Here is a 57,671-nt window from a genome sequence, read left to right on the forward strand (position 1 = left end):
CCACTGCTGCCTCCCGTAGGAGTCTGGGCCGTGTCTCAGTCCCAGTGTGGCTGATCATCCTCTCAGACCAGCTACGGATCGTCGCCTTGGTGAGCCATTACCTCACCAACAAGCTAATCCGACATAGGTTCATCTGATAGCGCAAGGTCCACTCTCCGAAAAGAACGGATCCCCTGCTTTCCCCCGTAGGGCGTATGCGGTATTAATCCAAATTTCTCTGGGCTATCCCCCACTACCAGGCAGATCCCTATGCATTACTCACCCGTCCGCCGCTCGTCAGCATCTAGCAAGCTAGATCTGTTACCGCTCGACTTGCATGTGTTAGGCCTGCCGCCAGCGTTCAATCTGAGCCATGATCAAACTCTTCAGTTTAAATCGTTTTTGCTCGCGTCTACCAAGGTAGAGGCAAGCGGCTCTCATTTCGCAAATTACTCTCAATTAAATTGATGAGTCGCTTGTTAATGAGACAAAGTATTTTTTGCATTCTCTATAACCACGGACTGAACCCAAAGTTAACGAGAAGCTTCATCTCACCAGACAAGCGCCCACACGAATTGTCTGAATTCTTTGTTAAAGATCACTCTTCATCGCATCTTGTGAAGAGGAACACTTAAGCTTAATTCCAGCCCTTGCCCAAAGGAAGTATCTGGCCACTCAAGCGAGGCCGCCATTTTACTCATAGCCCGATCAGTGTCAAGCCTTTCCTTTCTATCTAATTTTTATTGGATAACCAGAGGAACGACTATAACTTTTCAAGCTCTTCGGCGTACTTTCTGGCCATGCCAGTACAAGGGCCACCCAATTCACCCAGAGCCTTTACCAAATTATGTATTCCGGCAGGATTCTGTTCAATTGTTTCCTCCAGGGATCGCCACACCTTGACCAAATAGCTTTGTGTCGCGCCATAAGTGCTGTCATAGGCCGCTTTGGCTTCGTTGTCTGTGATCAGCTTTTTAGCTCGCAATTCATTAGCGAAACGTTGCAGACTGCCCTGAGTAGAACTTTTCACGCTATTCATCTCTTTCTTGAAATGACTGCTGACATTCTCCCCTTTGGAAATCGCAATAACTTTCTCACCGGCAGACGACAAACCTCGATCAAGTCTATAGATTATGTTGCCCACTTTTTCGCAATACTCACGCGCTTCGCCCTGCTTACCACTAGCTTCCAACCTGCGCATGTTTTTATACAGACCATAAACAAGGTTATGAGCCCTGTCAGACTCGCTGACACTCTTTAAGTCAAAAACCTCTTCATAGATTTCATCATCAAGAAGCTCTTCAGTATTGCAACGGCAAGCGAAATCCGACGTACTCGATCCGATCATTGTCATAGCTTCATCTTCAAGCCTCTCAAAGATACGCATTTCCGGGCTGATCACCTGCACACTACGCCCCTGATGGCAGCCTGCGCCATGGGTTTCATCGCCTGTGAGCTGTTGGGGTGTTGCGCCTACCCCAACACCGGTAGATGCACTTCCAACCGAAGGTTTATAACCTGCTCCGTCCATTATTAACTCCTTAATTCTTTTTGCTATTTAAATAGTTCTTAAGCCGCACTCTTCACCAATGCTTCATACTTCTGGAAATATTCCTTCGCAGCGCTTCTTACAGGATCACCCAGGTCGTGAAACACCTTTTTCAGCGCCTCTATACTCTCATCTGGATTGTTTGCTACCGCCTCCTCAATAGCGCGCCAGGTTTGCTCCAGTTGAGCTTTGGCTGCACCACTTTTAGGATCTGTTGCTGCATCGTGCTCTTCATCGGAGATCATATCTGCAGCGTTAAACGAGGTTGCCAGCCTCTCTAAACTGCTCTGGATAGCATCGTTAATCATATCCATCCGCTTTCTAAAACCGCGACTGGCAAGTTCAGCCTTGTTCTGAGCGATGCCCATAATGTCTTCGCCTGTGCTACGCAACACGACATCTTTATTGCGAATAATCTCGCCGATTTGTGAACAAAAACTTCTTGCCCCTGCATCATCATTAGCTTGCTCAGAAGCCCGTATTTTTTTTTGGAGACTACGCAGAAAAAGATTTGTCATCTCTCTCTTCGACAGAGAAGATCTGCCTATATCACTAATATCATCGCTGGTATCGTCGTCAATAAGTTGAGCGCTAAAGCATTTGCTGCCAAAACTATCAAGCTGAAGCTCCAACAGTCCTGACAAATGCTGCTGCAAATCTTCCATAAGCAGCTGCTGTGCCTCTACAACTGTAACGCCTCGCCCCTGGAAACTCGCCGCACCGGCTGTTGCTGTAGCCTCACCCACCAGAGGCATCCCCGTAGCGGGGTCAACCTGTTGCCCTGCTGTGGTTGACTGTGTATAACCTGCTCTTTCCATTTTTAACTCCTTAGTTTTCTACTTTGTCATTTTTCAGTTTTGATACATTGCCGAATATGTCTGCTATTGCACCAATACCTACCTTCAGCGCATGAAGTCACACTTCTCAATGCCTCATGATTTCTGATTACTGAATGGCAGCTTCAATCTTTTCTGCCAGCTTTTTATGATGCGGCATGCCTGCATCCTTCATAACCGCCGTTATCTCCTGAAGCTTTTCGGGATCCACAGCTACCTGCTCTTCAATTTCCCGAAAAAGATCATGCCGTAGAACTTGAAAATTATTTTCGCCAGGACTCAGAAGCATATTGCACTCCTCCTTGGTCAATAGCCCCCGCCCACGGAAGTCATTCACTACGCCATGAAGGTTGCTGCTAAATATGTTTTTCAATGATTCCGTGTGTTTTCGTATGATTAAGGTCGCTTTTTTACCGCTTTCGTAATCCTGCTTCATACTCTGGTAGAGACTTTGCCAGGAGGGTTCTCTTTGCAGAACGAGCAGCACTGCACTGAACACTTTTTCAACAGGCGCCTCTGATCCATTCAGCTTTGCCTTCAGCAGAAAGACCAGACTTTCAGCCAGCTCCGCAGAAGACGGTTTTTGTTGAGCGTGTTTTGAAACATACCGTTCATACAGTTCGTCGCTGACCAACTCTTCCTGATACAGCTTGCGGATAAAAGAGTTCACCGATCCCTGCTGAGAATAAGCTCTCAGCATCTCCTCCATATAAAGCTCCAATACAGACTCTGCACTGGCCTGAGAGTCCTGAGGTGGATGCTCCGGTAAAGACACGACTGAAGCTCCCGAACCGGAAACCTGTGGAATAAAATCCATTTCCTCAATGGCCACATCCATGCAAACTTCACGCTCATCACCACTCAGCCGGGCAAATACCTGATTCAGGGCTTGCTTGGTAGCAACCTCTGTTTCCTGATTAGCCAGAAGGCTGTCCAATTGCTTGATGTCATCTTCATTGAGTGAGACACCCTGCTCCATAAATAACTCAACCAGATTGTCATTTTGCGAAGTCACAATCGCTTTGATCATTTCATAAGCCAGGCAACGGTCCGGAAAATGCGGCATCAAAGAACCTAGCTTCATCATTAACTGCCCCACATCCTGCGTATTGGGAAACATCGGATTAGTCTGCTTCAAAAGCTGAATCACATAATTTTTCATGCTGGCCTTTTGTGACGGGTCGGCTATAGATGCCGTGAGTTCACTGGCAAAGCGCTCAAGCGCACCATCCAGATCGCAGACCTCGACATTGGAAAACAATGTAATGTTTGCGCGCAAGGCACTCTCCAGCATCGGAATATTCTGTGAAATGGAAGGATTTATGCGCAGACCTTTTTCACGCAGGCGATCAATAACCAGCTGCCGATTCGCCACGCCCTGGTCAGCATTCCCCATATCGAAGCCACTTTTGGCCAGCTTATCTGACAAGTCTTTCGCAAGTGCCAGATTAGGGTTGACCCTACCACTCGCATCACAAATCACCATTTGCCCGAGAATAATCAGCATCAGAACTTCTGCCGCATCAGACTCTCTGTACTTTGTCATTAATACAGAAGGCAGTTGTTGAAGGCACTTCATACGGGTAGACACTTTTTTATCGCCAGGTTTCAGATTGACCAGGGCCTGCCTGTTGAATACGCTCTGATCATTGACATCCTTCAGGCTACTGACCAAACCGTAGAGGTTTGCCATACAGAGCCGCACCAACAATAATTTGTTCTGATTCCTGAGCAGGCCGTTACCCTCTGCCACCAAAGCCTGGGTAAACTTCTGCTTGTGAATTTTTGGTCCCACATCAGACTGAATATCTGCCAACCCAGTTAATTGCATTGAAGGAAAAGCTCCGGGCATAACTGACACAGGTACCGGATTAGCAAGACCCGGAGCATGACCCACATGAGGATAAGGTGGGGGATGGGAGCCCGTCATATAAGTCTGGGGAGGGTAATATGGTGCAACCGGATAGCCACCGCTACTGCCACCATAGAAACCACCTGTCTGAGTTGGGGGTGTAGCACTTGAAAAGACAGGGTTCCCTTGCACTGATGGCGGAAAACCTGAGGGCGCTGTAGATGGCTGCTGCATAACTGTTTATCTCCAAATTATAAATATTCTTTCGACTTCCCAGTCTTCAGGAATGCTTCTGGCGAGGCGAATAACAACTTAGAGAAAAGAAACAACGAGCAGTTTCAAACGGACTTGTCTGTTTTGATAACATCCTGGGACATGACCGATAGCCAGGCCGTTATAAATGGAAAAGACTACCTATTAAGCATGAAGCTGTTTTTATGGAAGGGCTTTAAAAAAAGGGATGGCTCCTTTCAAGAGCCATCCCTGATTTTCAGGAGGTTGGAACTCCTCCCTGGCACAACAACGTTTATCTCATGCTTTGCTTAACTTTTCGCAGCATATCAGATAAAGCTTCGCAGCCAGCCATACACTCCAATACCGCTTTCTCAAGGGATGGATTCTGCTCAAGCTTGAGCTCCAGAAGATCCAGCAGGGCATTGGCACCCTTTAAACCTCTATCTTCAAGCACACTTTGCTTTTCGAGTATCTCGATAACGCCTTTGCTATACAGCGCTCCCGTAAAGCTCCGGAGTGTTGTGTCATTAATCGCTAGATTACGGTAAAGATCGTTCCGGTTTTGGCGGAGAGCCTCGTGTAGAGGAACACCTCGAGAACCGGTACCCCCCATACTGAGTGGTGCCACACTCGGCCTGCCCACTGCTGCAGGATGCGTAGAGGTGTTCCCTCTACCAGAAGACTGTGGCATGCCTTGCGAAGGGATGAAGTTCATTTCTTCTATCGCCACATCCAGGCAGGCATCACGCTCCAGGCCATCCAGCGTTGTAAAGACCTGCCCCAGCGCCTGCTTGGTAGCACCTTCTGCTTCCTGACCCGCCAGAAGGGTATCCAGAGCCTGTACATCGTCATCACTCAACGAAACACCCTGTTGTGCAAAGATATCTGACAGCCCCGTATCCGGTGCAGTAACAATGGCTTTGATCAGCTCATACGCCAGTGGTGCCTGAGGGAAGCTATTGAACAGCCCCTGCAAATTTAACAGCAGGGAACCCACAGCATGAGGGTTAGGCAACATCGGGTTCGCCTGGCTTAACATCTGCACAATGTGCGATTTCCATGCAGCTTTTTGGTGTGGGTTCGGAATAGGCGCGGTCAGCTCATTGGCAAAACGATCCAATGCCCCCTGGAGATCCTCCACCTCGACACCGTTGAACACAGCAATATTTTTACGAATTGCTTCATCCAGCATCGGAATGTCCTTCGACGCGGAAGGATTGAGCTTCAGTCCTGATTTCGCCAGGCAATCAATAACCCTCTGGCGATTTTGCATACCCTGCGGCGTCGAAAGGCTCATATCAAAACCTTCTTTGGCCAACATCGCTGAGATATCGTTTACGAGCATCTGGTTTGGGTTGGTTTTGGAGCTGGCATCACATATCACCATCTGCCCAAGGAAAATCAACACCAGAGTTTCTGCCGCCTTGTCCCCATTGAATTTTGTCTTTAACACCTGTGGCAAATTCAGCAGAGCCTTCAGGCGGGTAGACACTTTTTTATCGCTGGGTTTCAGAGAGGCCAAAGCATCCCTGCTGAATACGCTCTGATCATCGGCACCCTTCAGACTGTTGATTAAGCCATAGAGGTTCGACATACACAGCTTGACCATTAACGTTTTGTTCTGGTGCTGCAAAATATTGCGGCCAACTTTAAGCAGTGCCTGGTGAAACTTTTGTTCTGCAATCCGTTCTGAAGAGCCAGACTGAATCTGGTCGAGCCCAGTCAACTGCGGAACGGAAGAACCACCTGGTGCGGCCGGAGGTGGATAGGCACCATGCATAGGCATTCCAGACATAGGCATTCCAGACATAGGCATTCCAGACATAGGCATTCCAGACATAGGCATGCCCGGCATAGGAGCCGTTCCAAAGCCCATGTGATATGGTGGAGGTGGTGGAAAGCCCGGCACACCAGCGGTTGCTGGAGACGGCGCGGTCGCAAAGCTGCTGAAAGGAGAAGGCGGATTATGAATGACGCTTCGCTCCGACAGGCTGGAAACACTACTCATGCTTGGATGGGGGCTATCCGTTGAAGTGTATGAAGATGAGCCATCAAGAGTATCTTCAGGCTCCAGGTTCTGGCTGCCAAGAGTATCCATAGGCAACTCTCCATCGCCATGACCGGCTGGCGGAACAGTGCCCGTATAAGGAGATGTCTGGAACCCCAGAGAACCCTGTTGTGGCGAATAAGGATAAGGCGCTACATGCCGAGGGCCTGTGGCCCCATGGTAAGTGTGGGCTGGCATGCCAGGCATGCTTCCAGTACCAGGAAACATACTCGCATTGGAAACAGGAACAGAACCTGGCATCGGTGGGCGCGGGCCACCTGTGTTTGCTGAATTAAAATTCACTTTTGTTTACCTCCAAATTACTCATTTATCCCTTGTCTTCCTGACACATTCAGGTAAACGACATCGGAACATCAGCAGATTGGAGATAAGTCTTTTTATAAAATTCCCAACAAGCATGTTAGGGCCAAAAAGGCCGCAACACCTAGTGTTGATGAAGGCCGGAAGAACCAGCCCTCATCAACACGCTCACTCAGCCAGCGCTTCTTTCAAACAGCTGGTGCTTTTTCTTGCCCATCTTTACCAGGAAGAAGCGACCGAACATGGCCTTATCAGCAGCAAAGGCTTCTGCCAGCTTCATATTATCTTCCATGGATTTGGCTTCACCATTAATAGTCAAACCACTGCGACCCAGCGCATCCTTGATCTGCTTACCCGGTGCCAGCTCACTTTCCGCCAGGAACTGGTTCAGGGATTTACCCTCCAGATCAGCATCAGAGAACCTGGTGCATGGCAGACCATCCATCGCCAGCTGTTCCAGCTCGGTTTCAGTCAGTGCGTTCAGATCACCGGAGAACAGAGCTTCGGTAATACGCATGGCAGAGGCCAGACCTTCTTCACCGTGAACAAGACGGGTCGCTTCGCGAGCCAGGATAGCCTGAGCTTCCGGACGCCCCTGACGCTCTTTATCGGCCTGTTCGATGGCATTGATCTCTTCAACCGGCAGGAAGGTGAAGAATTTCAGGAAGCGGTAAACATCAGCATCCGCTGTGTTCAGCCAGAACTGGTAGAAGGCGTATTGGGAGGTTTTCTTAGGATCCAGCCATACTGCACCACCTTCGGTCTTACCGAACTTGGTGCCGTCCGCCTTAGTGATCAGAGGTACAGTCAGACCAAAAGTCTGCGCCTTGTTCTGGCGACGGGCCAGATCAATACCACCAACGATATTACCCCACTGGTCAGAACCACCCACCTGCAGAGTACAATCGTGCAGACGGTTCAGCTCTGCAAAGTCCATACCCTGCAGCAGCGCGTAGGAGAATTCAGTAAAGGAGATACCGGAACCTTCACGGTTGATACGCTGCTTTACGGATTCCTTGTTGACCATGGCATTCACAGAGAAGTGCTTACCGATATCCCGCAGGAAGTCGAGCACACTCATATTGCCGGTCCAGTCCAGGTTGTTGGCAACGATGGCGGAGTTCTCGCCACAGTCGAAGTCAATAAATTGACTCACCTGACCTTTAATTTTATCCACCCAGCCGGCAACGATATCTGGAGTATTCAGCTGACGCTCAGCAGCCTTAAAGCTTGGATCACCGATCAAACCGGTTGCACCGCCCACCAGAGCGATAGGGCGATGGCCCGCCTGCTGGAAACGCTTCAGTACCAGCAGTGGTACCAGATGACCAAGGTGCAGGCTGTCGGCGGTCGGGTCAAAGCCACAATAAAGGGTGCGGGAGCCTTCAGCAATGTGAGCCACCAGCTCTTCTTCGGCTGTAACCTGATTAATCAGGCCACGCTGCTGCAGATCTTCCAATAACGGTAATTGACCGCCAGACATAATAACTACCCGTATCCTTTCCGGAACGCCCGAAGCGCTCCCCATCAGTTAATAGATCAAAGACGCAAACATACCGGAAGTCGGAAAAAAGACAACCTCCTGACAGCACTAGGGATGCAGCCATTTATCCTTATTAGACGACACAAAGTTCTGGCTGCCCACGGAAATTACCGTGAACCTGAAAGCGTTATACTGTATCTTTATTTCAGACCCTTACTTTATGTAGCCAAGCTATTTATGGCATGAACACGTTTAAGAATGCACTGCTGTTTGCAGCAAAGAATTTCCCCAAGCGCCACTTTCTGGCTATTGCCGGCGTGAGCGTTGGTACCGCCCTGCTGCTCACCCTTATGCCCGGTGAGAGCGCTCAGGCGAACCGTACCGAGATCCCCATTGATCTGTCCTCCCCGGAATCTGCGCCATCTGCCGGTATTGTCCTGCCGACTACGCCCGCCGATGTCGCCACCGGAATTTCAGCCGAGACACAGCCTCAACTACCAACCTCAGGAGCTGACAAGGTAGCTGCCCAAGCAGCACCTGCAACTCCGGTTATTGCCTGGCAGAAAACCAGTGTTCGCTCCGGCGACTCACTGTCGGCTCTGTTCTCACGACACAAGCTCAGCCCTTCTACACTGCACAAGCTGGTGAACAATACGACTCACGGCAAAAGCCTTGTAGATATACGTCCAGGGCAGACCGTTATGCTGGGGCGTATCGATGGCGAACTGACCGCATTGAAATATGTAAAGAACAAACTCGAAAGTCTTGAGTTCACCAAAACTGAAGATGGCTTTACTTCTCAGGAAGTGATCCGGGAGCCGGAAGTCAGAAAAGCTTACGCCTCAGCCACTATCAAGAACTCCCTGTTCCTGGCTGCAACTGAAGCGGGCCTGACCGACAATATGACCATGCGCCTTGCCAACATCTTTGGCTGGGATATCGACTTTGTTCTGGATATTCGGGAAGGCGACAGCTTTAACCTGATCTACGAAGAGAAGTATCTGGACGGCGAGAAGATCGGTTACGGCGATATCCTTGCGGCCACATTTAATAACCGCGATCGCAAACTGGAAGCGGTTTATTTTGTCGATTCCACCGGCGACGGTAATTACTACACGCCGGATGGAAAAAGCATGCGCAAGTCGTTTATCCGGACGCCGGTTGATTTCACCCGTATCAGTTCGCGCTTTAACCCGAACCGTCTGCATCCTGTGTTCAAAACCAAACGTCCTCACCGTGGTGTTGATTATGCAGCCCCAACAGGTACGCCTATCAAGGCGGCCGGTGATGGCGTGATCCAGTTCTCCGGCTGGAAAAATGGTTACGGTAATGTGGTTTACATCAAGCACGCCAACAATATCGTGACTGTTTACGCCCACCAGGTGCGCACCGCAGGGCTGCGAAAAGGCCAGCGGGTTAAGCAAGGGCAAACCGTGGGTTATGTCGGCCAGACTGGCTGGGCGACCGGCCCGCACCTGCACTATGAATTCCAGGTCAACGGCGTTCACCGCAACCCTCTGACAGTGAAACTGCCGGATGCAGCTCCACTTCCGAAGAAAGAAATGGCAAACTTCCAGACTCTGACCAAAGTGATGCTGGCTGAGCTTGAGCGACAGTCCGGCACGTTACTGGCCTCAGCGGAAGAAGCCTCGAATGTCACAACCCAATAATTCAGATATTTCCTCAGGACATCAGACCGAGCTTTATATCGGTCTGATGTCCGGTACCAGCATGGATGCTATGGATGCCGTGCTGGTTGATCTGGCTCCGGGCTTTCCGGTGCTGCAGGATCAAATATCCCTTCCTTTACCGTCCTCCTTACGCACTCAGCTTCAACGTCTCTGCCAACCTGGCGAGAATGAGATTGAGCTGATGTGTCAGGCTGATCTGGCTATCGCCATCCTTGCTTCTGAAGCCGTTAACGAGCTATTGAAGCAGGCCAATATTCCTGCCAGTGCAATCAGGGCGATTGGCAGCCATGGCCAGACTATTCGACACCTGCCAAATATCGGCAACACCCTGCAGATTGGAAATCCTTCACTGATTGCCGAACAGACCGGCATTACCACCGTTGCCGATTTTCGCAGACGGGATATGGCCGCCGGTGGTGAAGGCGCCCCTCTTGTTCCCGCTTTTCATGAAGCCATCTTCCGGCATCCAACCCGCACCCGGGTAATTGCCAATATTGGCGGTATTGCCAATATCACCGTATTGCCAGCGGATGCTGAGATGAAGGTGATAGGTTTCGATACCGGACCGGGCAATACCCTGATGGATGACTGGTGCTACCGACATAGCGGTCGTCGTTACGATAAGAACGGCCGCTGGGCAGCGACAGGCGAGGTTTCTCAACCGCTTTTGAATACCTTGATGGCAGATAAATATTTCAGCCGTAAAGCTCCAAAAAGTACCGGAAAGGAATACTTTCATCACTCCTGGTTATGGCATGGCATCTCCCAATTGGAAGAAGCCCCCTGCCCGGAGGACATTCAGGCCACGCTGCTGGAACTGACTGTGCTAAGTCTGGCGAACGATATCCGAAGCTATGCATCAGATTGCCGGGAGGTGTACATCTGTGGCGGCGGTGCCCGCAACACCACTCTGATTCGTCGTCTCTCGGAAGAGCTGGAAGGGTTTCAGGTGGCAACCACCAACTCTCTTGGCCTGCCCCACCAATGGGTGGAAGCAACAGCCTTTGCATGGCTGGCCCGACAAACCCTGCACGGTCTGCCGGGTAACCTGCCTGCTGTCACTAACGCCAGCGGTCGAAGGATACTGGGCGGAATCTACCCCGCCTGATGCTTTGCTCGCAGTTCCGGCCAGCGCTCTGCCCAGGGCGCTGAACGCTCCAGCTGACCAGCCAGACTGAACAACACAGCATCTTCGCCTATAGCTCCGGTAAACTGCACTCCCACCGGTAAGCCATCTCTACTCCAATGCAGCGGCACAGACATAGACGGCTGCCCGGTCATATTGGCAATCTGGGTAAAGGGCACCTTATCGAGCATATCTCTGGCCATGGTTTCAACCATCCCCAGCTTCAGGCTCAACCAGCTCATTCCCGGAATCGCCAGCAGACGCATAGACATCAACTCAGCAGCTGAAGGATATAACGCACCAACAGGTTGCGGTGGCGTTGCCAGTGTTGGTGTAACAATCACATCATAGGTTTTATGAAGCTCGCCCATATTACGGCTGAGTTCATTCCAATAACTGTGAGCCAGCAGATAATCTCTGGCAGAGAGCTTACTGCCAATCTTGTAAAGCGAGCGGGTTGGCAGCTCTATATCCAGCCGAGAGACAGAGGTTCCGGCCAACTCTGCAATGCTTGCCACATCCTTGGCTGTCTGTCCCATCAAAACCTTAAAGAAACTGGAGGCCAGCTGTTCGCCATCAAGAGGTAATTCGATCTCCTCGACTTGATGCCCCAGCTCTGTGAGTAGCTGAACCGTATTGGCAACCGCCTGTTTGCACTCTTCATCGACAAAAGACCCCGTGGGGCTTTTGGTTGAGAATCCAATTCGCAGAGGCTTTGGATCTTTCTGACTGGCTGCTAGAAAACCTTCCTGATGCTTGACCGGATAAGCCGCACCACAATCCATACCATTGGTGATATCAAGCATGGCCGCGCTATCACGTACCGAGCGAGTTAATACATGCTCACTCACCGCGCCGGCCCATGCCTCTCCGATAAACGGGCCAATCGGTTGAACACCTCGGCTGGGCTTTAATCCAAACAACCCACAACAGGAGGATGGAATACGAATAGAACCACCGCCATCACCACCGGAGGCCATGGGTACGATACCAGCCGCTACCGCAGCAGCGGTTCCGCCACTGGAGCCACCGGGGGTTCTGTTCAAATCCCAGGGGTTACGGCTGGGGCCATAGGCTTTGGGCTCGGTAATCCCCATCAGCCCGAGTTCAGGTGTATTGGTTTGACCAAGAATCACCAGGCCGGCTTTGCGAAAGCGTTTCACCAGAGAGGCATCGGCAGTGGCACGGTTATTAGCCAGAGCCTTGCTGCCAAAGCTCAGTATCTCCCCTTCGATAGATGCCAGAAGATCTTTGGTCAAAAACGGCACACCCGCAAAAGGAGCATCCGCATCCACCTGAGTCAGTTCCTTGCGCGCAGCTTCATAACGGGTACGAATCACAGCATTGATAGCGGGATTGAGAGCTTCAATCTGACTGACAACATAATCGAAAGCTTCGTCCGCGCTAATTTGCTTGCTGCGAATCAGCTCAGCCAGACCGGTGGCATCGTATTGATACAACCCCATTAGCGGCCTCCCTTGCTGCCCTGCACCTCAAAGGTCAGGCCCGCATTTTTGGTCAACCTCTCAAAAATGGTTTCATCAAAGACAGACGCTGTCGTCCAGAAGCCACCAGGCTTTTGTTCTTTGGAAGTATTCAAAGCCAGACACAAACCAGCCTGAGCCAACATTTTTGCAGTGCTGCCATAACCCGGATCACGGTCGCCTGTGACTTTGGTTTTCAAGGTTTGACCATCAGCGGTCTTCCCGACAAAGCGCAGATCATAAAAACCTTTGAGCTGCGCTTCAGGGGATGGGCCTTCACCGGGCTTAGGCAATACATAGGACTCCAAAAACCAGCGAGTCGGTTTCAGTGCCGCTCCCACCATAAAGGCTCCCAGACCAGCAACAAACGACATCCCGGTCATCCGACCTTTCATCCCCTTGCCGGTCAGCACCGCTTCGCTATAAGTGAAATTTTCACCATAACCATTACCGCTCAGGGCATTGGAACGATGCACTACCCGGGTATTGATTCCGGCCATAATGAACGGGGCCGTCCAGGCCTGAAAATCTGAATCGAAAGCTGTGCCATTCTGGTTGGGCTGACGGGCTGTAAAACTGTGTTCCGGCGGGCAGATCAGATAAGGGTTAGCCAGATCTTTGCGCAGAGCCGGGTTGGCCACCACCTCTTTAGTGATATTCACAATACTGGCAACAGTACCGCCAGACATACCGCCCTTCATCGCCTTGACCCGCATTTTTACATCGGTACAGGGCTGGCCAAACTGCTCCCGGGCCTGCTTCTGCAGAAAAGCGACACCAAGATCAGAAGGAATCGAATCAAACCCACAGCAGTGGACAATACGAGCCCCGCTTTGTTTAGCCTGTGGTTCAAAGCGATCCACCATCCGCTTGATCCATTGCACCTCGCCGGTCAGATCACAGTAATCCGTACCCGTTTCGGCACAGACCTTAACCAAGGTCGAACCATACAGGGCATAAGGTCCAACGGTAGAAATAACGACCCGCGTTTGCGAGCAAATAGTCCGCAGAGCCTCTTCATCTTCGGCATCAGCAATAAGCAGAGGGATATCCTGGCCACCCGGAATGGATGACCTGACTTCATCCAACTTGCTCTGTGAGCGACCGGCCATGGCCCATTGAATATTATCTTCAGGATTCTGACTCAGATAGTTCGCCAGATACTTCACCAGAATCTGACCAACAAAGCTGGTCGCGCCATACACCACAAGATCAAAGGACGGTTTCATAAGAGGCTCACTCTGACTGGTTATTATTATCGTGAGAGATCGAGATCAATATTGATACGGTGATGCCACTGTAAGCGATCACCACCGCCTCAGCAAATAGCCTGTAATCATGCAGCAAGTCCATGACCGCAGCGTCGTCATGGGTTAGTATCTGCACCGTCGAGAGCGTCCCAATTATAAATTTCATCGTTCAAGGAATACTCTGCCGTGCAGATCACCCTGACCCGCCCAGACGATTTTCACCTACACCTGCGCGATGGCGCCGCATTGGCCACCACCGTTCCAGCAACAGCCAATACCTTCGCCCGCGCAATCATCATGCCTAACCTGAGGCCGCCGGTAACCACAGCGGAACATGCGGCCGAATACAAAAAGCGCATTATGGCCCACTGCCCGGAAGGCGTGGCCTTCGATCCACTGATGACGCTATACCTTACCGACCAGACGACTCCGGAGATGATCCGTGAAGCCAAGGCTGGCGGTGATGTGAAAGCCCTTAAGCTTTACCCGGCCGGTGCCACCACCAATTCTGATTCTGGTGTTACCGCTCTGGAAAATATTTATCCGGCTCTGGAAGCCATGATTGATGCAGGACTGCCACTGCTTGTTCATGGTGAAGTGACCGATGCGGATATCGATATCTTTGACCGCGAGCGTATCTTTATTGACCGTCATCTGCTGCCGCTGGTCAGCCGCTACCCGGAACTGAAAGTGGTGATGGAACATATCACCACCAATGATGCCGTAGCCTTTGTCACGGAAACCGGTCCGAACATCGCGGCAACCATTACGCCTCAGCATTTGATGTACAACCGCAACCATATGCTGGTTGGTGGTATTCGCCCGCACTTCTATTGCCTGCCGATTCTCAAGCGCAATATCCACCAGCATGCGCTGATTCATGCAGCTATCAGTGGTAACTCCAAGTTCTTCCTGGGTACGGACTCTGCGCCACACACTCAGGAAACCAAAGAAACTTCCTGTGGCTGCGCAGGCTGCTACTCTGCCTTTGGTGCCATTGAACTGTATGCGGAAGTCTTTGATGAGCATGGTGCTCTGGATAAGCTGGAAGGGTTTGCAAGCCACTTTGGCGCAGACTTCTATGGTCTTCCACGCAACACCGAAGCCATCACTCTGGAGAAGAAACCGCAGCCTGTTCCCGAATCTTTGCCTTTTGGTAATCACCAAGTCGTTCCCCTGAAGGCCGGTGAACATTTACAATGGACCCGAATCTCTTAATTGATGAACACTTGTCCGGCGAGCACAGATTCGCCGGACGAGTCTGAATAAGGCATAGATGTGAGCCAATCTGACCCGAAAGCCCTGATGTCCGAACGTTTCCGCGGTTATCTGCCGGTTGTCGTTGATGTTGAAACCGGTGGTTTCAACGCACAGACCGATGCCCTGCTGGAAATTGCAGTGGTGACTATCGGTATGGATGAACAGGGGTTTGTCTTCCCGGAAGCCCGTGAGTCCGCTCATGTGGTGCCCTTTGAAGGCGCAAATATCGAAAAGTCAGCCATCGACTTTATTGGCATTGATCCGTTTCATCCTTTACGGATCGCTTCCAAGGAAGACGATATCCTGGCCACTATTTTCAAGACTGTTCGCAAGGCCATGAAGCGCTATGGCTGCACCCGCGCAATTCTGGTGGGCCATAACGCCGCTTTCGACCTGAACTTCCTGAATGCGGCTGTTGAACGTTGTGATGCCAAGCGCAACCCGTTCCACCCGTTCTCCTGCTTTGATACCGCGACGCTGTCCGGTCTGGCATACGGTCAAACCGTGCTGGCCCGTGCCTGTGATGTCGCCGGCATTGATTTCGATAAGAACGAAGCTCACTCCGCACGTTACGATACCGACCGGACGGCCGAGCTGTTCTGCGGCATCGTCAACAGCTGGAAAGAGATGGGCGGCTGGATCGACTGATCCCTTCCATCTTTATATCCCTGTTCCATCCAATAAGCCTGTGACTCAACAGGCTTATTTTTCACTATTGCAATCCGCTCACATCTCGGGTTATTTTAAAAATGCAGGAAGACCTGCTTACTATCGCAAAAACATACACTTAGACGCAGAACTGCGTTAAGCGAGCATAACCATGAGAGTGTCGAGAAAGACATTACAGACCACACAAATTCAGGACTCCCAGTCCTCCATCAGCCTGTCCGTAGCTCTGCACGCCTCTCATCTGCACCACCTGCATCATCACCATCATTGATTTTTATCAGGCTGCTCTACCAGCCGAAAAATTATTGATCGGATCTTGAGCCCTCTGCTCAAACCTTTTTCAGAAAATTGCCGAATTGATCAGAACTGAACCATAGTGTGCTGTAGGCACTGGTTTTCCGTACACCAGATTTCTACATGCCCGTATTCTGCATCCGGCTCAATATGATTCTAAAAATACAGGCTTCACCGTTATGAATGCAGTCGTTATTGCAGTTCTTGTTATGCTCGTGCTCAGTCTGGCACGGGTTAACGTTGTTCTCGCCCTTTTGCTGGGCGCCCTGGCCGGCGGTCTGACCAGCGAACTGGGTCTCGCTGGCAGCGTTACCGCCTTCAGTGCTGGTATTGGCAATGGTGCCAGTATCGGTCTGAGTTATGCCATGCTGGGCGCCTTTGCCATGGGTATTGCCAAGTCCGGCATTCCCGAGTTTCTGGCCCAGAAAATTATTACCATGGTTCAAAAGTCTCACCACAACCGTAATCTTGCCAAGGCTTCGATCTTGATTGCGGTACTGCTGATGGCTGTGGCCTCCCAGAACCTGATTCCGGTCCACATCGCCTTTATCCCGATTCTGATTCCACCACTGCTGGGTCTGTTTAACAGTCTGCAGCTGGATCGTCGCCTGATCGCCTGCTTCCTGACCTTTGGTCTGACCGCTACCTATATGCTTCTGCCGGTGGGCTTCGGCAATATCTTCCTGACCGAGATTCTGGCCCGCAACCTGAATGACAACAGTCTTGAGATCAGCAGTTCTCTGATGCCTCAGGCTATGATCATTCCGGTGGCAGGCATGTTCCTGGGTCTGCTGGTTGCTGTCTTCTGGACCTATCGCAAGCCCTGCGGCTATGCCGATTCGTCTATCCAGTCTTCCCGGAAAGAACCCCTAGAAATTTCTGGCAAAACCCTGTTCGGCACGCTGCTGGCAGTGGTGCTAACACTAGCAGCTCAGCTCTACAGCGGCTCCATGATTATTGGTGCCCTCTCCGGCTGTGCGACCCTTATGTTTACCGGCGTGCTGAAGTGGAAAGAGTCCAACGATACCTTTGTGCAGGGCATGAAGATGATGGCCTATGCTGGCTTCATCATGATTGCTGCAGCGGGTTTTGCCGAGGTGATGCGCCAAACCAACGCCATTCCTGATCTGGTGCAGAGCGCCAGCAGCCTGTTTGGCGACAGTAAGGCCATGGCTGTATTCCTGATGCTGATCACCGGTCTGCTGATTACCCTGGGTATTGGCTCGTCCTTCTCAACCGTACCGGTGATTGCCACGCTGTTCGTGCCACTGGGCATGGAATTTGGACTGTCTGCACTGGCGATTGCTACGCTGGTCGGTACCGCTGGCGCTTTGGGTGATGCTGGCTCTCCGGCCTCAGATTCCACCATTGGGCCGACTGCCGGCCTGAATGCCGATGGTCAGCACGACCACATCCGTGGTTCCGTCCTGCCGACCTTCCTGCACTTTAATATCCCGCTGATTATCTTTGGTTGGGGCGCCGTTATGATTCTCTAATACTGTCGATCGGCAGAGTCTTATGAATAGCCAGGTGAACAGTGTTCATTAGGCATTCATAAGACTCTACCAGACCTTGGAGAGGCCTGAAGAACATGTCAAAACGGCAATAAAAACGTCAGCAAACGGTAGGAAAGAGGGGAAGAAAAAGAAGAGTTATCTCTTAAATATATGGGGTGATTCTGATCGCTGCAATAGCTGAACCCGCACTTTTCCAGAAAAGTGGAAAATACCGCACCAACCACTATTTTCACCTTGCCTTCCCTGAAAAACTCCTCTCATAATGAAAACAGGACTGTCTGTTATTGCTGTCTGACAGCTCTGGTAGCTCTTCCTGCCGAGTGACTGACGACCAGTCGGTACAGAGCTGGAGACCTTCGGGTCAAACGTAACCCTCGCCGGCTCTGCCGGAGCCGGTGACGTTCAGGGAACAAGGAGCAGCTATGCATGATGCAGTGACGCTGGAACCGATACAGTCGCCTCGTCGCACCACATACGTCCTGGACAGCAATGTCCTTATCCACGATCCCAACTCACCTCTCAACTTTGAAGAAAATAAAGTCATCATCCCCATCACTGTTCTGGAGGAACTCGATAAGCTCAAAAACGGCAAGCAGACAATAGCCGCCGACTGTCGTCAGGCCATTCGGTTGATCGACAGTATTGTAGGACCCGCCACACCGGAGGAAATGGAACTTGGCATCCCCATCAGCCGGGATGAGAAATTGCCACCTCAAGGGACATTGTCGATTCAGATGCACAGCGCACCTGCCAATGTCACCACCCTCACCACTGACCTTAACGACAACCGCATTATTAACGACATCTGTCATTTGAAACGGGAAAACCCGGATGATGACTTTGTACTGGTGACCAAAGATATCAATATGCGCCTGAAAGCCAGAGGCTGCGGATTGATGGCGGAGGATTACCAGAGTGACCGGCAAATAGACGATGTCAGTCTTCTGCCTAAGGGATTCGTCGAACTGGATGGCAGCCTTTGGGACCGGCTCAGTGATGTGCAAAGTACCCAGCTGAATGGCCGCACTCTGCATACCATTCCACGGCTGGAGGTGTTCGGACATCCGGGCATTAATGAATTTATTATTGATGCGCAGGATTTTGTCGGACGGGTAGTCGAAACGACCAATGACACCATCACTCTGGAACATATCGACAGGGAGAAACTGCTCAGCCGTCAGGCCTGGGGGCTGCAACCTTACGATATCCATCAGGCACTGGCACTGAACCTGCTGCTGAATCCGGATATCCAGCTGGTCAACCTGAATGGCCCTGCAGGCTCAGGTAAAACCATTCTGGCGCTGGCCGCCGCAATAGAAATGACCGTTGCTGAACAACACTTCCGGCGTATTATCGTCACCCGCAGCACCAAGGGGCTAGATGAAGATATCGGTTATCTTCCGGGTACCGAAGCGGAGAAGATGGAACCCTGGCTGGGTGCCATCACCGACAATCTGGAAGCTCTGCACAGCGATGATGAAAGCACCCGCAGCAGTGTGGATTACATCCTCGACCGGGTTCCCATTCACTTCAAATCACTGAACTACATTCGTGGACGCAGCTTCCAGCACAGTCTGATTATTATCGACGAGTGCCAGAACCTGACGCCGCACCAGATGAAAACCATCATCACCCGTGCCGGTCATGGCAGTAAGGTTATCTGCCTTGGCAACCTTGCCCAGATCGACACACCGTACCTGAATCCGGCCAGCTCCGGACTCACCTATTTGACCCAGCGTTTCCGTGACTTTGAACATGGCGGGATGATTCAACTGGAGGGCGTCCCACGTTCAGCACTGGCAGCCTTTGCCGAAGCCAATCTCTAAATTGATTGAACCGAGAGGAAAAAAGGGCCGTTCATAATCTGAACAGCCCTTTTTTAGTGGATGAGATTCAAACCAGAGGATTAGTTACGGCCTGGGTACATCGCCTCAATTTCTTTACTAAAGCGCTCCATAATCACCTTACGACGCAGCTTCAGGGTTGGAGTCAGCTCGCCCATCTCCAGAGAAAATTCACGATCCAGCAGGGTGAATTTCTTTACCTGCTCAAAGCGGGCCAGTTCTTTCTGCAGAGCTTCCAGACGTTGCTGGAACATTTCCTGAATATGGCTGTGACGCAGCAGCTCCATACGGTTCTCAAACTTCACACCTACAGAGTGAGCATACTCTTCCAGAGCCGAGAAAGCCGGAACGATCAAGGCAGACACATACTTTCGGGCATCACCGACAATCGCGACCTGTTCAACGAAGTGATCCCGCACCAGCGTACCTTCCACCATCTGCGGTGCTATATATTTACCGCCGGAGGTTTTCATCAGATCTTTCAGACGCTCGGTCATCACCACATTGCCGTGGTCATCGATATAACCGGCATCACCGGTACGGAACCAGCCATCTTCGGTAAAGGCTTCGGCAGTTGCCTCAGGCTTGTTGTAGTAGCCCTTCATCACGGTATCCGCTTTCACCTGAATCTCGTTCTCTTCGCCAATCCGCATATGAACATAAGGCAGTGGTGTACCAACAGTACCGAAGTTCAGCTGGTCAGCATCGTAGCAGCTCACGGTCGCAGTGGTTTCACTCAGGCCGTAACCAACAATTACGTTGAGACCAATGCTCTTGAAGAACAGGTTGATATCCGGCTCAAGGCGCGCGCCACCACAAGGCATAAAGCGCATGCGACCGCCCAGACCATTACGCAGCTTGGAGAACACCAGCTTGTCGGCAATACGCAGGGACAAGTCCAGAATCATGCCATTCGGCTTACCCTTCTGCTTGCGGGCCAGCGCTGTTTCTCCCACCTTCAAAGACCAGTTAAAGATGGCGCGCTGGGCAGGCTTGGCGGTTGCGACTTTCGCCAGAATCGCGGCATGCACCTTTTCAAACAGACGTGGTACGGAACACATAACTGTTGGACGCACTGTCGCCAGTACGGTTTGAACGGCTGCCGGATCACGCATATAAACGTTCGTGGCCCCACGATACAACGCGTAGTAAGTCCAGGCCCGCTCAAAGATATGACTCAGTGGCAGGAAGCACAAAGAGACATCATCGGAAGTCAGGGTCAGACGCGCATCATGGAGCTTGATGGCAGAGGCAAAGTTGCGGTAGTCCAACATGACACCTTTCGGTTCACCGGTGGTGCCAGAGGTGTAAATCAGGGTCAGCAGATCATCCAGGTTATTGTTGGCCAGTCGCTGGTCCAGTTCCTTACGCTGTTCCATGCTCACAGGCGCTTTCTGGAAGGTTTCCAGATAACAGGCGTTCTTCATGCCACGCAGGTTGACCGAGCTATCCAGGGCGATGACATACTCCAGATTCGGATAGTGCTGCTGCAGTTCAACCACGGCATCCATCTGCTCCTGCTCACCGACAAAGATCAGGCGAACACCGGCATCACGCAGAATATAAGCCGTCTGACCAGCCGTATTGGTTGGATAAACCGGCACGGTTACACCACGACACCACAGCACGGCCAGATCAGCAATCGTCCACTCCGGCATATTGCGGGAGAAGATGGCAACCTTGCCCTGAACTTCCAGACCGGCGCCCACCAGAGCCAGAGCCAACTGCTCAACTTTCTGGCCAAGCTCACGCCAGCTAATATCTTCAGCTTCTTTGGCGGAATAACGGAGGGCGATCTTGTTCTGGTATTTCTGAATGCGCTCACGCATCAGATCGACAAGATGGTATTGGGAATATTCAGACATGGCGAGGAACAACGAAATCCTGCGAAAAAGTTCCGCGAGTCTGTAACCGCATTACGTGCTGGTCAATACGGTATCGCACCCACCGAAACAAAAAGAAACATTAGCTATGACATAAGTTACGATAAGCAAAGGCTGACAATAGATAGCGCCACAATAGAGAACACCATTCAGGCCGATAGAGACCCTGCTCTGGAGAAAAGCGCCTACTCAGAATAGTATGGTTGAAAAGAATTTATAGAATATCTCCGAGGAACCAACGTGCTCATAGTTATCTCACCGGCCAAAACTCTGGACTACGACACTCCGCCCGTTACCCAAACCGCGACCCAGCCTGCGTTTCTGGATCAGTCCCAGGAGCTGATCGAGCAGCTGCGCGATTTGAGCCCGGCCGATATCGGTAAGATGATGAGCATCAGTGATAAGCTGTCTGGCCTGAATGCCGCCCGTTTTGAAGCCTGGCAGCAGCCTTTTACCAAAGACAATGCCAAGCAGGCCGTTTTGGCCTTTAAAGGTGATGTTTACACTGGGCTGGATGCAGAAAGCCTTGATGAGAAAGGTTTCAAGTTTGCCCAGAATCACCTGCGGATTCTCAGCGGCCTCTATGGTCTGCTTAAGCCACTCGATTTGATGCAGGCTTACCGTCTGGAGATGGGTACCAAGTTTGCCAATACCCGGGGCAAGGATCTGTATGCATTTTGGGGTGACATCATCACCAATGCCCTGAACGAAGAGATTGCCGAACAGGACGACAATGTACTGGTGAATCTGGCATCCAATGAGTATTTCAAAAGCGTCAAACCGAAAAAGCTTGAAGCCGATATTATTACTCCGGTGTTCAAGGATCTGAAAAACGGCCAGTACAAAATTATCAGCTTCTACGCCAAGAAAGCCCGAGGCCTGATGACTCGATATATTATCGACAAAGAAATCAGCAAGCCGGCTGATCTGAAGAAATTTAACTACGGCGGTTATGTTTTTAATAAAGAGATGAGTAACGATAAAGAGTGGGTCTTTACTCGGGATGAGGCTGAGTAAACTTCAACATTAGATAGATAACGGATGGTCAGGCAAATCTCGCCCCGACCATCCTCTCTTCATAGCATCAATACCGATAGCTCAAAGCTGCCATCGCAATATGTGCACTCATTTTGTATTTGCCAGAGTAGGTAGGTTCACCGCCTTTAGATTCCCCATAGGTATGCGTTGACTCATTTACCTTATTGGTTTTCGGAATCATATAGCCATAGGCTAAATCAAGATCCCACTCCTGTGCTGGTTGGTAACGGGCACCAACAGTTACCCAGTTACGATCCCCATCTGGAATTCTGGCTGTCCGATATTTATCACTGGTAGGTGATTCATCATAGGCATAGCCAGCTCGCAGCAACCACTCTTTGCAAATTTGATACTGGCCACCCAGAGAAAATGCCCAAACATTCTTCCACTTCTCTGGCACATAACTAATTACAGAGCCTGAAGGGTAAGAAACCGCGCCAGCATTCAAATCTTCATCGAGAACAATTTTGATTTCTTTAAAGCTTTTCCAACCCGTCCACATAGCACCAGCCATCACCGTGAAACTATCTGAGAATTTATGACTGCCACCAAATTCGACAGATTGCGGAGTCTTTAATTTCAAATGACCATCGGCTTTGCTCTGTACAATCTTCCCTGCTTCACCTGCAGCAGTCGGCTCCAGCTTTACTGTACCCTTCATATTGAAATCGGTGTTAGATGTCCAGGCGATGCCGAGGCTAGTTACCCCGTCATCCCACAGGGCACCAATCTTGGCTGCCACCTGCCAGGCACTCCCCTTCACTGTGGACTTTGCGACATCAATGCCCAGATAGTTCCCGCCACCAGCTGGCGTTGCTTTCATCTGGGATAAAGTCCCCTCGATATGTGAAGCAATAAATCCAATACCGAAGCTCATAGTATCAGAGAACTTATAGCTCAGAGTGGGCTGGTAATTCACATTCTGGACATGGGATTTCAACGCTAGATAACGGCCAACAAAGTCGGTGTTGTAATCGGTTTCCAAACCAAAAGGAACATACACCCCAAAACCCAGTGCCCACTGCTCAGTAAGTGGCTTGACCAGATAAGCACTGGGCACAAAAACCGGACTAACGAACGGCTCGCCATCATCGGCAGGAGGAAGCACAGGCATTGGTGTCGCTTTGGTATTTTTAAGACTGCCAACCGGCGCAATCAGAGCTCCACCCACCGTCCATGTTTCAGCATTCAAAAAGGAAATGGCTGCAGGGTTAGCAGCCAGAGCTGCAGCATCCTGCGGCGCCGCCACTCTACCAGCAAACGCGGTACCGGCAGCAGAGGCCGACGACTCATTCAGAGCAAAACCGGCAGCCTGGGAAAATCCGGAAAATGAACATGCGCCCCCCAGCAAAGCTATGGCGCTGGCCAGTGTTTTACGGGAGCTTAGAATGCGGGGGTGAAACGATGACATGATGGACTCCTGAGCGACACTTATCATTAAATCGTTTTTGGCTTTGCTCCCTGTCGTATGATGACAGAGAGTCAGAGCCAAAAAGTGTAGCAGGGGTCCGGGAAAGGGCCGGTAAAGATGCGTTATTGCGTTCTGACAGAGACTTTCGGCAAAGACAGGTTGCAATAAATTGCCAGCAGACGAAGTACAAACACCAGCGTTGCGCAGGCTACAACGACGACAGAACGATCCATGCCACCGTCGTGCATTACGGTATAAAGAACACCACCGGCAATGGCTGCAGTCGCATAAATTTCCTGACGCAGAACCATCGGTACCCGTCCGGCCAGCACATCACGAATAGCGCCACCACCGGCACCGGTGAGCATGCCCATAATCACGGCGATCATCGGTTCAGCATTCAAAGACAAAGCCTTTTCCACACCGATCACGGTAAACACACCGAGACCCAGCGCATCCAGCACCTGCACCATATGGCGGGTACGGTGCCACCAGGCTTTACCCAGCAGCGTGACAGCCGTTGCCAGACAGACAACCTGAAGGTACAGGGTGTCGGTAATCCAGAAAACCGGTGTACTGCCCAGAATGGCATCACGGATTGTGCCGCCACCAACCGCCGTCACAAAGGCGAGTACCAGCGCACCAAAGATATCCATATTCCGGCGAGCCGCGACCATTGCACCGGTTGCTGCGAACACGCCGGTACCCAGAAGATCAAGAAAATAGAGAAGCATTAAGTCAGTCCAGATAACGGGACACGACGGCCCCGAATGTCGCTTCACAGGCAGGACTTAGCTCGGAATTAATCCGTCTTCAGTCTTGCTGGCTAAAAACCCTATTTTAAAGAAATGATCGGGTGAGAATAAAGTGTCACGATTGTTATAAGATACAAAAAAAATACCTACAACAACGGTTGCAGCATGCCCCCAGCACATTCGGAATCGATACTTATCACAGGTGCCTCTCGCCGGCTTGGCCTTTATAACGCAAAAAAATGCCTGGAAGCCGGCTTTCATGTGATAGCAACCTATCGCCACCGGACCAAAGGCATCGATGAGCTGGAACAGGCGGGCGCTCTGGTTCTGCCGGTGAATATGGATAGTCCAGAGGAAGTTGCCGGACTGATTGCGCAGATTGAACAATCGACCTCATCACTGCGGGCAATTATCCATAATGCCTCCGGCTGGCTGTCGGACTCTGAGAACCCTGAAGATTCAGAGCCACTGGATACCTTGTTCCGGGTCCATATGCAGGCACCCTGGCTGATTAACCGCAGCCTCTATCCGCTGTTACAAAAATGCCGGGGCACAGCAGATATTATTCATATGACCGATTACAATGCCCTGCGTGGCAGTATTGAGCATGCCGCCTACGCCGCCACGAAGGCAGGGCTGGAAAGCCTGACCCGCTCTTTTGCAAAAATGTATGCCCCGAAGGTCAAGGTCAATGCCATTGCCCCCTATCTGATCATTATGAATGAGGGCGATCATGTGATGGCAGAAGAAGGTACACTGCCCGTTCCGCCGATGGGGCTGGAACCCGGCGAAGACGTGATCTGGCAAACTATTGATTACGTAATGAAAAATTCCTATGTCACCGGCACAACCCTTTCCGTTGACGGCGGCATGTCATTAAAATAGCGAACAATTAAAAATTTAAAGCGATCCTGATCGAGCATGAGCCAGAACAGCAGCATGACCCCAGATATAAGCGAACACTACAAAGCCATTCTTGAAGGATTGGGGGAAGATCCTCAGCGTGATGGCCTGAAAGATACGCCAAAGCGTGCAGCCAAAGCCATGGCTTACCTGACCCGCGGTTATCAGCAGGACCTTGGTGATATCGTCAATGGCGCCGTATTTGAATCCGACAACGACGAAATGGTTGTGGTACGGGATATCGAACTCTATTCCCTGTGCGAACACCACCTGCTGCCATTTATCGGCAAGGCGCATGTGGCTTATCTGCCAAATGGCAAGGTACTGGGCCTGTCCAAATTTGCCCGCATTGTCGATATGTTTGCCCGTCGCCTGCAGATTCAGGAAAACATGACCCTGGAAATCGCCAAGGCGATTGAAGAAGTGACCGGTGCCCGTGGTGTAGCCGTTGTCATTGAAGCCAAGCATATGTGCATGATGATGCGTGGCGTGGAAAAGCAAAACTCCTCCATGACCACCTCGGTTATGCGCGGCGACTTCCGCGACAGCCTGCCAACCCGAGAAGAGTTCCTTCGCTACATTTCAAAGTGAAGTCCAAGTCAATTCCAAGTACAGACTTCGATAGTTCAGAGCAGCTTCCAAAGCTGCTTTGATATTCTCGCAACTATTTCCCTGAAGCTGTTACGCCACTGGAATAGTGGTGATTCAGATTCAGTAGTAGCTGACCAACCTCGTTTAATCCCTTCACGCTATTGCTCCCGAAATGTTCAGTGACTGCTTTCTGCAGCGGACCAATATCCGGTAATGTCTGCCTGACATAAGTCCCATGCACAAGGCTATCTGCCATGCCTGCCAGTGCGCTAATCACAACTGATAACTGCTCCCGCACCTTAAGGTCATCTTTGAGCCGTACTTCATTGCGTACAGACCTGGATGGGCTGGTAACAGCCTTGGCTTCACGATAATCGGTATACCAGGACAGCAGTGCATACATGGTTCGCAGCATGTAGAAGGTTTCCGGTATCTCACCGAGTGGCGAAAAGGACAGCTTATAAAGAGATCTATTCAGCTGCTGCAGTTCGGGAACCGCCTGACTCAATTCAATACCCTTGGGAAGACAGCTAAGATTAAACAGCTCAGCAGTAAAGAACATATCCCGCTCGCCCAAGTCTTTCATCGACATACTGTGACGTTTCAACTTCTGACAGCTGCTGAAAACCTCATCATCAATCCAGGCTTTATCAATTGGCACCAATCCCTGCATACGCCCATTTGCCAGCAGCAGGATATAGTCCAGTATCTGCTTCAGGCCGGTTTCCCCAAGCTGAGTCTGAACCACCAGCTTGCCTTTGATGGAGCCAACACTTTCCGCCTGCTGAGTAGGCCTTTCTCCCATATCCAGAAGCAGCCGGAAGCTTTTACTCAACAAGCCCAGAGAACCAATCACCGGATAGTCCACTGCACCTGTACGATCATCGGCAATCCGTCCCAAAGAACCTAATACCGCCATAACCAGACTTAATTGCTCAGAGGTTCGAGCAAGGCTGGTGACCACTTCAAGACCCGTAGCCATCCCCTTTAGTGCGCGCCGCCGGTTATCCTTTCCCAGACTCCGGTTTTGCTCTTCATAAAAGCCACTGCAGGCGGTTACCATGCTTCGGATCACCCGAACGGTACTGGAAACCACCAGCGCGGGATCACCTTCATCAACTTCATGGCTAGACCCGGCACTTTGTCCCACAACACCGGCCACACTCGATTCCAGCAGTTTCATCAAACGATCGAAAGGGGAATACCACGGAGACTCTAATGGTAATAACAGTGTCTCAGACAGAGTTTTTTGCGCAGCTACTAAACGCTGTAAAAACTCACGAAAGGGAGGTGGCTTACCGACAACCGGAACAGTAATTTCCAGCTTATCCTCAACAGATTGATAGTTCTGCAATCGGGTGTACGGTAGAACGATTACCTGTTCCGGCAGAGATGATTCACCAGCCCAGCTCTGACTGACCAGCCACATCATAAGTTTCCATACCACTTGCTCCCAGAACCGAAGATCGTTTTTGCTCCCCTCAGAGCGCATCAGCTGCATGACTGCTTTCAGTGTTTCATCATGTTCAATGGCAATGGTTTCAGCACTATCAACCAGTTGCTGGTGATACTCACTGAGAGGTCTGAACGTTATCTGCTTTCGTTCGGTATGCAGGATCGGACTGCCGGACACAGTATGCCAGCGCTGAATATTGGCGACCCGAGACACACGACGATGGGATGGCAACAAACTTTCAGTATGAGATAAAGGTTTGCGGTGCTTGCCCTGCTTCCCCCACTTGCCTGAGATAACAGCGGGACGGCTTCGGTAAGTCGTCCTCATCCGGTCGCCTCGCTTAATTCCTGGCTCCTCGCCTTCCTCAAGAACCAGATCCTCGAGTTCCATACTATCCGGCGTTTGTGGTCGGGTGCTGTCGTCATCATCCAGAGACGAATGGCTGCCGGATGACAACTGAGACGGTTCGAGTGAAAGCTTCTCAAGTTCCTCAAGAATCGATGCCCTCAATCTGCCTTCGTCATCCGGCGTAGGTGAATGAATGCCCGAGTCTTCCCCTGATTGCGGCGGTGGTGGAAGCAATAGCTCTGAAGCGAGTGGCTGTACGATCGGCATAGTCATGTCACTCGCCGTCGTATCAGTGCCAAGACTCGCTACCTCCGTTTCATCCGACGGAGTATCTAATGGGGTATTTGGAAGAGAGGAAGAGCCGGTTTGGGAGGCTTTACGCTGTGGAGCTGGAGAATCACTATCAGAATCAGAGCCACTCTGACCACCCCGTAACATCATTCCTGACACAGGCAAAGCAATACAGACTAAAAGTGTCATTAACAGACGTACTGCACCCGTCACCCACTGCTTACGGGCTTGCCATTTTACGGTAGACAGAATCCTCTCCCCCGTTCGGATCAACTTGTCCACGGGTCAAAAAGTAGCAGAGGATATTCAGATAGGCAGGGAAAAGAGGAGAAGCAGAGCATAGAGCAGCGAAAGGTCTAAGACCTTTCGCTGCCTGAAGAGCTTAAACCGTCCAGTCGAGAACGATTTTGCCAGAACGGCCGCTGGCCATAATTTCAAAAGCTTCTTCAAACTGGTCAACCGGGAAGCGATGGGTAATGATCGGCTCCAGGTTCAGGCCGGACTGCAGCATGCTGCCCATCTTGTACCAGGTCTCGAACATTTCACGACCGTAGATGCCTTTCAGAGTCAGCATCTTGAAGATCACCTGGTTCCAGTCAATGGTGGTATCCGCAGATGGAATACCCAGGATGGATACCTTGCCGCCGTGGTTCATCAGCTTCAGCATCTGGGAGAAGGCCATGCCGTTGCCGGACATTTCCAGACCTACGTCAAAGCCTTCGGTCATACCCAGCTCAGCCATCACATCTTCCAGCTTCTGCTCAGTCACGTTAACCGCACGGGTTACGCCCATCTGACGAGCCAGATCCAGACGGTATTCATTCACATCGGTAATCACAACGTGGCGAGCGCCAGCGTGACGCGCAACAGCCGCAGCCATGATGCCGATAGGGCCGGCACCGGTTACCAGAACGTCTTCACCCACCATATCCCACTGCAGAGCCGTGTGAACAGCGTTGCCGTATGGGTCGAAGATGGCCGCCATATCATCGCTGATATCGTGTGGCAGCGGGAATACGTTGGCAGCTGGAATGCACAGATACTCTGCGAAGCAGCCAGGACGGTTTACGCCCACACCCAGGGTGTTACGGCACAGGTGACGACGACCGGCGCGGCAGTTACGGCAGTGGCCGCAAACAACGTGGCCTTCACCGGACACACGGTCACCGATTTTCAGGCCCTGAACTTCCTGGCCAAGCGCTACGATTTCACCCGCAAATTCGTGACCGACAGTCATGCCCAGCGGGATAGTCTTCTGGGACCACTCATCCCAGTTGTAGATATGGATATCTGTGCCACAGATCGCAGTCTTGTGGATCTTGATCAGCACATCGTTATGGCCAGGAGTCGGGATCTCCTGCTCATCCATCCAGATGCCTTTTTCGGCTTTGGTCTTGGCCAGCGTTCTCATGGTCGCCATGGCTTGTCGCTCCAGCTCTCTGCCTGCGGGGCAGGAAAAGAGTTTAAAAATAAGTAATAGGACTTTGATCGGTTATGGCCGGAGAAAGTTCATCGCCGGCCATAACAGCGTCTTGGCTTGTTAAAGTCCAGCTCAGGCAATAATGCCCATCTCGCGGCCAACCTTGGCGAAGGCGGCAACAGCTCGGTCAATCTGCTCAATGGAATGGGCTGCAGACATCTGGGTACGGATACGGGCCTTGCCGTTTGGTACCACAGGGAAGCTGAACGCGATCACGTAGATGCCTTCTTTCAGCATACGGTCGGCAAATTCTTTGGCCAGTGCCGCGTCGCCCAGCATCACCGGAATGATCGGATGGTCTTTGCCAGCCAGAGTGAAGCCATGCTTTTCCATCTCTGCACGGAAATGCGCCGCGTTCTCACGCAGCTTGGCGCGCAGGGCATCGCCTTCTGCCAGCATATCCAGCACGGTCAGGGTGGCATAAGCCATGGTTGGCGACAGGGTGTTGGAGAACAGGTATGGACGGGAGCGGTTACGCAGCCAGTCGATCACTTCCTTCTTACCTGCGGTGTAACCGCCGGACGCACCACCCATGGCCTTGCCCAGAGTACCGGTGATGATATCTACACGGCTCATCACATCACAGTACTCGTGAGTACCACGACCCTTGTCGCCGACAAAGCCAACAGCGTGGGAGTCATCAACCATCACCAGCGCGTTGTACTTGTCAGCAAGATCACAGATGCCCTGCAGATTGGCAATGATGCCATCCATGGAGAACACACCGTCGGTGGCGATCAGCTTGTGACGGGCACCGGCTTCGTCAGCGGCTTTCAGCTGCTCTTCCAGAGAGGCCATATCGTTATTTTCATAACGGAAACGCTTGGCTTTGCACAGACGCACGCCATCAATAATGGACGCATGGTTCAGGGCATCGGAGATAATGGCATCTTCAGGGCCAAGAATGGTTTCAAACAGACCGGCGTTGGCATCAAAGCAGGAGGAGTACAGGATGGTGTCTTCCATGCCCAGAAACTCGGACATACGCTTTTCCAGTTCCTTGTGTACATCCTGGGTGCCGCAGATAAAACGTACGGAGGCCAGACCATAACCGTACTTGTCCAGCGCTTCCTGGCCTGCCTTGATCAGCTCTGGCGCATTGGCCAGGCCCAGGTAGTTGTTGGCACAGAAGTTCAGTACATGCTGACCACCGGCTACGGTGATATCAGAAGACTGCTGGGAAGTGATAACGCGCTCGTCCTTGTACAGACCCTGCTCTTTCAGCTCATTCAGCTGGGTTTGCAGCTGTTCGTAGAATGCAGCTTTCATCTGGGCTCCGGATAGGTTCCAACTTGTGATGACAGTAAATGTAGCCCCTGCCTATGGCTTGTGGCCTTAGGACACAACGGGCATTCGCTATGCCGCGCATGTTCTCACAGAAGCATAAAAAAAACTGTGCGGATGTTACTTGTTTTACTAGGGTGTTGCGACAATATCTGAGCAGGTTTTAACCAAATAACAACAAAACAGTCATGGGTTGAAATATCCGCTCCAGGCATGAAGCAGCGAGGGTAGGCTCCAAATGAAAAGGGGCTGCTAAAGCAGCCCCGGTAAGAGTTTCAAATTCAGCCCAGTTGGCTGATAAGCTCTTCTACTAATTCATGCTGAGATGCCGAGACCTTAAGAGCCTCACTGCTGCCAGACTGGGCCGTCAGCACAATCAGGCCGCTGCCAACCAGCAGCTCTTCAGCCTTTTGATCCGGCTCAGGAAGAATAACCGGCAGCAGACCCCGATCAAACAGCTCCCGCTCAATCTGACTGAGCTGCTCTGGCGAGACTCCACTGATTTCCACAACAGAGGACCGTTGCCCCAGACGCGCAGCCCGCTCACTGGCACGAACCGGACGGAATGCTTCCTGCTCGACAGCACCTTGAATCATACCGGCAGCGACAGTCGCGTTGGTCAGGCGATCCACCAGAATAAAAGAGCCGGTGGTGCGGTTAACCGGGTAAGCGTCAAACACCGCTTCCTTGGAGAGTGACAGCTGACACAGGCCGATCTCATTCAAGGCCAGTGATTCCGACTCCTGCTGTACCAGGGTATTCACATTGACCTGATGCAGTACCGCTTTCACCTGTGCCGAGGCGGCAAAGCTGCCCATCTTGATATCGTACATACGGCCTGGCTGCAGCCCTTTTTCTGCCATCCACACCAGCATGGCTTCAAAGTCTTTACCCTGCGCTGGCTGATAGCCGGAGTCATTGCTGGCGTGCAGCAACATATCACCACGGCTGATATCAATTTCATCTTCCAGAGTCAGAGTGACGGCCTGTCCGGCAAAGGCTTGTGGCAGATTGCCATCAAAGGTCACAATCTCTTTAACTTTGCTGCTTTTACCGGAAGGCAACGCAGTCAGGGTTTCTCCAACCTTTACAACACCGGAAGCGACCGTGCCGGAAAAGCCACGGAAGTTCAGGTTCGGACGATTCACGTACTGAACCGGGAAGCGGAAGTTCTCAAAATCCCGGCCTGTGCCCAACTCAACCGTTTCCAATACCTGCATCAGGGTCTGGCCGTCATACCAGCCCATATTGTTACTGGCATTAACAACGTTATCCCCATCCAGAGCCGAGATCGGCACAAAGCGGATATCGCCCATATTGCCTTTTGAGACCAGCGGCTCGGCAAAGTCGAGGTAGTCGTTACGGATGCTTTCAAAGGTCTGCTGACTGTATTCCACCAGATCCATTTTGTTTACCGCGACAACAATATGTTTGATACCCAGCAGGCTGGCAATAAAGGAGTGCCGGCGGGTCTGGGTCTGCACACCATAACGAGCATCAATCAGGATCACCGCCAGATCACAGGTTGAAGCACCTGTAGCCATATTGCGGGTGTACTGCTCATGCCCCGGCGTATCGGCAATAATAAATTTGCGTTTGTCTGTGGAGAAGTAGCGGTAAGCGACATCAATAGTAATACCTTGCTCACGCTCAGCCTGCAGACCATCCACCAGCAAAGCCAGATCGATCTTTTCGCCCTGAGTGCCGACCTTCTTACTGTCGTTTTCTATCGCCGCCAGCTGATCTTCAAAAATCATTTTACTGTCGTGCAGCAGACGACCGATCAATGTGCTTTTGCCGTCGTCTACACTGCCGCAGGTCAGAAAACGCAGCAGTTCTTTATCTTCATGCTGCTTCAGGTAGGCAATGATATCTGACTCAATTAACTCTGATTGGTGGCTCATCAGAAATACCCCTCCTGCTTTTTCTTCTCCATGGAACCCGACGAGTCATGGTCAATAGCCCGCCCCTGTCGCTCCGATGTGGTGGTCAGCAACATCTCCTGGATAATTTCCGGCAATGTTGTCGCTTCGGATTCCACAGCTCCGGTCAGCGGATAGCAGCCCAGTGTCCGGAAACGTACCGATTTCATCTCCGGCACTTCATTCTCGCCAAGAGGCATACGGTCATCGTCGACCATAATCTGCAGCCCATCCCGCTCAACAATCGGACGCTTCTCCGACAAATACAATGGAACAATCTCGATATTTTCCAGCCAGATGTACTGCCAGATATCCAGTTCGGTCCAGTTGGAGAGCGGGAATACCCGGATGCTTTCACCCTTCTCGTGCTTGCCGTTATAAACGTTCCACAGCTCGGGCCTCTGGTTCTTGGGATCCCAGCGATGATTGCGATCACGGAAGGAATACACCCGCTCTTTTGCCCGGGACTTTTCTTCATCCCGACGGGCACCACCAAAGGCGGCATCAAAACCGTACTTATCCAGAGCCTGACGCAAGGCCTGGGTTTTCATAATGTCGGTATGACGGGAACTGCCGTGGGTGAAAGGACCTACACCCATTTCCACCCCTTCCAGGTTTTTATGAACAATCAGATCCAGATCAAACTTGCGGGCCTGCTCATCCCGGAAGCGGATCATCTCCTGGAACTTCCAGTGGGAATCAATATGCAGCAGCGGGAACGGCAAACGTCCCGGAAAGAAAGCTTTGCGGGCAAGGTGCAGCATCACCGAAGAGTCTTTACCGATGGAGTAAAGCATCACCGGATTATCAAATTCGGCCGCCACTTCGCGGATAATATGGATACTCTCAGCCTCAAGCTGCCTGAGATGATTCAGCCTGTACTCTGACAGACCGTTTGCGTGATTTACCGGATCGTTTTCCAAGCTCATGGGGTAACCCCGTTGTCGTCATTCTGGCCCGTACAGATTTATTTCGTTTATTCGATGATTACGGGAAGCAAAATTCTATCAATAATTCTAAGGAATATGCCTAACCATATTTAGAATCATTTGTACTAAGGATATGACAACGGGATCAGGATGACGGGGGAGAACTCAGACCATACGTCTGCGCTTGCGGGTGACCAGCGGAGTCGATGTAGTTGCATAACTTGTGGACGCTTCCGCTGCAGAGCGCCCACCCGGTTTGAGAACCCGGCGTTTTTTGGTGGCAGGAAGAACAGTCTCATCCTCGGACGAACTGTCTTCAGAATTGCCATGAGCAGGCCCATAGAACTCAATCAGCTTGCTCTCCATTTTTCTATAGCTCAGCGGCTGATCGGAATACACCGTGCGGTAAGCACCCCAGAAGCTTTGCTTCTCTGTCGGTGAGAGCTGCATCCATTCCTCGTAAAGAGCCTCACGGCGCTCCATCAACATCAAGCCCAATTTATTCTCGCCATGCCCATTGGCGCCCTGCCCCCAAAAAGCATCTGTCGGAGAAGCTTCTACCAGTATCAGTGAACTTCTATCCGCCGCAGTAAACAGCAGCCGCAGGGAGAGTTCAGGGTTGGTATAGAGATCAAACTTGGCAGCAAGCCCTTTGCGCATATAGCCATTACATTGATGCTTCCAGTCTCTCGGCTTTTGAGTTTGATGCCTGCGACCATAGCGAGCAGCATCTGCGGTATCCGAACTATTGCCAACGGTCGGATTGGTACCGGCCAGAGCTTTGCCCAGCCGGGCATAAGGTCCACCCAGCTTCATGCACTGGTAATAGTGCTCTACCGACTGAAATCTCTCATGATCAACAGAGATCGGGCAGCGCCGGGTATTGGTCAGCTCGAAGTACTCGCCAGGGCGATAGAAGTACAGCTGCCCTATTGGACTGCGACGTGTGCTTTTCACACTGTGCCAGTTTCGGGTGTTCAACGTATGTGGGAAGCCACGGGACACATTCGGAGAGGAAGTATCAAAATCATCAGACAAGGCGCAAACGTCATAGTCGTTCAAACCGCGACGACTGTCAGTCTGATCGTGCCTTGCAGTCTCAGAGCGTGGTCGTGAAGAGGCTGCGCGCAACCTGCGGGAATCAACCGGTTCGGGCATTGATAGCACCCCCTTCAAAAACGGGACGCTTAACAGGCAGCGCAGCATGCTGAATTCCTCAAACAGTTAAACACACGGGGATTGTGTATTCAGAGCTGTCCTGAGGAGCTTGGTTCCATCCTGTCAGCAAGACTGATCTATTGGTTAATTAGACTGGGTTGGGAATATCAAAGAACCGATGTTCTATACCGTGCTGTTTCTGCAGCCACTCTCCAAAAGCCTGAACCCCACCTTTCTCAGTGGCATGATGCCCAGCGGAAATATAATGCACGCCTTCTTCCCGTGCGGTATGCACAGTGGATTCAGAAATCTCACCACTGATGTACACATCCACACCAGCATTCACTGCCAGAGAAATAAAACCCTGTGCCCCACCGGTACACCAGGCAACACTTTTAACCGGATGATCACCTCCGGAAATCACCAGAGGCTTGCGGTTCAGCTTCTTCTCAATATGTTCAGCAAACTGCTCCAGAGACAGACTGGCTGTTATCTCGCCAATATTGCCAACTGGGCGCTTCTCCGCAGGATCCAGTGGACCGGTGGTTGTTATATCCAGCAAGGCAGCCAGTGTTGCATTGTTGCCCATAGTTTCGTGGGCATCGAGAGGCAGGTGGTAGCCGAGAAGACTGATATCGTGAGTCAGCAGCTTTTGCAGACGTCGTTTTTTCATACCGACGATTTCATCGCGTTCGTTTTTCCAGAAAAAACCGTGATGAACCAGAATCGCATCTGCGCCCCAGGCTATGGCCTGCTCTATCAGTTCTTCGCAGGCCGTCACCCCAGTCGCCAGCTTGAAGACTTCGGGCTTCCCTTCCACCTGCAGACCATTCGGACAATAGTCTTTGAACTGCTCCGGTTGCAGCTCATCATTCAGAACCTTGACCAGGTCTTTTAGCTTCATGGGGTGGCATCCTTTCTCAAAACAGGAATGTAAGTAGACTGTGGGCTGGTGTCGCGGTCGCTAACTTTTCTATAATAGCTATACCGTCAGGACATGTCGCTTCCTACCGTTCAGGATAACGCGACAGAGAAAAGGGAAGCCGGATACCAAACGCCCGATGAAAAAGTTTCTTAATACGCTCAGCTGGTTCGGCTGGCCTGCCATATGCGGGCTGCTCGTTGCTTTGCTGATTTTGCAAAACGACCTGTACATTCCGGGCATCAGTGAACCTGCACCAGAACCCCAGCCCTTCACGGCTGACAGCATATCCCAGACGCCTCCCTATTCATTTAATTCCGCAGTCGTCAACGCCGCTCCGTCTGTTGTCAGTATTTATACACGTCGAGCCATTCGTCGCACGGGCTCACGGGATAACACTCTGATTGCCGCCCAAGACCCGTTCAGCAACAGCCGTATTCCTCGCCGCCAGCAGGTGCAATCCAGCCTGGGTTCCGGTGTTATTGTCAGTCCGGCCGGTTATATCCTGACCAACAACCACGTTATCAATGGCGCTGACGATATTATCGTGGCCTTGGCTGATCAGCGGGAAACCCGTGCCACAGTAATTGGGACCGATACCGAAACTGATCTGGCCGTGCTGAAGATTGAAATGACTGATCTTCCAAGTGCCAACTGGGCAGATTCCAAGACCATTAAGATCGGCGATATCGTTCTCGCCATCGGTAATCCCTTCGGTCTTGGTCAGACAGTTTCTCAGGGGATTATCAGCGCCACCCGCCGCGACCTGCGGCTAAGCACCTATGAAGGGTTTATCCAGACCGATGCTGCCATCAATATTGGTAACTCCGGCGGCGCACTTGTGAATACCAAAGGTGAGCTGGTTGGTATCTCAACCGCGCTGATCTCCAGCGATGGCGGCAGTGAAGGTCTGGGCTTTGCCATTCCCTCCAACCTCGCCAAGTTTGTGATGACGTCCATCATCAACAATGGTCATGTAATACGCGGCTGGCTGGGGATTGAATCGACCGCCCTGAGTGCTGAGCTGGCAGAAGCCTTTAACCTGCCATTGGGCAGCGGCATCCTGATTTCCGGTGTTTCGGAAAGTGGCCCGGCGCAGGTTGCCGGACTGCAGCGTGGCGATATCATCCTGCGCATTAACGATATGGTGACCCATGATGCACGACGGGTGATGAACAATGTTGCCAAGCTGAAACCCGGCTCCAAGGTTAACGTTGTCGTATTGCGTGATGGCAAGGAGCAGGCTTTTGCGACAGAAGTCGGCGAACGTCCACCAGATGCGGTGCGTAATTAATTCAGCCGTTCGACCTCCAATGGTACTTCAATCACCTCTTGGCCACTGACGCCTACCCGATAGGCTCCTGCACCGCCTCGTGAAGCAACAATCTGGTGTAGCTCCCCATTAATATAATGCAGCGCTGCACCATCATCCGCAGCAACACCTCCAACCATAGCGCCATTTTGAATAAGACGATGATAGGCCGGCCGGCGCTCAGACTCGCCATCGTAGTGCGGACAGTGGCTGCCTTTCAGCAATCCCAAACAGGGATAAGCCGCCAGATCACCACCAAAAGAATCCGTTACACCCGCTTCAAACCAGCAGATAGAGCCAGCACTCAGGCCACACAGTACGACACCGGCTTCATAAGCCTTTCTCAGAATCTTATCTACACGGTGCAGCTGCCAGATCGCCAGCATATTGGCTGTATTGCCACCACCTACATAGATAATATTTTGCGACAACAGGAATGTTTCGAGATCTCGCCCATCACGGCGAAACAGTTCCTGATGAGTAGGCTGACAACCGGCCTGACTGAAGCGCCGATAAAACCGTGCGATATAGGCTTCATTGTCACCGGAGGCTGTTCCCAGAAAACAGACCTTGGGATTATCCACAGACTGGTTAAGGATATAGTCATCAAGCAAGGGCGACTGTTCCATTGAGAATCCACCGCCGCCCAGAGCAATTATCTGTTTCTTTATCATTGTTTTTATTCGTCATCTAACGGGCAACAAAAAGCCCTCATGGTGAGGGCTTCATACAACAGTTCAGGACTTGATTCGATACTCTGCCGAGCGGGCATGGGCTGTTAACCCCTCACCTCGCGCCAGCACGGAGGCGACTTTGCCAGCTTCCGATGCGCCTTCCGCAGAGAAGTGAATCAACGACGTACGCTTCTGGAAGTCATACACACCCAGTGGCGATGAGAACCTTGCCGTACCAGAAGTTGGCAATACATGGTTAGGACCGGCGCAGTAATCGCCCAGCGCTTCCGCCGTATAGCGCCCCATAAAGATGGCACCCGCGTGGCGAATCAAAGGCAGCAATGCATCCGGGTCCTCAACAGATAATTCCAGATGTTCCGGTGCAATGCGGTTGCAAACTTCAGCAGCCTGTTCAAAACCGGGTACATGAATAAAAGCGCCGCGCTCATTCATGGACTGCTCAATAATTCCGGCACGTTCCAGCGTTGGCAGTAGTTTATTCATACTGTTCTGAACCTGATCCAGAAAGGCTTTATCCGGTGAGATCAGAATAGCCTGAGCATCTTCATCATGTTCAGCTTGGGAGAACAGATCCATGGCTACCCAGTCCGGGTCGGTCTTGCCATCACTGATTACCAGGATCTCGGAAGGACCGGCAATCATATCAATACCCACCTGACCGAAGACCATACGCTTGGCGGTTGCGACATAGATATTGCCCGGGCCAACAATCTTATCCACCGCCGGAACAGTTTCGGTACCGTAAGCCAACGCCGCTACAGCCTGAGCGCCACCAATAGTGAAAACCTTATCGACACCTGCCAGAGCGGCGGCCGCCAGCACCAGCTCATTCACCTCACCACCGGGGGTCGGCACAACCATCACCACTTCCTGAACACCAGCAACACTGGCGGGAATTGCGTTCATCAGTACTGATGAGGGATAGGCTGCCTGTCCACCTGGCACATAAAGCCCGACACGATCCAGAGGCGTAACCCGCTGCCCAAGCCGAGTTCCATCGGCTTCGGTGAAACTCCAATCACTCTGCAGCTGCTTCTCGTGATAATCACGGATACGTTTGGCGGCAACTTCCAGCGCTGCTCTCTGTTCCTGAGGAAGCTCTTCAAGCGCCTGCTGCAGACGTTCACGATGCAGCGTCAGTGCATTCATATCCGAGGCGGAGCTGCGATCAAACTGGCGGGTATATTCCACCAGAGCGGCATCGCCATGACTGCGCACCTTATGGACGATCTCGGTTACCGTGTTATGAACATGGGTATCAGATACAGATTCCCAGGCCAGCAACTCATCCAGCTGACGGGTAAAATCCTGAGAGCCATACTCCAAACGGACTGGCTGTATACGTGCTTCGCTCATAATCCCTCCCACACAGGAACCGCAGGTGGCACACGGGAATGCCTTTGGCTTTAACTGTTTATGATTCTTTAAATATCAGAAATTCTGGTTTGCGTCTTCCACAGCCTGACGCATCTGCTCAATAACCCGCCCGATCATTTCGTGCTTCACCTTCATGGCGGCACGGTTCACGATCAGACGCGAGCTGATATCGGCAATATGTTCACGTGGTTCGAGGCCATTGGCACGCAGGGTATTACCCGTATCAACAATATCCACAATCTGGTCGGCCAGATCAATCAGCGGCGCGAGCTCCATGGAACCATAAAGTTTGATGATATCCACCTGCCGCCCTTTGCTGGCGTAATACTGCTTGGCCACATTCACAAACTTGGTCGCTACCCGCACCCGCTGACCCGGCACATCCTTGTAATCCACCTTGGCAGCCGTCATCAGCCGACACTTGGAGATTTGAAGGTCCAGTGGCTCGTAAAGTTCCTGAGACTGATTCTGGGCGTTATGCTCCATCAACACATCTTTACCCACCACACCCAGATCGGCAGCGCCATGTTCAACATAGGTCGGCACATCGCTGGCACGCACAATCAGCAGGCGCACATGCTCAAGGTTGGTCGGGATAATCAGCTTACGGGTTTTCTTGACGTCTTCGGCAGGCACAATACCGGCTTTTTCCAGCAGTGGCCGGGTTTCATCAAGGATACGTCCCTTCGACAGGGCTATCGTCAGTGACGCAGGTTGTGAGGCGGGTTGTGCTTGTGCAGTCATTGTTATCTCTGTCGCTGAATTAGAGTTATAAAATCGTTTCAGAGCGCGACAAGTAAGCGCTCCCCAAAGGTTTCAGCGCTAATTTTTATTATTTTACCACTGGCTCCGCAGTTATACGGAACCAGTAGTTGGTCAGTCAGCGTTTATCAGTTCGGTACGCGACGAATCTTCGCGCCCAGCTGCTGCAGCTTCTCTTCAATACATTCGTAACCACGGTCGATATGGTAAATGCGGTCAACAACGGTATCGCCCTCGGCGACCAGACCGGCAATAACCAGACTCGCAGAAGCACGCAGATCGGTTGCCATAACCGGTGCAGACTTCAGGCCTTCAACGCCACGGCAGATAGCCGTGTTGCCTTCGATATCCATATCCGCCCCCATGCGCTTCATCTCCAGCACATGCATAAAGCGGTTTTCAAAGATGGTTTCGGTGATGGTACCGGTACCTTCAGCCACAGCGTTCAGCGCCGTAAACTGCGCCTGCACGTCAGTGGCCATACCCGGATAAGGGGCAGTCTTGAGGCTGATAGCCTTTGGACGACGGCCTTCCATATCCAGCTCGATCCAGTCTTCACCAACAGTGATAACCGCACCGGCTTCACGCAGTTTGACCAGAACCGGATCCAGGATAGTTGGATCGGTATCCTTAACCTTGATACGGCCACGGGTAGCAGCTGCAGCAATCAGATAAGTGCTGGTTTCAATACGGTCAGGCAGTACCGAGTACACACAGCCGTGCAGACTCTTCTTGCCCTGAACACGGATAGTGTCGGTACCGTGACCTTCAATCTCTGCCCCCATACGGATCAGACATTCAGCCAGATCAACAACTTCCGGTTCACGGGCTGCGTTCTCAAGAATGGTTTCGCCATCAGCCAGCGCAGCTGCCATCAGCAGGTTTTCAGTACCGGTTACAGTGACGGTATCGAAGAAGATACGCGCGCCTTTCAGACGGTCAGCCTTGGCCTTGATGTAACCATCTTCAACCACGACTTCTGCACCCATAGCCTCCAGGCCACGCAGGTGCAGATCAACCGGACGACTGCCGATACCGCAACCACCAGGCAGAGCCACTTCCGCATAACCGTGACGGGCAAGAATAGGGCCCAACACCAGAATGGAAGCACGCATGGTCTTTACCAGTTCATACGGTGCAGTGAGGCTCTTGATGGTGCTGGCGTGCACCTCAACATTCATCTTCTCATCAATCATCAGCTCCACGCCCATGCAGCCGAACAGCTCGATCATGGTGGTGATATCGTGAAGGTGAGGCAGATTGCAGACGGTTACCGGCTCATCAGCCAGAAGGGTTGCAGCAAGAATAGGCAGGGCAGAGTTCTTGGCACCGGAGATACGAATCTCACCGTCCAGACGATTTCCGCCAGTAATGATCAGTTTATCCATTGAATATCCGTAGGCTTATATATTTCGCCTGTATATGCCCGCCTGTCTGCGGACACTGGCAATGCCAGCCCTGCTGACATCACCGATAATTGACCGGTACGAACTTAACCCTGACGGGCAGCCCACTCTTCCGGAGTAAAAGTCTGCATGGTTACGGCATGAATCGTGCCGGCAGCAATCATTTCATTCAGATGTGTATAGACTATCTGCTGGCGTTTCACCGGCAGACAACCTGCAAACACGGTTGAAACAACTGTCAGGCGGAAGTCACAGCCTTCCCCTTCAACAAAGACTTCAGCGCCTTCGATTTTACTTTCGAGCAGCGTTTTTACTTCACTGGCATGCATTGAATATGTCCCGAAACCGGCATGTATAATCGTTCATCAGCCATGATGGAGAGCAGGTAACCCAACTCTTTTTGGCCATGACTGTTGGCAGTCGCCGCTGTGGCATATCGTTTTGGCACAGGCCTTATATATGGCATGCCACAGAGTACTGACAAATATGTGCATATGATAGGGAAGAGCAGCCAAGGACACCAGTACCTTGGCTGCCAGATGCGGGTTATATCTCAGGAGAGCGCGGGAAAGAGTTCACTGATACCGCAAACACTGGCCAGTGCGGCCATATCATCAGGAAAATGCTCAAACGACACTGGCTTTGATGCCGCTTCTGCACGACGGGTCCATTCCAGCAACAAGGCCAGTGAGGAACTGTCTGCGCTGCTGACACCGGAGAGATCTACGACCTGTGCAGTATCAGCAGCAGAAAGAGTCTTCCAGCCGGCTTCCACCAGTGTCGGTACCGTATCCTTGTTGACATGACCTTCCAGCATAACGCGGGCGTCATCAATCCTTTTCAGCTCAGCCACAATCAGCCCTTCTTCTCTTTCTGCTGATCTTTCTCGGACTGCTGCATCAGCTCTGGCCACTTATCAATCACAGTCTCGACCTTACGGTACTTGTTCATGGCGTCCGCAAACTGATTGCGGAACTGGATACCGATATTGATACCCTCAACCACAATGTTCCGTATCATCCACTTGCCATCTTTCTGCATCATGGAATAGGACATCACATACTGCTGGTCCTTACCACGAATGGTCAGATTGACCGGAACAGAGCGAGACTTGCCAGCGTCGTATTCCTTCAGCAGCGCGGGAGCAACCGGCTCCACCTTATCAAGCGACAGATCGCTGGTATCAAAGGTCAGTACCGATTTACTGTAAAAGCGCACCAGACTGTCGCGGAACACAACCGCAAACTGTTTAATCTCTTCATCAGAAGAGCGGTGGGCATATTTGCCCATTACGCCACGGGCTATATCCGAGAACGCAACAACCGGATCGATGATCTTCTCAACATCTGCGAAGAACTTGCTTTCATCCTTCTTATAGACGTCCCGCTCAGTCTTCAGCAGCTGAAGTACCTGCTGGGTGGCCTGCCCGGCTACCTTATCGGGTGTCTCCTGCGCCTGAACCAGTTGAAACGATGCCAACCAGGCCAGCAGAACAAAACTCACTTGTTTAAGCATTTGCATATTCACACCTGTACTTACTACCGTTCCGCCTTGCTGTTGCACAAACTTGCTGCTGCACACAGGTGCAATCAGAAACTGTCGCCGCCCGAACTGTCATCATCCGAGCCAACAGAGCCCAGCAGGAACTTACCGATCAGATCTTCCAAAACTATAGCTGACTGAGTGTCGTCAATTGTCTCTTCATCCTGCAGGAACTCTGCGGCCCCGCCGATGCTGATACCAATAAATTTCTCACCCAGCAGGCCGGCCGTAATAATGGCGGCAGAGCTGTCTACCGGGATATTATCGATATTGGTGTCAATATCCATTACCACACGGGCCATGTAGGTTTTCTTGTCCAACTCGACATCCACAACCCGGCCGATGGTCACCCCGCCCATAGCTACCTTGGCACGCTTGGTCAGGGAGCCAACATTATCAAACTCGGCATAGAGGCGGTAAGTGCTGGCCTCGGTATTCAGGGACAGGCCACTCACCCGCAGAGCCAGCAGCACCAGAGCAAACAGGCCTGCCAGCAGGAAAGCGCCAACGCTGATTTCAACGGTTCGCATCCGCATCTTAAAGATCTCCAAACATCACGGCTGTCAGGATAAAGTCCAGCCCCAGCACAGCCAGAGAGGCGTAGACAACGGTCCGGGTCGTTGCCCGGCTTATACCTTCGGATGTCGGCACCGCATCATATCCCTGAAAAATCGCAATCCAGGTCACGACAAATCCAAACACCACACTTTTGATCAGTCCATCGATCACGTCATTACGGAAATCAACAGCCTGTTCCATATTGCCCCAGAAGGAGCCTTCATAAATGCCCAGCCAGTCAACCCCGACCATGGAGCCGCCAAAAATGCCGACCATGGAGAAGATACAGGCCAGCAAAGGCATACTGATTACACCCGCCCAGAACCGGGGAGCAATGATCCGTTTCAGAGGGTCAACCCCGATCATCTCCATACTAGAGAGCTGTTCGGTAGCCTTCATCAAACCAATTTCGGCGGTCAGAGCTGAGCCGGCACGACCGGCAAACAGCAAAGCCGTCACAACCGGGCCAAGCTCACGCACCAGGCTCAGTGCTACCAGCTGCCCAACAGACTGTTCAGTGCCATAACGCACCAGAATGTTGTAACCCTGAAGCCCCAACACCATGCCGATAAACACACCGGACACAGTAATGATAATCAGCGAAAGCACACCTACGGCATAAATCTGTTGAGCCAACAGTGTCGAAAAGGAGCCATGCCCGGTATTGCGGCCGAAGATCGCCTGCACCAGCATAATCGTGGCACGGCCAATCGCCTGAATCATATCCAGACCACTGCGACCCAGCAGGGCAATCTGATCAATAATTCTGTTCAACGCTTATCTCCCAGCAGCTGCTCACGCACATCCTCTGCGGGATAGTGGAAAGGCACGGGACCATCCGGCTCACCATTCATAAACTGGCGGATGCGTGGATCATCGGAGTTCTGTAATTCCTCCGGTGAGCCTGAGGCAATAACATGGCCATCAGCAATCAAGTAAAGATGGTCAGCAATACTCGCAGTTTCTGCCAGATCATGGGAAACAATCACGCTGGTCAGATTCAACGCACTGTTCAACTTGCGAATCAGGTTAACCAGCACGCCCATGGCAATCGGGTCCTGACCGACAAACGGTTCGTCATACATGATGAAATCAGGATCCAGAGCAATCGCTCGGGCCAGCGCAACACGTCGGGCCATACCGCCCGACAGCTCTGATGGCATCAGGTCAGTAGCGCCACGCAGACCCACAGCCTGAAGTTTCATCAGGACAATATCCCGAATCATATTTTCAGAAAGGTGGGTATGAACACGCAGCGGAAAGGCAACGTTCTCAAAGACGGTTAAATCTGTGAACAAGGCACCGCTCTGAAACAGCATGCCCATTTTGGAGCGCATACGGAACAAACCCTTACGCCCCATGGAAGACAGCGCCTGACCATCCACAAGAATCTGGCCGGCATCCGGGCGCAACTGCGCACCTATCAGTCTTAACAGGGTTGTTTTCCCCGTGCCACTCGGCCCCATAATGCCAGTGACTTTTCCCCGGGGAATGGTCATATCGATATTATCGAAGATGACTCGTTCGCCACGACGGAACGAAACTCCCCGTATCTCGATAAAATTATCGCTGTGATGATTCATGTAGAGGCTTTATTTCGGCAGACCAGTAGCGCTATAAAAAACACTACGCCCACAATAATCCCTGTAGTGTAGAAACTCTGTGAAATTCCCTGAATGTGAATTCTATCACTCAATGCCGGATAATTGCAGGGGTAAGTTAGACGCCCTGAGTCCGATAACCCCACATCAATCATCACTCTGAGCCCGACGGGCAATTTCGGCTGCGTCAATTAACTTGGCCACCAGCTGCTCGGGGGATTTTTCCCAACCACTGCTTACCCAGGCATCAACCACCTTGGTTAATTGATCAGAATTATTTTTTACCAGCTCGAGTGTTTGCAGCATCGCATCGGGGGAAAGGCTTCCAGCATCTGTCTGCGAAGGATCCAACGTTTTAACAAAGCTGTTCCAGAATGCATTCAGCTTCTGGTAATCAGACTCCATCTCTACATATTCCTGCAGCTTGCTGGATACAGCGTCCAGATTGACCTGATCAGGGCTAACCTCCGATCCATAAAGCGGCTTGATCATAGCCTCACCAATATTGGCAAAACCTATCCGTTCTTTTAAAGCGCTTAGCGCATCCTGCATATCTTCCTTCTTGCCGATGGCAGCCTGCTGATCATCTGGCAGAAGGTTAAAGACATCCTCACAGAGCTGGTCCAGCCGCTTGCTGACATCAGACAGTCGGCGCTCAGCTTTAACCTGAGCCTCTTTGATGACATCTATTTCATCCTGAACAACATCGCCACTAAGCGCTTCCTGAGCTTTCATCTTGGTAATCTGCTCCTGTTTCTTGTCCAGCTGTCCTTTTAAACTCTGTATTTCATTCTTGGCCTGATCTAATTGCTTATTGATGCTACGCAGATCTTTTTCACTTTCATTTCCGGTGCGACTCAGCTGTTCCTGCAAATGGCGAATCTGGGACTGCATCGTCTCAATCTTAAATTCCCGATCACGCAGATCACTTTCCAGCTCAGAGATATCCTGTTGATACTGAGCAGCCAACTCTTTTCTTGAAAGGCCACCATCGCCGGTAGGACGAAGCGTCTGTTCCTCTAAAGGCACCTCATCAGTTAACTCATAATCATCAGAGAACGTGTCGCCCATCTCGCTTCCCATATAGGCACTATCAGAATCCCTAAGAAGCCCTTCCTCTTCATAATTCTGCTCACTTATTGATTTGAGATAGCTTTGATCACCCCAGCCATCAAACTCTGCGGAAAACTCATTCACATCACCGGTATCCAGGGCAGCCAGCTCGGCATACTTCTTATTCACCTCAGCCAGCTGATTTCTGAGTTCACTAATGAGCGCCTGACATCCAGATGGTTCAATGGTGTCACCCATTGCAGCACCGAGTTCAGCGAAGATGGAACCGGGCACACCACCAACATCCAACCCAGCTCTTGGATCAGAAGGCCCTTCGGGCACCTTAGCCAGTGCTGCCTGCTTTTCTTCAAGCTTCAGCAAGGCCTCCGACAACTGCGCATGAGCTTCCGTCAGCTCCTGCTTTTGGCCCTTATCGATACTCTTCGAGTGGTTATAGAGGGCAACCATATGAGATATACGGGCAGAGGAGATGGATAGCCGACCTTTCAGGCTTCGGATCTCATCATTGGCACCTTTAAGCCGACCCGCCAGCTGGCTCAGCTTCATCGTACTCTGATCCTGCTCAGCAACATGTTTGCGATGCTGCTTTTTCAGACGCTGTTCCAGTTTGGCCTTATCCTTATTAGCGCCATCAAGCAGACGGGACAACTCTTCAAGATTGCGCTCATAACCTTTGATCTGCTTATTGGTATTTTGATCACTCTGACTATGGGCTTTCTGCTCTTTTTCCAGCTGTTGCCCGACATGCTTCATCTGATCATTAAGAGCAGCAATCTCCTGATTCTTATGCTGAAGTTCGGCTCGCAGGCTTTGTCGGACATTAGCTGTTTGTGACTGGCTTTGCTCTTCAAGCTGCTGTTGATACGCTTCCATTTGCTGCTCATACTCCTGCAACTTCTGGCTGGCATCTTCAACTTCTTTGTCTTTCCCACCGGCGGTATAACGATCATATCCCGCCTTTAACACAGCACCGGCACACACGACACCAAGACCAATCAGCGGTGCGCCCATAACACCTGCCGCAACGCCCAGGCCAATACCGCCATACTGGAACCAGGATGATTTGCTGGAATTTTCGGAAACGGCCCTTTGGGTCAGCGTGGTCTGCGCGTCTTTGGGATAGACAGGCTTGGGAATATTGGCCAGCCTGCCCTTACCCACATCAACAACACCGACATTCCCGGATTTGCGGTTCTTCTTGCCTGCCTTTTTGGAACCATCCCCGACAGGGCGCTGATAAGCCCCCTCGACACCTACTGGCCCGCCAACCCTTTTACCATCCATAGTTCAGCTCCGCATCCTTATTCTGAAACAGTCACTTAAATTTCAGAATAGCCATCAATCGGGATTTCAATGAGAGGAATGCTGTTATCCTTCTATAATCCCGGTAAAATCCTGCCCCTTTATTTCATCCGAACTCACTGGAATGGTTCCAACTTCATGCTTCTACTGGCTATAGCCGCCCTGATTGTCGGGCTTATCGCACTGATGTGGAGTGCTGATCACTTTGTTAACAGCGCTGCCGTAACCGCCCGCCACCTGGGAATGTCCCCAATGCTGATTGGCCTGACTATCGTCGCCATCGGCACATCTGCGCCTGAAATTCTGGTCTCTTTAACTGCAGCCCTGAAAGGCTCCGGTGACCTTGCTGTGGGAAACGCCCTCGGTTCAAACATTGCCAATATCGGCATGGTACTGGGTCTGACTCTTCTCATTGCCCCGATTCGTGTCAACAAGCGCCTGATGGGCAAAGAACTGCCTCTGCTGGCAGCCATCACTCTGGTTTCTGGTGCCATCCTCTATGACAACAGCATTACCTTTATTGAAGGTGTGCTGATGATTGCCGGCCTGATCGCTGCCATGGTGCTGATCAACTATTGGCAGAAGAAGCCCGATGACGAGCCCCTGACCAGCATTGGTGAAGAGAGTGAAGATGAAATCCAGGAAATGCCTCAGACCAAGGCCACGCTGATTCTGGTCGGTAGCCTGGCTCTGCTGCTGGTGAGCTCCAACATCCTGGTTGAGTCTGCTACATATATTGCCCGCTATTTCGGCATCAGTGAGCTGATCATCGGCCTGACCATCGTCGCCATCGGCACCAGCCTGCCAGAACTGGCCGCCAGCGTGGCCAGCGCCCTGAAAGGCCATCCGGATATGGCCCTTGGCAACATCATTGGCTCCAATATGTTCAACCTGCTGGCTGTTATGGCGGTTCCCGGCCTGGTTGCCCCTGGCTCCATCAGCCCGGAAGCTCTGATCAGAGACTACCCGGCCATGTGTGCACTGACCCTGCTATTGATGGCCCTGACCCTGATCGGCAAGAAGCCACGGGTTCTGGGCCGCATCTCTGGCCTGGTGCTTTGTTCAGGCTATATCGCCTATGCGGGCTATATAGCCTTCGGCGGTATGCTTATCGCCACAGCCAGCTAATCCCGTTACAATCACGGACTTCTCGTAATCGCCTGTTTCACCAGAGAAAATGACTGAGCATATGACTGCCACCGAGACTGAAATCTCTACACCAGCCAGCACTGTTACTTCCGAGTCACTGATTGCCTCCGGACGGCGGACCATTGCTATTGAGCAGGCCTCCGTTGCAGCACTGCTTGAGCGTATCAATGAAGATTTCAGCAAGGCCTGCAAATTGCTACTGGCCTGCAAAGGGCGTGTCGTTGTGACCGGCATGGGTAAATCCGGCCATATTGGCAATAAAATTGCCGCCACACTGGCCAGCACCGGCACTCCAGCCTTTTTCGTTCATCCAGGTGAAGCGTCCCATGGCGATATGGGCATGATTACCAAAGATGATGTGGTTATCGCTCTGTCCAATTCCGGCAGCGTCTCTGAAGTGGTTTCTCTGGTGCCGCTGTTCAAGCGACTGGGCACTCCGATCATCTCTTTTACCGGCAACCCGAATTCGCCTCTGGGTCTGGCTTCTGACATCCACCTGAATACCGGTGTTGACCAGGAAGCCTGCCCTTTGAATCTTGCTCCAACCTCCAGCACCACAACTGCTCTGGTTATGGGTGATGCTCTGGCGATTGCCCTGCTGGAAGCCCGTGGTTTTACGGCTGAAGACTTTGCCTTCTCCCATCCGGGTGGCAGCCTGGGTCGTCGTCTGCTGCTGAAGGTCAGTGAGATCATGCACGCAGGTGAGCGCCTGCCGGTTGTGGGCGAACAAACCCTGCTTCGCGATGCCCTGCTGGAAATGACCAGCAAAGGTATGGGCCTGACCGCGATTGTCAATGAGCAGCAGACATTGGTTGGCATCTTTACCGATGGTGACCTGCGTCGTTCTCTGGATGAAGGTTTGAACCCGATTACCGCAACCATTGATGCTCTGATGACCCGCAACTGCGTCACCATCCGCGCAGATATTCTCGCCGCAGAAGCACTCAAGGTTATGGAAGATCACAAGATCAATGGCCTGATCTGCGTGGACGAACACAAGCGCCCTGTCGGCGCCATCAATATGCATGACCTGCTCAAAGCCGGCGTGCTGTAAACAATTATTCTATGGACGGGATGAACAGTCATTTGTTACCACCCAGCTTAACTCTTGCCTGTGCACGGATGCCTAACGTCCGTGCACAACGGGAGGTCTGAAACATGCGTCAGTTACTGTATATTTTCCTGGTGCTGGGCTTTGTTGGCCTGATTGGTTATTGGTCCTATTCAACCGATAACCCGACCAGCATGCCAAGAGCAGCCCAAGAGGATAAAGAACCGGACTTTTTTATTCGGGATGCCTTTATCACCGAGTATGATGTGAATGGCGCACTGGCATCGACTCTTGAGTCCGATGAGATCAGCCATTTCCCTCATAATGACACAACTCTGCTGAAGCAACCGGATCTGTGGACCTTTGAAGAAGATCGCCAACCCTGGCACACCACTGCAGACAACGGACGGATACTCCCCGACGGGGAAACCGTTGAACTGATTGATAATGTGGTCATGATTCAACAGGATGGTAATGGTCAGTCCGAACAACGGGTAGACACTGATTTTCTCACTGTTTACTCTGGCGAAGATTATGCCGACACTGACGCCCCTGTACGTATAACAAATGAGCCGGGCGTAACCACGGCCGTCGGCATGCGAGCCTTTTATAAAAGGGACTTTATCCAGCTCAAATCCAAGGTTAATAGTATTTATGAAAACAAGTAACGCCCTGTCTTTTTCTGGATTTGTTAGAACATGCATGGTTGCAGGCCTGAGCCTGACAGCCGTATTGATGAGTGGCTTTGCTGCAGCACTGCCTTCGGATCGCGAACAGCCGATCCACATTACGTCCAATGATGCGGATGCTGACAATGCCAAGGGCATTGTGATTTATCGTGGCGATGTGGTTGTCACCCAGGGTACAACCAAAATGACCGGTGACGTTGTCACCCTGATCTACTCTGCCGACCGCAAGCTGAAGCAGATGATCGCCAAGGGTAACAACAAGGAAAGAGCGTTCTACCAGGAAGAGCTGGAAGGCGACAAAGGCATTGTAAAAGCCTGGGGCGAAACCATTGATTACAGCATGCAGACCGATACTGTTGAACTGATCAAACAGGCTCGCCTGATTCAGAATGGTGACACCTTTACCGGCGACCGGATTGAGTACAACCAGCTCACGGAAATCATCAATGCCCAGAGCGATCGTAACAAGCCTGGCGGCAATCGTGTTCAAATGATCATTCAGCCAGATCAGACCAAATAAGATACAAACAGGACTATCCTCACCACTGCGATAGCGAAAGGGTGAGGATATGTCATGATTACCGGTTAAGTTCAGTTCAAGACATCAGCCACATGGCCATACTTCAAGCACAGAACCTCAAAAAAACTTACAGCGGACGTCAGGTGGTTCGTGATGTGTCTGTATCCATAGAAAGTGGACAGATTGTCGGCCTGCTGGGTCCGAATGGCGCGGGCAAGACCACCTGTTTCTATATGATTGTCGGCCTGGTACAGACCGAAGGTGGCAAGATCACCATTGATAATCAGGCAATCACTCATTTGCCTATGCACGGTCGCGCTCGTGCCGGTATTGGTTATCTACCTCAGGAAGCCTCCATTTTCCGCAAGCTCACCGTAGCCGATAACATTATGGCCATCCTTGAGACCCGCAAAGGTTTGAGCAAGGCTGAGCGCAAACAACAAATGGAGCAGTTGCTGGATGAGTTTCATATTCAACACATCCGCAACAGCCTTGGCATGAGTCTGTCGGGCGGCGAGCGTCGCCGGGTAGAGATTGCCCGTGCACTGGCGACCAACCCGTCGTTCATTCTGCTGGATGAACCGTTTGCCGGCGTTGATCCAATCTCCGTCACCGACATCAAAGAGATTGTGACGCACCTGAAGAATCGTGGCATCGGTGTTCTGATCACCGACCACAATGTGCGGGAAACCCTCGATATTTGCGAACATGCCTATATCGTTTCCGAAGGTCAGATTATTGCTTCCGGCAACAGCGAAACCGTACTGGCTAACCAGAAGGTTCGCGATGTTTATCTGGGTGAAAACTTCCGAATCTAAAGCCTCAATTCTCGGCAGGCATGGAATGTGCCAACGTTGATGCCTGCCGCTTCCTGTTGCCACCCGTTACAGTTACACTAGGCGGGCATTCAGGAAAACCGGACATTCCTGCGTGCTTTAATCATCCCAATGACTGGGACAGAATACGATTCAGGGACGTCATAACAGCCATGAGCGGTAGGGGCCGGAACGCTATGAAATATTTCAGGCCTTGTCGTGGTCACGAATTGCTGGTGCGGTATAAGGCTGGATACTCGATCCCATGAAGCCATCACTGGAATTAAGAATCGGTCAGCAGCTGACCATGACACCTCAGCTGCAACAGGCCATCAAACTCCTGCAACTCTCAACGCTGGATCTTCAACAGGAAATTCAGCTGGCACTCGACAGCAATCCCATGCTGGAGCAGGAAGAGCAGAATCAGGAGAACGAAGCCTCTCTCGATGAGCTGGCCAGTACCGGCCTGACTGACTTCACCGAAGTCAGCAAGGACGAGAAGCCTGATGAAACCCGTGAAACCCAGGATGACTGGAACGAGTCCATTCCTTCCGATCTGGCGATAGACAGCGGCTGGGAAGATGTTTACCAAACTTCTGCTTCCAGTCAGTCATCCGGCTCTGGCGATACCCTCAGCGATGACTTCACCACCCGAACCAGTCCATCAGAAACCATCCAGGATCATCTTGAGTGGCAACTTAATCTGACACCTATGTCAGACACCGATCGCATTATCGCCCTCTCCATTATTGAAGCTGTTGATGATAACGGCTATCTCACTACCAGCCTCGAAGAGATCCATGAAGGCCTTGATCCTGATCTTGAGGTCGAGATGGATGAGGTGGAGATGGTTCTGCATCGGGTGCAAAATTTTGATCCTGTCGGTGTTGCCTGCAGAGACCTTCGAGAATGTCTTCTGCTGCAGCTGCGTCAGCTGCCCGAAAAGACGGATGATGTCGTTAATGCCTACCGCATAATCGACCGCTACATTGAACTGCTTGGCACCCGTGACTACGCCACACTGATGCGCAGAACCCGACTGAAAGAAGATCAGCTGCGGGATGCTCTGCACATCATTCAATCACTGACACCACACCCAGGCTCCGCGCTGCAAAGTACAGAAGCCGAATATGTGATCCCGGATGTGGTGGTGCGCAAGAAGAAAGGCCGCTGGACCGTTGAACTCAATCCAGAGACCGCTCCCAAGCTGCGCATCAATGATGGCTATGCTTCGCTGATACGCCGGGCTGATTCCAGCGCCGACAACACCTATCTGAAAAACCATCTGCAGGAAGCTCGCTGGTTTATTAAAAGCCTGCAAAGCCGGAACGAAACCCTGCTGAAAGTCGCTACCAAAATTGTTGAGCACCAGCGCGGTTTCTTTGACTACGGCGAAGAGGCCATGAAACCTTTGGTGCTCCACGATATCGCCGAACTGGTGGATATGCATGAATCAACCATTTCCCGGGTCACCACCCAGAAATTTATGCATACGCCCCGGGGTATCTTTGAGCTCAAGTATTTCTTCTCCAGCCATGTCAGCACCAGCTCTGGCGGCGAGTGCTCTTCTACCGCCATCCGTGCGCTGATTAAAAAACTGGTGGCTGCAGAAAACCCTCGCAAGCCGCTGAGCGACAGCAAAATTGCTACTCTATTAGGGGAGCAGGGTATTGAGGTCGCCCGTCGTACCATCGCCAAATATCGCGAATCCCTTGCTATCCCGCCGTCCAACGAGCGCAAACGCCTGGTCTGATACCCCCTCAGCCAGCCTGAAGAGCAGCCCCTCCGGGCTGCCTACTACAGGCTACAAGGCACGCTTGTTTCAAGAAACCCACCTCCCCAATGCCTTGCGATGAAAAGCCGAGACGAGCCGTATTTCTGGTGATAGAATCAAGGTGTCAGCCCGGTACGGAATTTCCGGTGCTGCTCAACCTGACATCAGGAGAGGAATGCATGCAAGTTAACATCAGTGGTCACCATATCGACGTCACCGAAGCTCTGCGTGATTACGTATCCAAGAAGCTCGGTAAGCTGACTTCACACTATGATGGCATTACCAGCATTCAAGTCACTCTGAGCGTTGAAAAACCGCGACAAATGGCTGAAGCCATACTTCATGTCCGCAACGCTGACATTGCAGCTTCAGCAGAAGACGAAGACATGTATGCAGCCATCGATCAGCTTCATCACAAGCTGGACAGGCAACTCCTGAAGTATAAGGAAAAGAATATTGACCGCCTGCAGGGGGCTTCCAACTAACCCCCGGTTTTCAACTTCATGAGCCTACGGAATATCCTTGCTCCCGGACACGCCATTTATGGCGTGCCCGGCTCCAGCAAGAAGCGCACTCTCGAATATATCGCCAACTTTATCAGTCAGGAACAGCCCGGCCTCGATGCCAAGGAACTGTTCCATCAGCTAGTTACCCGGGAAAAACTGGGGAGCACTGGACTTGGTAATGGCTTCGCCCTGCCCCACTGTCGGGTCGCAGGCTGCGATCGCCCGGAAGCTCTGTTTCTGAGGTTGGCGGAACCCATCGACTACGATGCCATTGACCGCAAGCCGGTCGATCTGGTTTTTGCTCTGGTTGTTCCCGAGGAAGAAACCGAAAAGCATCTGGAATTTCTTCGCATGATCGCAGAGCAGTTCAGTAATGAGGCGCTTTGTGAAGAGCTGCGCGCCGCCAGGGACAGCGAAAGCCTCTATCGGCTGTTGACCGACAAGGTTTCAACCTGACAAATTTCGTAAAGATTGAATAAATCACACACAAGAGCCTGCCCATGCAGGCTCTTTTTTTCTATGCTTGGCAAAGTGTATTTACAAAAGGCATGGATAGGGTCTGTTGATCCTGGTACGCGCATGCTCTTATGACTGGCAGGAAAGGCCAAGCAATGTCTAAGTCAAACAAGTCGAATATAATCAGGCTCGTTATTATCAGCGGTCGCTCGGGCTCCGGAAAGAGCTCAGCCCTTGCCGCTCTTGAGGATCAGGGTTTCTATTGCATTGATAACCTGCCCGCCACTCTGCTGACCGACCTGATCTCTCGCTTTACCGACAATGACGGTCGAGCCCTTGCTGTCAGCATTGATGCCCGGAACACCTCCGGGGAGCTGGCCAGCTTTTCCGAAATCCATCGCCAGCTGAAAAATGATGAACGCCTGATCTGCGATGTCATCTTTCTGGATGCCGACCATGAAACCCTGCTCAAGCGCTTCAGTGCCACTCGCCGCCGTCATCCTTTAAGCGATGGTCAATCCTCACTGGATGAAGCGATTCATAAAGAAGCCGAAGTGCTGGGTACTATTTCCGACAGTGCTGATATGCGCGTCGATACCAGCCGCCTGTCTCTCCATGAGCTGCGCAGCCTGATTCGCCAGCGTGTGGCCGGCAAGGAAAAGCATGAACTGGCTCTGCAGTTTGAATCCTTTGGTTTCAAGAAAGGTGTGCCTATTGATGCCGACTTTGTCTTTGACGTTCGCTGCCTGCCCAACCCTTACTGGAATGAAGAGCTGAGAGTGTTTACCGGACGGGATCAGCCGGTGATTGATTTTCTCTCTGCCCACGATTCAGTGAAACGCATGCAGGAAGATATCAGCGAGTTTATCAGCCGCTGGCTACCAGTTTTTGAAGAAGGCAACCGCAGCTATCTTACCGTGGCTATCGGTTGCACCGGCGGCCAGCATCGCTCAGTGTTTGTCAGTGAGGCTGTAGCACGCTCCTTTGCCAACCATGCTTCATCCGTACAGGTTCGCCATCGGGAGCTGGGAGAGAGCTTCACCGTTGCACAACAAACAGAGACTCAGTAACAGGATCAAGAATGGCGGTTATCCAGGAACAGATTGAAATCATCAACAAACTGGGTCTCCATGCCCGGGCCGCAGCTAAATTTGTGGGTGTGGCTACCGGCTTTAAAAGCCAGATACGACTTGGTCGCCCTGAGAAGATGGTCGATGGCAAAAGCATCATGTCAGTTATGATGCTGGCGGCCAGCAAAGGCTCAACCCTGGCACTGGAAGTCGAAGGTGATGATGCCGATCAGGCCCGGGAAGCTATCGTGGCCCTGGTTAACAACCGCTTCGACGAAGACGAATAGCACTGACTATGCCGCAGCAGCAATCCCTGGCTCTCTCTGACGATCAGCTGGAAGCCATCAACCGGGCGATAGAGAAAAATATGCCGGAGTATATCCAGCATATGCTCACCAGCCTGTCTGCTGCGGATATTGCCCACCTGCTGGAATCTTCACCTCCCCGTCAACGCAGCCTGATCTGGAAACTCGTCCCGATTGAAGATGAAGGAGATGTCCTGAATGAACTTGGCGAAGAGGTTCGCCAGTTCTTTACCGATCAGATGAATGTTGCCGAGCTGATCAGCATTCTTGAAGATCAGGATATCGACGACACGGTTGATATCCTGCAGAACCTGCCTCAAAAGATTACCCGCCAGGTTCTCGACTCCATGAGTCAGCAGAACCGCCACCGGGTCGAGGAAGTTCTCGCCTATCCGGAGAACACCGCTGGCGGTTTGATGAACACGGACACACTCACAGTCCGTGGCGATATTACTGTTGATGTAGCCCTGCGCTATATCCGTCTGCATGAGAGCTTGCCGGAACCTTTTGACCAACTGCTGATTGTTGATCGCAAAGATCACTTAAGCGGCACAGTCTCAATCCGCAGACTGCTGACATCTCCTACCTCCAGCCTGCTTAGCGAGCTGATGGAGGAAACCGTTCACTCCATACCGGTCACTATGGAAGATTCCCAGATCGCCCAGATCTTTGAACGGGAGGACTTGATCTCAGCCCCGGTTATCGATGAGCAGGGTCACCTGCTGGGCCGGATCACCGTTGATGATGTGGTTGACGTGATTCGGGAAGAAGCTGAACACTCGGTGATGAGTATGGCGGGTCTGGCCGAGGATGAAGATACCTTTGCCCCCGCCTGGAAAACCTCTCGCCGCCGCGCCGTCTGGCTGGGCGTCAACCTCTGCACAGCCTTTATCTCTGCGTCGGTCATTGGCCTGTTTCAGGAAACCATCGACCGGGTTGTTGCTCTTGCCGTATTGATGCCGATTGTCGCCAGCATGGGTGGCGTAGCTGGGAGTCAGACTCTGACCTTGATTATCCGTGCCATTGCTCTTGGGCAGATTGGTAAATCCAATATTTCCTGGCTTTTGTCCCGAGAGTTTCTGGTTGGTCTGTTCAATGGTCTGCTCTGGGCGACGGTTGTTGCCCTGGCTGCCATGTACTGGTTTGATGACACTGTGATTGCCGTGGTTATTGCCCTGGCACTGGTTATCAACCTGATTGTGGCCGTTCTGGCTGGAGCCATGCTGCCTATCGCCCTGAAAGCTTTAAAAATTGACCCGGCTCTTGCCGGGTCTGTTGCCCTCACCACCATTACCGATGTAGTTGGGTTTCTTTCCTTCCTGGGGCTCGCAACCCTGTTTTACGGCTGATAACTAAGATTTTGGCATCAGCGACAAATGCCGGGAATGCATCCAGCCTTCCGGATTTTTTGCCGTATAATTTTTAACTGTTGATTGCACCCAATGGGTTTGCTTAGGGTGTGCAAGAGGAACAATCGTATTCCGTTTCAACAGACTATGATGAAGTCTTTCATACTCGCTGGAATCACCAGTGGCTACGCTAGCCGTCAAAGCAGCATCATAGCCGTCTTGTATTGTGGCAGAGCCTACGGATACGGATGAAGAAAAGGGAGAGAGCCTCTTGCTTCCCAGTAACAGAAAAGCAGGCGGTTTATTGTAGGCACCAATCCAACCACCGAGAGCCAGCTGATACTCTCCTTTTTGGACTCGCTCGTTATAGTCTTGCCACTCCAAACCCTCAGCAGCCACCTCTAATCCAGGCAAGCGTTTCCACTGCTGCACAACCGCTTTTTTCCAGTTGCTTTGTTCTTGCCGCTTTACTTCCAAGAGCGATAATCGCAATGGTTTGGTTGTGCTATAACCAGCCCGCCCCCAGGCTTCCTGTGCTTTTTTATCACGCT

At 51.7% G+C, this 57,671-nt stretch carries 50 protein-coding genes and 1 rRNA gene (1 of these 51 running past the window's edge); 21 read left to right on the forward strand and 30 right to left on the reverse strand.

Annotated elements, in window-relative coordinates; all coding sequences use genetic code 11:
* From EHSB41UT_RS03330 to tyrS, 6 genes are all read right to left on the reverse strand, one after another.
* Positions 1-372 (reverse strand): 16S ribosomal RNA (locus EHSB41UT_RS03330); the annotation flags it as partial.
* 370 nt (positions 373-742) lie between these two features.
* Positions 743-1,510, reverse strand: a complete 768-nt coding sequence (locus EHSB41UT_RS03335) for a hypothetical protein (protein ID WP_087106925.1) — start codon at positions 1,508-1,510, stop codon at positions 743-745.
* A gap of 38 nt (positions 1,511-1,548) precedes the next feature.
* Positions 1,549-2,346, reverse strand: a complete 798-nt coding sequence (locus EHSB41UT_RS03340) for a hypothetical protein (RefSeq protein ID WP_087106927.1) — start codon at positions 2,344-2,346, stop codon at positions 1,549-1,551.
* A gap of 127 nt (positions 2,347-2,473) precedes the next feature.
* The gene (locus EHSB41UT_RS03345; protein WP_087106929.1) at positions 2,474-4,195 is read right to left on the reverse strand and encodes a hypothetical protein; all 1,722 of its coding nucleotides are present in this window, start codon (positions 4,193-4,195) and stop codon (positions 2,474-2,476) included.
* Between the two features lie 547 nt (positions 4,196-4,742).
* Positions 4,743-6,695 (reverse strand): hypothetical protein, encoded by a 1,953-nt coding sequence (locus EHSB41UT_RS03350; protein ID WP_133060374.1) that lies wholly within the window; start codon positions 6,693-6,695, stop codon positions 4,743-4,745.
* Between the two features lie 295 nt (positions 6,696-6,990).
* Positions 6,991-8,301 (reverse strand): tyrosine--tRNA ligase, encoded by a 1,311-nt coding sequence (gene tyrS, locus EHSB41UT_RS03360; protein ID WP_087106934.1) that lies wholly within the window; start codon positions 8,299-8,301, stop codon positions 6,991-6,993.
* Positions 8,302-8,543: 242 nt separating this feature from the next.
* Here tyrS and EHSB41UT_RS03365 point away from each other — a divergent pair, with 242 nt between their 5' ends.
* Positions 8,544-9,971: an OapA family protein gene (locus EHSB41UT_RS03365; protein WP_087106936.1), complete on the forward strand. Its 1,428-nt coding sequence runs from the start codon at positions 8,544-8,546 to the stop codon at positions 9,969-9,971.
* Entirely contained in the window at positions 9,955-11,100 is a 1,146-nt protein-coding gene (locus tag EHSB41UT_RS03370; RefSeq protein WP_087106938.1) for an anhydro-N-acetylmuramic acid kinase, read from the forward strand. Before EHSB41UT_RS03365 ends, EHSB41UT_RS03370 begins: the two co-directional genes overlap by 17 nt.
* Here the strand turns inward: EHSB41UT_RS03370 and EHSB41UT_RS03375 are convergent.
* Both EHSB41UT_RS03375 and EHSB41UT_RS03380 read right to left on the reverse strand, forming a co-directional pair.
* Positions 11,088-12,584, reverse strand: a complete 1,497-nt coding sequence (locus EHSB41UT_RS03375) for an amidase (RefSeq protein ID WP_087106940.1) — start codon at positions 12,582-12,584, stop codon at positions 11,088-11,090. The two genes, EHSB41UT_RS03370 and EHSB41UT_RS03375, sit on opposite strands and share 13 nt — an antisense overlap.
* Positions 12,584-13,831 carry a saccharopine dehydrogenase family protein gene (locus tag EHSB41UT_RS03380; RefSeq protein WP_087106942.1) on the reverse strand — a complete coding sequence of 416 codons (1,248 nt, stop codon included), beginning with the start codon at positions 13,829-13,831 and terminating at the stop codon, positions 12,584-12,586. The genes EHSB41UT_RS03375 and EHSB41UT_RS03380 overlap by 1 nt, the downstream gene beginning before the upstream one ends.
* Positions 13,832-14,044: 213 nt before the next feature.
* Here EHSB41UT_RS03380 and pyrC point away from each other — a divergent pair, with 213 nt between their 5' ends.
* From pyrC to EHSB41UT_RS03405, 4 genes are all read left to right on the forward strand, one after another.
* On the forward strand, positions 14,045-15,070 hold the full coding sequence (gene pyrC / locus EHSB41UT_RS03390) for a dihydroorotase (RefSeq protein ID WP_207626573.1): 1,026 nt from the start codon (positions 14,045-14,047) through the stop codon (positions 15,068-15,070).
* A gap of 60 nt (positions 15,071-15,130) precedes the next feature.
* Positions 15,131-15,760, forward strand: a complete 630-nt coding sequence (gene rnt / locus EHSB41UT_RS03395; RefSeq protein ID WP_242667231.1) for a ribonuclease T — start codon at positions 15,131-15,133, stop codon at positions 15,758-15,760.
* Between the two features lie 494 nt (positions 15,761-16,254).
* Complete coding sequence (locus EHSB41UT_RS03400; protein WP_087106948.1) at positions 16,255-17,571, forward strand: Na+/H+ antiporter family protein; 1,317 nt, start codon at positions 16,255-16,257, stop codon at positions 17,569-17,571.
* A 443-nt stretch (positions 17,572-18,014) separates the two neighbouring features.
* The gene (locus EHSB41UT_RS03405) at positions 18,015-19,418 is read left to right on the forward strand and encodes a PhoH family protein (RefSeq protein ID WP_087106950.1); all 1,404 of its coding nucleotides are present in this window, start codon (positions 18,015-18,017) and stop codon (positions 19,416-19,418) included.
* 80 nt (positions 19,419-19,498) lie between these two features.
* Here the strand turns inward: EHSB41UT_RS03405 and EHSB41UT_RS03410 are convergent, their stop codons facing one another.
* Positions 19,499-21,301 carry an AMP-dependent synthetase/ligase gene (locus EHSB41UT_RS03410; RefSeq protein WP_087106952.1) on the reverse strand — a complete coding sequence of 601 codons (1,803 nt, stop codon included), beginning with the start codon at positions 21,299-21,301 and terminating at the stop codon, positions 19,499-19,501.
* A gap of 258 nt (positions 21,302-21,559) precedes the next feature.
* On the opposite strand from EHSB41UT_RS03410, the gene yaaA reads away from it, so the two are divergent.
* On the forward strand, positions 21,560-22,336 hold the full coding sequence (gene yaaA, locus EHSB41UT_RS03415; RefSeq protein WP_087106954.1) for a peroxide stress protein YaaA: 777 nt from the start codon (positions 21,560-21,562) through the stop codon (positions 22,334-22,336).
* Between the two features lie 67 nt (positions 22,337-22,403).
* Here the strand turns inward: yaaA and EHSB41UT_RS03420 are convergent, their stop codons facing one another.
* Positions 22,404-23,768 (reverse strand): OmpP1/FadL family transporter, encoded by a 1,365-nt coding sequence (locus EHSB41UT_RS03420; protein ID WP_165767134.1) that lies wholly within the window; start codon positions 23,766-23,768, stop codon positions 22,404-22,406.
* 122 nt (positions 23,769-23,890) lie between these two features.
* Positions 23,891-24,502: a trimeric intracellular cation channel family protein gene (locus EHSB41UT_RS03425; RefSeq protein ID WP_087106957.1), complete on the reverse strand. Its 612-nt coding sequence runs from the start codon at positions 24,500-24,502 to the stop codon at positions 23,891-23,893.
* Between the two features lie 186 nt (positions 24,503-24,688).
* Between EHSB41UT_RS03425 and folM the strand changes: the two genes are divergently transcribed.
* Both folM and folE read left to right on the forward strand, forming a co-directional pair.
* Positions 24,689-25,408: a dihydromonapterin reductase gene (gene folM / locus EHSB41UT_RS03430; RefSeq protein WP_087106959.1), complete on the forward strand. Its 720-nt coding sequence runs from the start codon at positions 24,689-24,691 to the stop codon at positions 25,406-25,408.
* A gap of 54 nt (positions 25,409-25,462) precedes the next feature.
* Positions 25,463-26,017, forward strand: coding sequence for a GTP cyclohydrolase I FolE (gene folE, locus EHSB41UT_RS03435; RefSeq protein ID WP_087107927.1), 555 nt, complete (start codon positions 25,463-25,465; stop codon positions 26,015-26,017).
* A 73-nt stretch (positions 26,018-26,090) separates the two neighbouring features.
* Here the strand turns inward: folE and EHSB41UT_RS03440 are convergent, their stop codons facing one another.
* From EHSB41UT_RS03440 to EHSB41UT_RS03470, 7 genes are all read right to left on the reverse strand, one after another.
* Positions 26,091-28,094: a hypothetical protein gene (locus tag EHSB41UT_RS03440; RefSeq protein WP_133060375.1), complete on the reverse strand. Its 2,004-nt coding sequence runs from the start codon at positions 28,092-28,094 to the stop codon at positions 26,091-26,093.
* Positions 28,095-28,494: 400 nt separating this feature from the next.
* Positions 28,495-29,523 (reverse strand): L-threonine 3-dehydrogenase, encoded by a 1,029-nt coding sequence (gene tdh, locus EHSB41UT_RS03445; RefSeq protein ID WP_087107929.1) that lies wholly within the window; start codon positions 29,521-29,523, stop codon positions 28,495-28,497.
* 141 nt (positions 29,524-29,664) lie between these two features.
* Positions 29,665-30,861 (reverse strand): glycine C-acetyltransferase, encoded by a 1,197-nt coding sequence (locus EHSB41UT_RS03450; protein WP_087106963.1) that lies wholly within the window; start codon positions 30,859-30,861, stop codon positions 29,665-29,667.
* A 296-nt stretch (positions 30,862-31,157) separates the two neighbouring features.
* Positions 31,158-32,780, reverse strand: coding sequence for a sulfate adenylyltransferase subunit CysN (cysN, locus tag EHSB41UT_RS03455; RefSeq protein WP_087106965.1), 1,623 nt, complete (start codon positions 32,778-32,780; stop codon positions 31,158-31,160).
* On the reverse strand, positions 32,780-33,727 hold the full coding sequence (gene cysD, locus EHSB41UT_RS03460; protein WP_087106967.1) for a sulfate adenylyltransferase subunit CysD: 948 nt from the start codon (positions 33,725-33,727) through the stop codon (positions 32,780-32,782). Before cysD ends, cysN begins: the two co-directional genes overlap by 1 nt.
* Positions 33,728-33,892: 165 nt before the next feature.
* On the reverse strand, positions 33,893-34,885 hold the full coding sequence (locus EHSB41UT_RS03465) for an NADAR family protein (RefSeq protein ID WP_087106969.1): 993 nt from the start codon (positions 34,883-34,885) through the stop codon (positions 33,893-33,895).
* 148 nt (positions 34,886-35,033) lie between these two features.
* On the reverse strand, positions 35,034-35,789 hold the full coding sequence (locus EHSB41UT_RS03470) for a Nif3-like dinuclear metal center hexameric protein (protein WP_087106971.1): 756 nt from the start codon (positions 35,787-35,789) through the stop codon (positions 35,034-35,036).
* A gap of 157 nt (positions 35,790-35,946) precedes the next feature.
* On the opposite strand from EHSB41UT_RS03470, the gene EHSB41UT_RS03475 reads away from it, so the two are divergent.
* Positions 35,947-37,101 (forward strand): S1C family serine protease, encoded by a 1,155-nt coding sequence (locus EHSB41UT_RS03475; protein WP_087106973.1) that lies wholly within the window; start codon positions 35,947-35,949, stop codon positions 37,099-37,101.
* Here EHSB41UT_RS03475 and EHSB41UT_RS03480 read toward each other — a convergent pair.
* From EHSB41UT_RS03480 to EHSB41UT_RS03530, 11 genes are all read right to left on the reverse strand, one after another.
* A complete protein-coding gene (locus tag EHSB41UT_RS03480; protein ID WP_087106975.1) occupies positions 37,098-37,793 on the reverse strand; it encodes a Type 1 glutamine amidotransferase-like domain-containing protein in 696 nt (231 codons plus the stop codon). The genes EHSB41UT_RS03475 and EHSB41UT_RS03480 overlap by 4 nt on opposite strands.
* A gap of 63 nt (positions 37,794-37,856) precedes the next feature.
* Complete coding sequence (hisD, locus tag EHSB41UT_RS03485) at positions 37,857-39,170, reverse strand: histidinol dehydrogenase (RefSeq protein ID WP_087106977.1); 1,314 nt, start codon at positions 39,168-39,170, stop codon at positions 37,857-37,859.
* A gap of 75 nt (positions 39,171-39,245) precedes the next feature.
* Entirely contained in the window at positions 39,246-39,935 is a 690-nt protein-coding gene (gene hisG / locus EHSB41UT_RS03490) for an ATP phosphoribosyltransferase (protein ID WP_087106979.1), read from the reverse strand.
* A gap of 146 nt (positions 39,936-40,081) precedes the next feature.
* A complete protein-coding gene (murA, locus tag EHSB41UT_RS03495; protein WP_087106982.1) occupies positions 40,082-41,341 on the reverse strand; it encodes a UDP-N-acetylglucosamine 1-carboxyvinyltransferase in 1,260 nt (419 codons plus the stop codon).
* A gap of 104 nt (positions 41,342-41,445) precedes the next feature.
* Entirely contained in the window at positions 41,446-41,688 is a 243-nt protein-coding gene (locus EHSB41UT_RS03500) for a BolA family protein (protein ID WP_087106984.1), read from the reverse strand.
* Between the two features lie 224 nt (positions 41,689-41,912).
* Positions 41,913-42,212, reverse strand: a complete 300-nt coding sequence (locus EHSB41UT_RS03505) for an STAS domain-containing protein (RefSeq protein WP_106408268.1) — start codon at positions 42,210-42,212, stop codon at positions 41,913-41,915.
* Between the two features lie 2 nt (positions 42,213-42,214).
* Positions 42,215-42,880, reverse strand: a complete 666-nt coding sequence (locus EHSB41UT_RS03510) for an MlaC/ttg2D family ABC transporter substrate-binding protein (protein WP_087106986.1) — start codon at positions 42,878-42,880, stop codon at positions 42,215-42,217.
* 68 nt (positions 42,881-42,948) lie between these two features.
* Positions 42,949-43,437 (reverse strand): outer membrane lipid asymmetry maintenance protein MlaD, encoded by a 489-nt coding sequence (gene mlaD / locus EHSB41UT_RS03515; protein ID WP_087106988.1) that lies wholly within the window; start codon positions 43,435-43,437, stop codon positions 42,949-42,951.
* A gap of 1 nt (position 43,438) precedes the next feature.
* The gene (gene mlaE / locus EHSB41UT_RS03520; RefSeq protein ID WP_207626574.1) at positions 43,439-44,224 is read right to left on the reverse strand and encodes a lipid asymmetry maintenance ABC transporter permease subunit MlaE; all 786 of its coding nucleotides are present in this window, start codon (positions 44,222-44,224) and stop codon (positions 43,439-43,441) included.
* Positions 44,225-44,229: 5 nt separating this feature from the next.
* Entirely contained in the window at positions 44,230-45,042 is an 813-nt protein-coding gene (locus tag EHSB41UT_RS03525; protein ID WP_087106992.1) for an ATP-binding cassette domain-containing protein, read from the reverse strand.
* 165 nt (positions 45,043-45,207) lie between these two features.
* A complete protein-coding gene (locus EHSB41UT_RS03530; protein WP_087106994.1) occupies positions 45,208-47,418 on the reverse strand; it encodes a coiled-coil domain-containing protein in 2,211 nt (736 codons plus the stop codon).
* A 156-nt stretch (positions 47,419-47,574) separates the two neighbouring features.
* Here EHSB41UT_RS03530 and EHSB41UT_RS03535 point away from each other — a divergent pair, with 156 nt between their 5' ends.
* The 11 genes from EHSB41UT_RS03535 (at position 47,575) to mgtE (ending at position 57,120) form a co-directional block, all read left to right on the forward strand.
* On the forward strand, positions 47,575-48,564 hold the full coding sequence (locus EHSB41UT_RS03535; protein ID WP_087107933.1) for a calcium/sodium antiporter: 990 nt from the start codon (positions 47,575-47,577) through the stop codon (positions 48,562-48,564).
* A gap of 61 nt (positions 48,565-48,625) precedes the next feature.
* The gene (locus tag EHSB41UT_RS03540) at positions 48,626-49,639 is read left to right on the forward strand and encodes a KpsF/GutQ family sugar-phosphate isomerase (protein WP_087107935.1); all 1,014 of its coding nucleotides are present in this window, start codon (positions 48,626-48,628) and stop codon (positions 49,637-49,639) included.
* A 104-nt stretch (positions 49,640-49,743) separates the two neighbouring features.
* On the forward strand, positions 49,744-50,304 hold the full coding sequence (gene lptC / locus EHSB41UT_RS03545) for an LPS export ABC transporter periplasmic protein LptC (protein ID WP_087106996.1): 561 nt from the start codon (positions 49,744-49,746) through the stop codon (positions 50,302-50,304).
* Positions 50,305-50,338: 34 nt separating this feature from the next.
* Positions 50,339-50,845 (forward strand): lipopolysaccharide transport periplasmic protein LptA, encoded by a 507-nt coding sequence (gene lptA, locus EHSB41UT_RS03550; RefSeq protein WP_207626557.1) that lies wholly within the window; start codon positions 50,339-50,341, stop codon positions 50,843-50,845.
* A gap of 92 nt (positions 50,846-50,937) precedes the next feature.
* A complete protein-coding gene (gene lptB / locus EHSB41UT_RS03555; protein WP_087107000.1) occupies positions 50,938-51,663 on the forward strand; it encodes an LPS export ABC transporter ATP-binding protein in 726 nt (241 codons plus the stop codon).
* 262 nt (positions 51,664-51,925) lie between these two features.
* On the forward strand, positions 51,926-53,413 hold the full coding sequence (locus EHSB41UT_RS03560; protein ID WP_087107002.1) for an RNA polymerase factor sigma-54: 1,488 nt from the start codon (positions 51,926-51,928) through the stop codon (positions 53,411-53,413).
* Positions 53,414-53,613: 200 nt separating this feature from the next.
* Positions 53,614-53,919 carry a ribosome hibernation-promoting factor, HPF/YfiA family gene (hpf, locus tag EHSB41UT_RS03565; protein WP_087107003.1) on the forward strand — a complete coding sequence of 102 codons (306 nt, stop codon included), beginning with the start codon at positions 53,614-53,616 and terminating at the stop codon, positions 53,917-53,919.
* Positions 53,920-53,937: 18 nt separating this feature from the next.
* A complete protein-coding gene (gene ptsN / locus EHSB41UT_RS03570) occupies positions 53,938-54,396 on the forward strand; it encodes a PTS IIA-like nitrogen regulatory protein PtsN (protein WP_087107005.1) in 459 nt (152 codons plus the stop codon).
* A 155-nt stretch (positions 54,397-54,551) separates the two neighbouring features.
* Positions 54,552-55,466, forward strand: a complete 915-nt coding sequence (gene rapZ, locus EHSB41UT_RS03575; protein ID WP_242667232.1) for an RNase adapter RapZ — start codon at positions 54,552-54,554, stop codon at positions 55,464-55,466.
* 11 nt (positions 55,467-55,477) lie between these two features.
* A complete protein-coding gene (locus EHSB41UT_RS03580) occupies positions 55,478-55,753 on the forward strand; it encodes an HPr family phosphocarrier protein (RefSeq protein ID WP_087107007.1) in 276 nt (91 codons plus the stop codon).
* An 8-nt stretch (positions 55,754-55,761) separates the two neighbouring features.
* Positions 55,762-57,120, forward strand: a complete 1,359-nt coding sequence (gene mgtE, locus EHSB41UT_RS03585) for a magnesium transporter (protein WP_087107009.1) — start codon at positions 55,762-55,764, stop codon at positions 57,118-57,120.
* A gap of 3 nt (positions 57,121-57,123) precedes the next feature.
* Here mgtE and EHSB41UT_RS03590 read toward each other — a convergent pair whose 3' ends face one another.
* On the reverse strand, positions 57,124-57,671 hold the 3' portion of the coding sequence (locus tag EHSB41UT_RS03590; RefSeq protein WP_133060377.1) for a peptide ABC transporter substrate-binding protein. 1,051 nt of this gene lie beyond the right edge of the window; only the last 548 of its 1,599 coding nucleotides appear in the window; its start codon lies off the right edge, out of view — the gene reads right to left on this strand; the stop codon is at positions 57,124-57,126.

Source organism: Parendozoicomonas haliclonae, assembly GCF_900174585.1.
Classification (GTDB): domain Bacteria; phylum Pseudomonadota; class Gammaproteobacteria; order Pseudomonadales; family Endozoicomonadaceae; genus Sansalvadorimonas; species Sansalvadorimonas haliclonae.

Bases quoted from the DNA above. Each gene is read 5' to 3' on its own strand.
- EHSB41UT_RS03475 (WP_087106973.1), top strand. From the start codon at position 35,947: ATGAAAAAGTTTCTTAATACGCTCAGCTGGTTCGGCTGGCCTGCCATA.
- EHSB41UT_RS03365 (WP_087106936.1), top strand. From the start codon at position 8,544: ATGAACACGTTTAAGAATGCACTGCTGTTTGCAGCAAAGAATTTCCCC.
- lptC (WP_087106996.1), top strand. From the start codon at position 49,744: ATGCGTCAGTTACTGTATATTTTCCTGGTGCTGGGCTTTGTTGGCCTG.
- cysN (WP_087106965.1), bottom strand. From the start codon at position 32,780: ATGAGCCACCAATCAGAGTTAATTGAGTCAGATATCATTGCCTACCTG.
- EHSB41UT_RS03450 (WP_087106963.1), bottom strand. From the start codon at position 30,861: ATGAAAGCTGCATTCTACGAACAGCTGCAAACCCAGCTGAATGAGCTG.
- rapZ (WP_242667232.1), top strand. From the start codon at position 54,552: ATGTCTAAGTCAAACAAGTCGAATATAATCAGGCTCGTTATTATCAGC.
- EHSB41UT_RS03440 (WP_133060375.1), bottom strand. From the start codon at position 28,094: ATGACTATGCCGATCGTACAGCCACTCGCTTCAGAGCTATTGCTTCCA.
- EHSB41UT_RS03535 (WP_087107933.1), top strand. From the start codon at position 47,575: ATGCTTCTACTGGCTATAGCCGCCCTGATTGTCGGGCTTATCGCACTG.
- EHSB41UT_RS03350 (WP_133060374.1), bottom strand. From the start codon at position 6,695: ATGCCAGCCCACACTTACCATGGGGCCACAGGCCCTCGGCATGTAGCG.
- EHSB41UT_RS03375 (WP_087106940.1), bottom strand. From the start codon at position 12,584: ATGGGGTTGTATCAATACGATGCCACCGGTCTGGCTGAGCTGATTCGC.
- EHSB41UT_RS03340 (WP_087106927.1), bottom strand. From the start codon at position 2,346: ATGGAAAGAGCAGGTTATACACAGTCAACCACAGCAGGGCAACAGGTT.
- EHSB41UT_RS03580 (WP_087107007.1), top strand. From the start codon at position 55,478: ATGGCGGTTATCCAGGAACAGATTGAAATCATCAACAAACTGGGTCTC.
- EHSB41UT_RS03530 (WP_087106994.1), bottom strand. From the start codon at position 47,418: ATGGATGGTAAAAGGGTTGGCGGGCCAGTAGGTGTCGAGGGGGCTTAT.
- EHSB41UT_RS03410 (WP_087106952.1), bottom strand. From the start codon at position 21,301: ATGTCTGAATATTCCCAATACCATCTTGTCGATCTGATGCGTGAGCGC.
- hisG (WP_087106979.1), bottom strand. From the start codon at position 39,935: ATGACTGCACAAGCACAACCCGCCTCACAACCTGCGTCACTGACGATA.
- EHSB41UT_RS03405 (WP_087106950.1), top strand. From the start codon at position 18,015: ATGCATGATGCAGTGACGCTGGAACCGATACAGTCGCCTCGTCGCACC.
- folE (WP_087107927.1), top strand. From the start codon at position 25,463: ATGACCCCAGATATAAGCGAACACTACAAAGCCATTCTTGAAGGATTG.
- lptB (WP_087107000.1), top strand. From the start codon at position 50,938: ATGGCCATACTTCAAGCACAGAACCTCAAAAAAACTTACAGCGGACGT.
- EHSB41UT_RS03470 (WP_087106971.1), bottom strand. From the start codon at position 35,789: ATGAAGCTAAAAGACCTGGTCAAGGTTCTGAATGATGAGCTGCAACCG.
- EHSB41UT_RS03500 (WP_087106984.1), bottom strand. From the start codon at position 41,688: ATGCATGCCAGTGAAGTAAAAACGCTGCTCGAAAGTAAAATCGAAGGC.
- EHSB41UT_RS03420 (WP_165767134.1), bottom strand. From the start codon at position 23,768: ATGTCATCGTTTCACCCCCGCATTCTAAGCTCCCGTAAAACACTGGCC.
- hisD (WP_087106977.1), bottom strand. From the start codon at position 39,170: ATGAGCGAAGCACGTATACAGCCAGTCCGTTTGGAGTATGGCTCTCAG.
- EHSB41UT_RS03400 (WP_087106948.1), top strand. From the start codon at position 16,255: ATGAATGCAGTCGTTATTGCAGTTCTTGTTATGCTCGTGCTCAGTCTG.
- lptA (WP_207626557.1), top strand. From the start codon at position 50,339: ATGGTTGCAGGCCTGAGCCTGACAGCCGTATTGATGAGTGGCTTTGCT.
- EHSB41UT_RS03510 (WP_087106986.1), bottom strand. From the start codon at position 42,880: ATGCAAATGCTTAAACAAGTGAGTTTTGTTCTGCTGGCCTGGTTGGCA.
- EHSB41UT_RS03560 (WP_087107002.1), top strand. From the start codon at position 51,926: ATGAAGCCATCACTGGAATTAAGAATCGGTCAGCAGCTGACCATGACA.
- EHSB41UT_RS03465 (WP_087106969.1), bottom strand. From the start codon at position 34,885: ATGCCCGAACCGGTTGATTCCCGCAGGTTGCGCGCAGCCTCTTCACGA.
- EHSB41UT_RS03370 (WP_087106938.1), top strand. From the start codon at position 9,955: ATGTCACAACCCAATAATTCAGATATTTCCTCAGGACATCAGACCGAG.
- ptsN (WP_087107005.1), top strand. From the start codon at position 53,938: ATGAGCCTACGGAATATCCTTGCTCCCGGACACGCCATTTATGGCGTG.
- EHSB41UT_RS03345 (WP_087106929.1), bottom strand. From the start codon at position 4,195: ATGCAATTAACTGGGTTGGCAGATATTCAGTCTGATGTGGGACCAAAA.
- EHSB41UT_RS03480 (WP_087106975.1), bottom strand. From the start codon at position 37,793: ATGATAAAGAAACAGATAATTGCTCTGGGCGGCGGTGGATTCTCAATG.
- EHSB41UT_RS03425 (WP_087106957.1), bottom strand. From the start codon at position 24,502: ATGCTTCTCTATTTTCTTGATCTTCTGGGTACCGGCGTGTTCGCAGCA.
- EHSB41UT_RS03380 (WP_087106942.1), bottom strand. From the start codon at position 13,831: ATGAAACCGTCCTTTGATCTTGTGGTGTATGGCGCGACCAGCTTTGTT.
- tyrS (WP_087106934.1), bottom strand. From the start codon at position 8,301: ATGTCTGGCGGTCAATTACCGTTATTGGAAGATCTGCAGCAGCGTGGC.
- murA (WP_087106982.1), bottom strand. From the start codon at position 41,341: ATGGATAAACTGATCATTACTGGCGGAAATCGTCTGGACGGTGAGATT.
- EHSB41UT_RS03525 (WP_087106992.1), bottom strand. From the start codon at position 45,042: ATGAATCATCACAGCGATAATTTTATCGAGATACGGGGAGTTTCGTTC.
- EHSB41UT_RS03540 (WP_087107935.1), top strand. From the start codon at position 48,626: ATGACTGCCACCGAGACTGAAATCTCTACACCAGCCAGCACTGTTACT.
- hpf (WP_087107003.1), top strand. From the start codon at position 53,614: ATGCAAGTTAACATCAGTGGTCACCATATCGACGTCACCGAAGCTCTG.
- cysD (WP_087106967.1), bottom strand. From the start codon at position 33,727: ATGAGCTTGGAAAACGATCCGGTAAATCACGCAAACGGTCTGTCAGAG.
- mlaD (WP_087106988.1), bottom strand. From the start codon at position 43,437: ATGCGGATGCGAACCGTTGAAATCAGCGTTGGCGCTTTCCTGCTGGCA.
- folM (WP_087106959.1), top strand. From the start codon at position 24,689: ATGCCCCCAGCACATTCGGAATCGATACTTATCACAGGTGCCTCTCGC.
- EHSB41UT_RS03335 (WP_087106925.1), bottom strand. From the start codon at position 1,510: ATGGACGGAGCAGGTTATAAACCTTCGGTTGGAAGTGCATCTACCGGT.
- mgtE (WP_087107009.1), top strand. From the start codon at position 55,762: ATGCCGCAGCAGCAATCCCTGGCTCTCTCTGACGATCAGCTGGAAGCC.
- tdh (WP_087107929.1), bottom strand. From the start codon at position 29,523: ATGAGAACGCTGGCCAAGACCAAAGCCGAAAAAGGCATCTGGATGGAT.